This is a genomic window from Pseudomonas sp. FDAARGOS_761, assembly GCF_013343155.1.
Taxonomy (GTDB): Bacteria; Pseudomonadota; Gammaproteobacteria; order Pseudomonadales; family Pseudomonadaceae; genus Pseudomonas; species Pseudomonas aeruginosa.
The window spans coordinates 1,938,527-1,995,097 of record NZ_CP054572.1 but is presented as its reverse complement, the minus strand read 5'-3'; the positions used below and the strand labels follow the sequence as shown (position 1 = coordinate 1,995,097).

The window sequence follows — 56,571 nt, the reverse complement described above, 5'->3', positions numbered from 1 at the left end:
CGGAGCATTATACGGAAGCTGCGGTGGTCGGGCAGGCCGACCCGTTTGATATGCATCAAGAGCAGCGGCTGGATTGCGTCTAGAGTTGTTTCAGCGATAACCACAAGCACTCAGGGAGACGATCATGCAAGCCATTCGCAGCATCCTCGTGGTGATTGAACCGGACCAGCTGGAAGGTCTCGCCCTGAAACGGGCACAACTGATCGCCGGCGTGACCCAGTCGCACCTGCACCTGCTGGTCTGCGAGAAGCGCCGCGACCACAGCGCCGCCCTCAACGACCTGGCCCAGGAACTGCGCGAGGAAGGCTACAGCGTCTCGACCAACCAGGCCTGGAAGGACTCCCTGCACCAGACCATCATCGCCGAGCAACAGGCCGAAGGCTGCGGGCTGATCATCAAGCAGCACTTTCCCGACAACCCGCTGAAAAAGGCCATCCTCACCCCGGACGACTGGAAACTGCTGCGCTTCGCGCCCTGCCCGGTACTGATGACCAAGACCGCCCGGCCCTGGACGGGCGGAAAGATCCTCGCCGCGGTCGACGTCGGCAACAACGACGGCGAGCACCGCTCCCTGCACGCCGGGATCATCAGCCATGCCTACGACATCGCCGGCCTGGCCAAGGCCACGCTGCACGTGATCAGCGCCCACCCCTCGCCGATGCTCTCCTCCGCCGACCCGACCTTCCAGCTCAGCGAAACCATCGAGGCCCGCTATCGCGAGGCCTGCCGCACCTTCCAGGCCGAGTACGGTTTCAGCGACGAACAATTGCACATCGAGGAAGGTCCGGCCGACGTGCTGATCCCGCGCACCGCGCAGAAGCTCGACGCGGTGGTCACCGTGATCGGCACCGTGGCGCGCACCGGGTTGTCCGGCGCGCTGATCGGCAATACCGCGGAAGTGGTGCTGGATACCCTGGAAAGCGACGTGCTGGTGTTGAAGCCGGACGACATCATCGCCCACCTGGAGGAACTGGCCAGCAAGGAGTGACCGCTGGTCGGACGAAAAAGCCGCCCAAGGGCGGCTTTTTCGCTGGAGACACCGCCTATCTGTCGATCGCCTGCAGGAACGAGGGCGCGATGTAGCGCTGGTAATGCGCTTCCGACAGCAGGAAGAATTCCCGGTCGATGGCATCGCGCAGGTCCGGCAGGCTCCAGTCGCGGAATTCCGGCAGCAGTGCCACGCCGTAGGCTTCGATCTGGTTGATCAGCCGGGAACCGCGGGCGATCAACTGGTAGGCCCAGCAATAGGGAGACTGCTCGGGGACGAAGCGGATCTGCCGCTGCTCCAGTTGCAGGCGCAGGCGCGCGGCGTCGAAGACTTCCAGCTTGGCGGCCATCACCTGGGCCAGCAACTGCTCAAGGCGACTCCAGACAGCCCGCTTTTCCTCGGCGTCGTAGAGGTTCCAGTTGACCACCTCATGGTGGAAACGCTTGCAGCCACGGCATACCAGGTCGCCGTATACCGTGGAGCAAAGCCCTACGCAGGGGGTTTTGATTCTTTGCGAAGACATGGCCGGGACAACGAAAACAAAGCGGCATCTTAGCCCTTTGTCTAATCAAGTTCACCCCGTGGTTCCTAGGGTTTCCGACTTAACTTTGCGTCGAGTTTCCAGTAACATTGGCCCGCCTTTTTAGGCGCCAATGTCCGTTAGAAGCTGTTTTCAAAGCGTCACGAGCACAGTTTCCGGCAGGTACGCTGGCGACGGCGCCTCCCTCAAGCGTCTCGCCAGCCCCACCCCAGCCCGCCGGCGTAAAACTTTGAAAACAGCTTCTGTCTGGAACCTGCCGATGCCCTCGTAGGTTGGTGGATTACCGTCCACCTGGGCCTGACGAGCGGATCTGCGTCGGTTCCTGGATACGTGTCCCCCGGGACCACTGATGAGGGAAATACTGTGCTTGAAGCCTACCGCAAACACGTAGAAGAGCGTGCCGCCCAGGGTGTCGTGCCCCAACCGCTGAACGCCGAACAGACCGCAGGCCTGGTCGAGCTGCTGAAGAACCCGCCGGCCGGCGAAGAAGAATTCCTCCTTGACCTGATCACCAACCGCGTACCGCCGGGCGTCGACGAAGCCGCCTACGTCAAGGCCGGATTCCTTTCCGCCATCGTCAAGGGCGAAGCCACCTCCCCCCTTATCGACAAGCAACGTGCCGCCGAGCTGCTGGGCACCATGCAGGGCGGCTACAACATCGCCACCCTGGTCGAACTGCTGGACGACGCCGAACTGGCCAACACCGCCGCCGAACAGCTGAAGCACACCCTGCTGATGTTCGACGCCTTCCACGACGTCGCCGAGCGCGCCAAGAAGGGCAATGCCGCGGCCAAGTCCGTGCTGCAATCCTGGGCCGATGGCGAGTGGTTCAAGGCCAAGCCGGAAGTCCCGGAAAAGCTGACTCTCACCGTATTCAAGGTCCCCGGCGAAACCAACACCGACGACCTCTCCCCGGCCCCCGACGCCTGGTCGCGCCCGGACATCCCGCTGCACGCCCTGGCCATGCTGAAGATGGCCCGCGACGGCATCGAGCCGGTCCAGCCGGGTTCGGTCGGTCCGCTGAAGCAGATCGAAGCGGTCAAGGCCAAGGGCTTCCCGGTCGCCTACGTCGGCGACGTGGTCGGCACCGGTTCCTCGCGCAAATCCGCCACCAACTCGGTGCTGTGGTTCTTCGGCGACGACATTCCGTTCGTGCCGAACAAGCGTGCCGGCGGCTTCTGCTTCGGCACCAAGATCGCGCCGATCTTCTACAACACCATGGAAGATGCCGGCGCCCTGCCGATCGAGTTCGACTGCACCAACCTGGCCATGGGCGACGTCATCGACGTATACCCCTATGAAGGCAAGGTCGTTCGCCACGACAGCGGCGAAGTGGTCACCACCTTCGAGCTGAAGACCCCGGTCCTGCTCGACGAAGTCCGCGCCGGCGGCCGTATCCCGCTGATCGTCGGCCGTGGCCTGACCGAGAAGGCCCGCGCCGAGCTGGGCCTGGGCGCCTCCGACCTGTTCCGCAAGCCGGAAGCACCGGCCGATAGCGGCAAGGGCTTCACCCTGGCGCAGAAAATGGTCGGCCGCGCCTGCGGTCTGCCGGAAGGCCAGGGCGTGCGACCGGGCACCTACTGCGAACCGAAGATGACCACCGTCGGTTCCCAGGACACCACCGGCCCGATGACCCGCGACGAACTGAAGGACCTCGCCTGCCTCGGCTTCTCCGCCGACCTGGTGATGCAGTCCTTCTGCCACACCGCGGCCTATCCGAAGCCGATCGACGTCAAGACCCACCACACCCTGCCCGACTTCATCATGACCCGTGGCGGCGTGTCGCTGCGCCCGGGCGACGGCATCATCCACAGCTGGCTGAACCGCATGCTGCTGCCCGATACCGTTGGTACCGGCGGCGACTCGCACACCCGCTTCCCGATCGGCATCTCGTTCCCGGCCGGCTCCGGCCTGGTGGCCTTCGCCGCCGCCACCGGCGTGATGCCGCTGGACATGCCGGAGTCGGTGCTGGTGCGCTTCAAGGGCAAGCTGCAACCGGGCATCACCCTGCGTGACCTGGTCCATGCGATCCCTTACTACGCGATCCAGCAGGGCCTGCTGACCGTCGAGAAGAAAGGCAAGAAGAACATCTTCTCCGGCCGCATCCTCGAGATCGAAGGCCTCAACGACCTGACCGTGGAACAGGCCTTCGAGCTGTCCGACGCCTCGGCCGAGCGTTCCGCCGCCGGCTGCACCATCAAGCTGCCGGAACAGGCGATCGCCGAGTACCTGAAGTCCAACATCACCCTGCTGCGCTGGATGATCGGCGAAGGCTACGGCGACCCGCGCACCCTGGAGCGTCGCGCCCAGGCGATGGAAGCCTGGCTGGCCAAGCCGGAGCTGCTGGAAGCCGACAAGGACGCCGAGTACGCCGCGGTGATCGAGATCGACCTGGCCGACGTCAAGGAGCCGGTGCTCTGCGCGCCGAACGATCCGGACGACGCGCGCCTGCTGTCGAGCGTACAGGGCCGCAAGATCGATGAAGTGTTCATCGGCTCCTGCATGACCAACATCGGTCACTTCCGCGCCGCCGGCAAGCTGCTGGACAAGGTCAAGGGCGGTATCCCGACCCGTCTGTGGCTGGCTCCGCCGACCAAGATGGACGCCCACCAGCTGACCGAGGAAGGCTACTACGGCATCTACGGCAAGGCTGGCGCGCGCATGGAAATGCCGGGCTGCTCGCTGTGCATGGGCAACCAGGCTCGCGTCCAGACCGGTTCCACCGTGGTCTCCACTTCGACCCGTAACTTCCCGAACCGTCTGGGCGATGCCACCGATGTGTTCCTGGCATCGGCCGAGCTGGCGGCGGTCTCCTCGATCCTCGGCAAACTGCCGACCGTGGAGGAGTACATGGCCTACGCGAAGGACATCGACAGCATGGCTGCCGACGTCTACCGCTACCTGAGCTTCGACCAGATCGCCGAGTTCCGCGAAGCGGCTGCGAACGCCAAGATCCCGGTCGTTCAGGCCTGATCCAGCGACGCGTCGAACAAGCCCCGCCCCGTGCGGGGCTTTTTCTTGCCCGGCGAAAACCCCCGCGCCGCCTGGCATAGCGCTTGCTGTGGCAGCTATGGAAAAGCGCGCCGACGACGGCGCCGGCGCACTGGAAAACGGGACGGCCCGCGCCGCCCTCCCGCACTCGAGGTGGTGATGACAGACAGAGCGATACGCAGCCAGGCCTGGGCCGGCGGTTCCGACGCACCGGAAAAGAGCGCCCTGGACATCGGTTTCATGGCGCTGACCGATTCGGCCTCGCTGATCGTGGCCGCCACCCAGGGCTTCGCCCAGCCCTACGGCCTCACGCTCAATCTCAGGCGCCAACCGTCCTGGGCCACCTTGCGCGACAAGCTGCTCAGCGGCGAGCTGGATGCCGCGCAGTGCCTGTACGGGCTGGTCTACGGCGTCCAGCTCGGCCTCGGCGGCAGCGTGGCAAGCGAGATGGCGGTGCTCATGGGACTGTGCCAGAACGGCCAGGCGATCAATCTTTCCGAACCGCTGAAGCAGGCTGGCGTGACCAGTGCGGAGGCACTGCTCCGGCATCGGCGCCAGAATGGTGCACGCCTGACCCTGGCGCAGACCTTTCCCACCGGTACCCACGCGCTCTGGCTGAACTACTGGCTGGCGAGCATCGGTCTGCATCCGCTGCACGACGTGCACAGCGTGGTGGTTCCACCGGCGCAGATGGTCGGCCATCTCCAGGCCGGGCGCATCGACGGGTTCTGCGCCGGCGGTCCCTGGGGCGCCCTGGCCGTGGACCAGGGCCAGGGCTTCACCATCGCCACCAGCCAGGCGATCTGGCCGGACCACCCGGAAAAGGTCCTCGGCACTACCCGCGCCTTCGTCGACGCCTACCCGAACACCGCCCGCGCGCTGGTCATGGCGGTCCTCGACGCCAGCCGCTTCATCGAACAGAACGCCGAGAACCGCCTGGGCACCGCGCAACTGATCAGCGGCCGCGACTATGTCGACGCTCCGCTCGGCGCGATCCAGCCGCGCTTCTTCGGCCGCTACCAGGATGGCCTCGGCAACGCCTGGCAGGACCCGCATCCGCTGCGTTTCTACGCCGACGGCGAAGTCAACCGGCCCTGGCTCTCGGATGGCATGTGGTTCATGACCCAGTTCCGCCGCTGGGGCCTGCTGCGCGAAGACCCGGACTACCTGGGCATCGCCCGCAGGGTCCAGCAGACCGCGCTGTACCGCGATGCCGCGACGGCCCTTGGCCTATGCCTGGACGGCGCCGACATGCGCCGCTCGACGCTGATCGACGGGCGCACCTGGGACGGCAGCGACCCCGCCGGCTACGCCCGCAGCTTCCCGATCCACGCCCTGGCCGAAACCGGCCAGGGCATCGACCTCTGACCCTGGTGCGCCCGCCATGCTGCGTATCCTGCTGATCGACGACACGCCGAAGAAAGTCGGACGCCTCAGGGCCGCCCTGCTCGAAAGCGGTTTCGAAGTGGTGGACGAGTCGGGGCTGACCATCGACCTGCCGGCTCGCGTCGAAGCGCTGCGTCCCGACGTGATCCTGATCGACACGGAGTCTCCCGGCCGCGACGTGATGGAGCAGGTCTGCCTGGTCAGCCGCGACCAGCCGCGCCCGATCGTGATGTTCACCGACGAGCACGATCCGGGAGTGATGCGCCGCGCCATCCAGTCCGGGGTCAGCGCCTACATCGTCGAAGGCATCCAGGCCAGCCGCCTGCAACCGATCCTCGACGTGGCCATGGCGCGCTTCGAGAGCGACCAGGCGCTGCGCGCTCAACTGCAGGCGCGCGAGGCGCAGCTGGCCGAGCGCAAGCGCATCGAGCTGGCCAAGGGCCTGCTGATGAAGATGAAGCATTGCGGCGAGGAGGAGGCCTACACGCTGATGCGGCGCCAGGCCATGAGCCGCCAGCAGAAGCTGATCCAGGTCGCCGAGCAGATCATCGCCATGCACGACATGCTCGGCGGCTGAATCCGGCTGGGCAGCTGGCGATCATATCGCCAGCCACCCTGCTGGCCCCCGGCGCAGAGCGGCGCGGCTATGCTCGTGCGCCCGGAACGGCCCTATCCGTTCTGGGAGCTACCCTCTCGCCACCCTCGACTAGCATGACCAGGGAGGCCCGCAGTGGACGCCCAGGGCTAGGAGCCGCAGGCGTCCGCCCGAACCGCACCGCCGACTCAGCGGTCAGGAGATGCTCAGCATGATCGATCTCAGCACCTGGAACCTTACCATTCCCACCGAACCCACCCCGCAGGTGATCACCACCCAGCAACTCAACAACGGCTACCAGAGCCGGTACTTCCAGCAAGGCAACGATGGCGGCCTGGTCTTCTGGGTGCCCATCGACGGCTCGCACACCGAGGACAGCACCTATCCTCGCACCGAACTGCGCGAAACCCAGGCCGACGGCAGCCTCGACAACTGGTACTACTGGCAGGCCGACAACGAACTGCGGGTGACCATGAGCGTCGAGAAGGTCCCCTCGAAGAACAAGGTGATCATCGGCCAGATCCACAGCAAGTCGCCACAGACCGACGACGGCGAACCTCTGGTGAAGCTGCAGTACTACTACAAGCCCGAGGAAGGCCTCGGCCGGGTCGAGGCGCTGGTACGCAACCACCCGGACGATTCCTATAGCCGCAACGTGTCGATCCTCGAGCAGGTACGCCTGGGCGAGCGCTTCAACTACAGCCTGCGCGTCACCTCCAGCGGCGAGTTGGCGGTGCGCGCGCGCAGCCAGGACGGCGAAGAGGACGCCTACTACCAGACCCTCGGCAGCGCCTGGAACGATCAGTTGCTCTATTTCAAGGCCGGCGCCTACGTGAACGACAACGCCGGCGACAGCGGCGAAGGCAGCCGCGTGACCATCTACCACCTGAACACCGCCCATCGCTGAACCGCCGACGGCGCACGGACGCGCCGCCCCAGCCCTGTGCAAGCCCCCGACGCCTGCCACCGCGGCGTGCACGCCCGACGCCATGGTTGTCCCTGCAACCGCTCTACGCCGCGCTTTCGACAACTTGGCAAAGAGCTTGCTACGTCCTGCCTGACGGTAGCCAACGGCGGTTACCCATCCCCGACAAAGACGTCGCGCGGCCTCTCCTTCCCGGCAGAGGCCCGTGGCGTCTTCGTCGTTTCGCCCCAGCGTCGGGGCGGGTGGGTGGTCCGCTGTCGGACGCTCACCTTGTAGCGATGCAACTTCCGCCGGGCGGCCGTTCCGCCCCGATTCCGCTGGATACGAGGTGTTCGATGAACAACAGCTTCTGGAAGTCCGGCCATGCGCCGACCCTGTTCGCGGCGTTTCTCTATTTCGACCTGAGCTTCATGGTCTGGTACGTGCTCGGCCCGCTGGGGGTGCAGATTGCCGGCGACCTGCAACTGAGCACCCAGCAGCGCGCGATGATGGTCGCCACGCCGATCCTCGCCGGCGCCGTACTGCGCTTCCTGCTCGGCCTGCTGGCCGATCGCTGGTCGCCGAAGAGCGCCGGCATCCTCGCCCAGGTCATCGTCATCGCCGCCCTGGCGGCCGCCTGGCTGCTGGGCGTGAACAGCTATGCGCAGGCACTGCTGCTGGGGTTGTTCCTCGGCTTCGCCGGGGCATCCTTCGCCGTGGCCCTGCCGCTCGCATCGCAATGGTACCCGCCGCAACACCAGGGCAAGGCCATGGGCATCGCCGGCGCGGGCAACTCCGGCACCGTGCTCGCCGCCCTCTTCGCCCCCGGCCTGGCCGCCGCGTTCGGCTGGAACAATGTGTTCGGCTTCGCCCTGCTGCCGCTCTTCCTGACCCTCCTGGTGTTCGCCATGGTCGCGCGCAACGCCCCGCAGCGGCCGGCGCCCAAGGCCATGGGCGATTACCTGAAAGCCCTCGGCGACCGCGACAGCTGGTGGTTCATGTTCTTCTACAGTGTCACCTTCGGCGGCTTCCTCGGCCTGGCCAGCACCCTGCCCGGCTATTTCCACGACCAGTACGGCCTGAACCCGGTGACCGCCGGCTACTACACCGCCGCCTGCGTCTTCGCCGGCAGCCTGATGCGCCCGCTCGGCGGCGCCCTCGCCGATCGCATCGGCGGCATCCGCAGCCTGCTGATGGTGTACACCCTGGCCGCCATCTGCATCGCCGCGGTCGGTTTCCACTTGCCCAGCGCGATGGCCGCCCTCGGCCTGTTCGTGGTCGCCATGCTCAGTCTCGGTGCCGGCAATGGCGCGGTGTTCCAGTTGGTACCGCAGCGCTTCCACAAGGAAATCGGCGTGATGACCGGGCTGATCGGCATGGCCGGCGGCATCGGCGGCTTCTGCCTGACTGCCGGCCTCGGCGCGATCAAGCAAAGCACCGGCGACTACCAGCTCGGCCTGTGGCTGTTCGCCAGTCTCGGCGTGCTGGCCTGGTTCGGCCTCCACGGGGTGAAGCGGCGCTGGCGCACCACCTGGGGCTCGGCCGCGGTCACCGCCGCGCGGGTCTGAGCGTGGGGCTGCGACTGAGCATCGGCGAGGCCAGCGCCTGCGGGCCTCGCACGGAAAACCAGGACGCGCTGCGGGTGGTCACCCCGGCGCCGGCCCTGGCCGCCAGCAAGGGACACCTGCTGGCCATCGCCGACGGTGTCAGCCAGTGCGCCGATGGCGGCCTGGCGGCGCGCAGCAGCCTGCAAGCGCTGGCCCTGGATTACTATGCGACTCCGGAAACCTGGGCCATCGTGCAGTCCCTGGACCGCCTGCTGCTGGCGCAGAACCGCTGGCTACAGGCCAACGGCGGCGGCCAGCCGCTGCTCACCACCCTCACCGCCCTGGTGCTGCGCGGCACCCGCTACACCCTGGCCCATGTCGGCGATTGCCGGGCCTACCTGTGGCGCGACGGCGAGTTGCTCCGGCAGACCAGCGACCACGTCTGGGAACAGCCGCACATGCAACACGTGCTGACCCGCGCCCTGGGACTGGACCAGCATCTGGTGGTCGACTATCTGGAAGGCGATCTGGAGCCCGGCAGCCAGTGGCTACTGGTCAGCGACGGCGTCTGGGCGACGCTGGGCGACAGCGGCATCCGCAGCATCCTGCGCAACGCCGAAGAGCCGCAGCGCAGCGCCGAGGCTCTGGTTCGCGCCGCCCACCTGGCAGGCAGCCAGGACAACGCCAGTGCCTTGCTGGTGCGCGTGGAAGCCGTGCCCGCAGGCAGCCTCGGCGACGCCCTCGCGCAACTGGGCCACTGGCCACTGCCGCCACCGCTGAAGCCCGACCAGCTCTTCGAAGGCTGGCGGGTCCGGCAGTTGCTCGGCGAATCCCGCCAGTCCCTGCTCTACCGGGTCGAGGATGGCCAGGGCCAACCCTGGCTGCTGAAGACCCTTCCCGCCGCACGTGCCGACGATCCGCTGGCAACCCAGGCTCTGCTGCTCGAGGAATGGTTCCTGCGCCGCGTCCAGGGCCGGCATTTCCCCGAGCTGCACGGATTGGCGCAACGCCAGCATCTGTATTACCTGATGCGCGAGCACCCCGGAGAGACTCTCGCCGAGCGCTTGCGCAACCATGGCCCGCTGTCGCTGCCGGAGTGGCTGGGGCTGGCCAACCAGCTGCTGCGCGGGCTTGGCCAGTTGCATCGACGCAACCTGCTGCACCGCGACCTCAAGCCGGAAAATCTCCACCTCGGCCGCGACGGCGAGCTGCGCCTGCTGGATTTCGGCCTGGCCTGGTGTCCGGGATTGTCGCGCGAAGACCCCCATCTGCTACCGGGTACGCCCAGTTACCTGGCGCCGGAGTGCTTCTCCGGCACCTCGCCCTCGGTGCGCCAGGATCTCTACGCCACCGGCGTCTGCCTCTACCAGGCGCTGACCGGGCGCTATCCCTATGGCGAGATCGAGGCCTTCCAGCACCCGCGCTTCGGTCGCCCCGCCCCGCCCAGCCGCTATCGCCCCGACCTGCCGGCCTGGATCGACGACCTGCTGCTGCGCGCCGTCGCCTGCGACCCCGCACAGCGCTTCGAGACCGCCGAGGAATGGCTGCTCTCGCTGCAACAGGGAGAAGCGTTGCCGGTCGCGGCGCCCCGCCCATTGCTGGAGCGCGAACCGCTGCAGACCTGGCGCGCCATCGCCCTGCTGTCCCTGGCCGCCAACCTGGCGCTACTCCTGGTCTGGCTGAAGGGCTGAGTGGCACCAGCCCGGTGCGATACGCCCCGGCACGGAGCAGAAAGACCGCGGTGAGGCCCCGCGTTATCCCTGCAAGGCCATGGAGATAGGCAATAGCGCAAGTTGGCACGGCGCCTGCTTGGGTTCTCCCGACAATCGACAACAAAGCGCCTGCCTCAACGACGAGGCGGCGTTTCCCGACCGAACGGGACCTGGACAAAGGCGTCCTGCTGGCAACAGCGGGACGCCTTTTTTGTTTGCGCCAACCTTATGCAGGAGCTACTCCGCATGAAGAAGATCAAGCTGGTGATGGTCGGCAACGGCATGGCCGGGGTCCGTACCCTGGAAGAACTGCTCAAGCTCAACTCGGACTTCTACGACATCACGGTGTTCGGCGCCGAGCCCCATCCCAACTACAACCGCATCCTGCTGTCCCCGGTACTGGCCGGCGAGCAGACCTTCGAGGAAATCGTCCTCAACGACCTCAACTGGTATGCGGAAAACGGCATCAAGCTCCTCCTCGACCGCAAGGTGGTGCAGATCGACCGGGTCCGCCGCAGGGTGGTCGCCGCGGACGGCAGCGAGGCCGAGTACGACCGCCTGCTGCTGGCCACCGGCTCGGTCCCCTTCATCCTGCCGATACCCGGCAATCGCCTGCAGGGCGTGATCGGCTACCGCGACATCGCCGACACCCAGGCCATGATCGACTGCGCCCGGACCCACAGCCACGCGGTGGTGATCGGCGGCGGCCTGCTCGGCCTGGAGGCGGCCAACGGCCTCAAGCAACGCGGCATGGACGTGACCGTCGTGCACCTCTCCGACTGGCTGCTGGAACGCCAACTGGACCGCACCGCCGGCAAACTCCTGCAAGGCGCGCTGGAAGCCCGCGGCATCCGCTTCCGCCTGAACACCCAGACCCAGGAACTGATGGACAACGGCAGCGGCCGGGTCTGTGCCGTGCAGTTCAACGACGGCGACGTGATTCCCGCCGACCTGGTGGTAATGGCCGCCGGCATCCGCCCCAATACCGAGCTGGCCGAAAGCGCGGGCATCCCCTGCAACCGCGGCATCCTGGTCAATGACACCCTGCAGACCTACGACCCACGCATCTATGCGGTCGGCGAATGCGCCAACCACCGTGGCATCGCCTACGGCCTGGTTGCGCCGCTGTTCGAGCAGGCCAAGGTCTGCGCCAACCACCTGGCTCATCTCGGTTACGCCCGCTACCAGGGCTCGGTGACCTCGACCAAGCTCAAGGTGACCGGTATCGACCTGTTCTCCGCCGGCGACTTCATCGGCGGCGAAGGCAGCGAGACCATCACCCTTTCCGACCCCATCGGCGGCGTCTACAAGAAGCTGGTGATCAAGGACGATGTACTGGTCGGCGCCTGTCTCTACGGCGACACCGCCGACGGCGGCTGGTACTTCCGGCAGATCCGCGAGAACCACAACGTCGCGCAGATCCGCGACCACCTGATGTTCGGCGAGAACGCCCTCGGCGATGTCGGCCACCAGGGCCAGAACAGCGCCGCGAGCATGCCCGACACGGCCGAAGTATGCGGCTGCAACGGCGTCTGCAAGGGCACCATCGTCAAGGCCATACAAGAACACGGCCTGTTCAGCGTCGACGAAGTCAAGAAACACACCAAGGCCGCCAGCTCCTGTGGCTCCTGCGCGGGATTGGTGGAACAGATCCTGATCAGCACCGTCGGCGGCGCCGCCGACGTCAAGCCGAAGAGCGAGAAGGCCATCTGCGGCTGCAGCGACCTCAACCACGGGCAGATCCGCAAGGCCATTCGCGAACACCGGCTGACCAGTCTCGACGCCGCCATGCGCTTCATGGACTGGAAGACCCCGAACGGCTGTGCCACCTGCCGCCCGGCCCTGAACTACTACCTGATCTCAACCTGGCCGGGAGAAGCCAAGGACGATCCGCAGTCGCGCCTGATCAACGAACGCGCCCACGCCAACATCCAGAAGGACGGCACCTACTCGGTGGTACCGCGGATGTGGGGCGGCGTGACCAACGCCGCCGAGTTGCGGCGCATCGCCGACGTCGCCGACAAGTACCAGGTGCCGATGGTCAAGGTCACCGGCGGCCAGCGCATCGACCTACTGGGGGTGAAGAAGGACGATCTGCCGGCCATCTGGAAAGACCTCGACATGCCCTCCGGACATGCCTACGGCAAATCCATCCGCACCGTGAAGACCTGCGTCGGCAGCGAGTTCTGCCGCTTCGGCACGCAAAACTCGACGCAGCTGGGCATCGATCTGGAACACGACCTGTTCAACATGTGGTCGCCGCACAAGGTCAAGCTGGCGGTCTCCGGCTGCCCGCGCAATTGCGCCGAGGCCGGGATCAAGGACGTCGGCATCATCGGCGTGGACTCCGGTTGGGAGATGTACATCGGCGGCAACGGCGGGATCAAGACCGAGGTCGCGGAGTTCTTCGTCAAGCTCAAGACCGCCGAAGAAGTGCGCGAATACAACGGCGCCTTCCTCCAGCTCTACCGCGAGGAAGCCTTCTACCTGGAGCGCACGGTGCATTACCTGCAGCGGGTCGGCATGGAGCACATCCGCAAGGCGGTGGTCGAGGACGCGGAAAACCGCAAGGCGCTCAACGACCGCCTGCAATTCGCCCTCTCCTTCGAGCAGGACCCATGGAAGCAGCGCATCGAACAGCCGCAATTGAAGAAGGAGTTCGAACGGATTCCGCTCAAGCAACTGGAAAACGTCTGAATCCCTTGTCCGGGCCGTCCCACGGCGGCCCTCCCCCTACCGGAGTGAACCGATGAACTGGCTGGATATCTGCGCCCTCGATGAAATCAACCCGCTGGGCTCGCGCGTGGTCGCCGGCCCGAAAGGCGACATCGCCATCTTCCGCGCCGCCGACGACCAGGTCTTCGCCCTCGATGACCGCTGCCCGCACAAGGGCGGCCCGCTGTCCCAGGGCCTGATCTACGGCAAGCGAGTGGCCTGTCCGTTGCACAACTGGCAGATCGAACTGGAGAGCGGCGAAGCCGTGGCCCCGGACCAGGGCTGCGCCCATCGCCACCCGGTGCGGGTGGAGAACGGACGGGTGCTGCTCGGCCTGGACAGCGTGGCGCTGTGCGCCTGATCTCTCGCCGATAACAGGAGCCGAGCATGTCGACAGATTCCCCGCTGCGCACCACCGCTTCGACCTGCTGCTACTGCGGCGTGGGTTGTGGCGTCCTGATCGAACACGACGGCGAACGCATCCTCGGCGTGCAAGGCGACCCGCGGCACCCGGCCAACTTCGGCAGACTCTGCAGCAAAGGCGCCAGCCTGCACCTGACCGGCGACCTCCAGGCCCGCGCGCTGTACCCCCAACTGCGCCTCGGCAAGCAAATGGCGCGGGCTCGCAGCGACTGGGAGAGTGCCCTGGAACATGCCGCCGGGCGTTTCGCCGAGACCATTCGCGAACACGGGCCGGACAGCGTGGCCTTCTATATCTCCGGCCAGTTGCTGACCGAGGACTACTACGCCTTCAACAAGCTGGCGCGGGCCCTGGTCGGCACCAACAACATCGACAGCAATTCGCGCCTGTGCATGTCCTCGGCGGTGGTCGGCTACAAGCGCAGCCTGGGCGCCGACGCCCCGCCCTGCAGCTACGAAGACCTCGACTGCGCCGATTGCGTGCTGATCGCCGGCAGCAACATGGCCTTCGCCCACCCGGTCCTGTTCCGTCGCCTGGAAGCCGCCAAGGCCGCTCGGCCGGAGATGCGCATCGTGGTGATCGACCCGCGGCGCACCGACACCTGCGAGCTGGCCGACCTGCACCTGGCGCTGCTGCCCGGCACCGACGTCGCACTGTTCCACGGCATCCTGCATATCCTGCTCTGGGAGGACTGGATCGACCGTTCGTTCATCGCCGAGCATACCGAGGGTTTCGCCGACCTGAAGGAACTGGTGCGCGACTACACCCCGGCCGCCGTCGCCGACATCTGCGGCATCGACCGCGCCGACCTGCAGCGCTGCGCCGAATGGATCGGCCGTTCGCCGCGCTTCCTTTCGCTCTGGTGCATGGGGCTCAACCAGTCCAGCACCGGCAGCGCCAAGAACAGCGCGCTGATCAACCTGCACCTGGCCACCGGCAAGATCGGCCGCGCCGGATGCGGGCCGTTTTCCCTCACCGGCCAGCCGAACGCCATGGGCGGTCGCGAGACCGGCAGCCTGGCCAACCTGCTGCCCGGCCACCGCGAAGCCGCCGATCCCGGCCATCGCGCCGAGGTGGCGCACTACTGGGGCGTGGAACAGTTGCCCACGTCCCCCGGTCTCAGCGCCATCGAGCTGTTCGATGCGGTCCACGACGGCCGGATCAAGGCGCTCTGGATCGCCTGTACCAACCCCGCGCAATCGCTGCCGGACCAGCGCAAGATCCACGAGGCCCTTGCCCGCTGTCCCTTCGTGGTGGTCCAGGAAGCCTTCGCCGGCACGGAAACCTGCCAATACGCCGACCTTTTGCTTCCAGCCGCATCCTGGGGAGAAAAGGAAGGCTCCGTGACCAATTCGGAACGGCGGGTCAGTCATGTCCGTCGGGCCGTTCCGCCCCCCGGGGAAGCACGCCAGGACTGGAACATCGTCTGCGACTTCGCGCGCCGCCTGGAAGGGCACCTGCGACCCGCTAAACCCGGCCTGTTCGCCTTTGCCGACAGCCGCAGCCTGTTCGACGAATACAAGCTGCTTACCGCCGGCCGCGACCTCGATCTTTCCGGCCTCAGCTACGCACTGCTCGACCGCCTGGGGCCGCAGCAATGGCCATTTCCCAGTGGCGCGGAGCACGGCACCGCACGGCTCTATGCAGACGGCCGCTTCCCTACCGCCTCGGGACGCGCGCAACTGGTCGCCGAACCCTACCGCGCCGCCCAGGAAAAACGTGACGCGCGCTACCCGCTGACCCTCAATACCGGCCGCTTGCGCGACCAGTGGCACGGCATGAGCCGGACCGGCACCTGCGCACGCCTGTTCGGCCATGAAGAGGAGGCCCTGGTGCACCTGCATCCCGAGGAACTGCGCCGCCGCCAACTGCGGGACGGGCAGCTCGTGCGCCTGAAGAGCCGGCGTGGCGCCCTGATCCTGCCAGTGAGTGCAGACGACTCGGTGCGCCCCGGCCAGGCCTTCCTGCCGATGCACTGGGGCGATCGCTTCCTCAAGGGTCTGGGCTGCAATGTCCTGACCCTGCCGGCGTTCGACCCCCTGTCGAAACAACCCGAACTCAAGCACGCCGGGGTTCAGGTCGAATCCGTCGAACTGCCCTGGCGCCTGTTCGCGCTGGTGGAAACCGATATCCAGGCGCGTTTCGAGGCCCTCCGTGCGCTGTGCGAAGTCTTCGACCACGCCAGCTTCAGTCTCGCCGGACGCGAGCGCCCCGCCCTGCTGGTCAGCGCCGCACACCATGAGGCACCTGGCGCAGACCTGCTGGAGCGGATAGATCGCCAACTCGAATTGCTCGACGGGCCGGTCCTCGCCTACGACGACCCACGGCGCGCCATCGGCAAGCGCGTGCGCCTCGAAGACGAGCGCATCGTCGCCGTCCGGCTCGCCGGCGAAACCCTCGCCCGCGACTGGTTGAAAGAGCTCTGGCTTAACGGCCGGGCCGATAGCGAGCTACGCCGCTGGCTGCTCGCGCCACTCGGCGCGGCACCGGGACGACCCAGCCAGGGTGCGGGCGGCAAGACCCTGTGCAGTTGCCAGAACGTCAGCCAGCAAACGGTGCTCGGCGGCATCGCCCGCGGATTGGACCTGGACGGATTGAAGCGCGAGTTCGGCTGCGGCACCGGCTGCGGCTCCTGCGTACCGGAAATCAAGAGACTGCTGGCGGCCCCCCGGCCCATGGCGGCGAATGCCTGAGGAGAACGACGATGAGCGGTAAGGTCTGGCTGGTGGGTGCGGGTCCCGGCGATCCGGAACTGTTGACCCTGAAGGCAGTTCGCGCCCTGCAGGACGCGGATGTGGTGATGGTCGACGATCTGGTCAACCCGAGCATACTGGAGCACTGTCCGTCCGCCCGGCTGGTCCGGGTCGGCAAACGCGGCGGCTGCCGCTCCACACCGCAGGACTTCATCCAGCGCCTGATGCTGCGGCATGCCCGCCAGGGACGCAGCGTGGTGCGCCTGAAAGGCGGCGATCCATGCATCTTCGGCCGCGCCGGCGAAGAAGCCGAATGGCTGGCCCGGCACGGGATAGACAGCGAGATAGTGAACGGCATCACCGCCGGGCTGGCTGGCGCCACTGCCTGCGGCATACCGCTGACCTACCGCGGCATCAGCCGCGGCGTGACCCTGGTGACCGCGCATACCCAGGACGACAGCCCGCTGGCCTGGGAAGCCCTGGCACGCAGCGGTACCACGCTGGTGGTCTACATGGGCGTCGCCCGACTCGCGGAGATCCAGGCCGGGCTGCTGGCTGGAGGCATGGCCGAGGATACGCCGCTGGCGATGATCGAGAACGCCACCCTGGGCAACCAGCGCGAATACCGCAGCAACCTCGGCGAGCTATTGCGGGACGCCGGACGTTTCGCCCTGAAGAGCCCGGCGATCCTGGTGATCGGCGAAGTAACCCGCGACATCGTGTCGCAACCGATTTCCCTGAGCGCCTGACGAGCGGTCTTTTTCCAGGCAAAGAAAAACCCGGCCTGAGCCGGGTTTTTCCTTAGAGGCTCAGCCGATTACTTGGCTTCAGCTTCTACTTCGGCTTCAACGCGACGGTTGATAGCGCGGCCTTCAGCGGTGGCGTTGTCGGCAACCGGGCGGGACTCGCCGTAACCAACAGCGTTCACGCGACCACCTTCTACACCGTACTCGTTGACCAGTACGTCACGAACGGCGTTGGCACGACGCTCGGACAGCTTCTGGTTGTAAGCGTCGGTGCCGACGGAGTCGGTGTGACCTTCAACGGTGGTGGAAGTGGACGGGTACTGCTTCATGAAGTCAGCCAGGTTCTTGATGTCAGCGTAGCTGTTCTCTTTGACCTTGGACTTGTCGAAGTCGAACTTCACGTCCAGCTGTACGCGTACGACTTCGGCGACAGCCGGGCAGCCGTTGGCGTCAACGGTGACGTTGGCCGGGGTATCCGGGCACTTGTCGACGTTGTCGCAAACGCCGTCGTTGTCGGAGTCGGAGCAAACGTCGGCAACCGGTTCCGGAGCCGGAGCGGCTTTCGAACCACCGAAGTTGAAGCCGACGCCCAGGCCAGCCATCCACTCGCCCTGGTGACCGTTGTCACGCTTCTCCAGACCGTACTGGCCGTCGAGGCTGGCCTTGGCGAAGAAGTTCTCGGTGAAGTAGTACTTCAGACCAGCGCCGATGTTGGCCATGGTCATCTGCTGACGGCCTTGGCTGTCGCTGTTGATGTTGGTGATGTTCTGGTGAGCCAGACCAGCCGACACGTACGGACGCAGACCTACGCCCGGGGTACCGAAGTGGTAGATGGCGTCCAGAGAGGTCAGGTTGCCGTGGACCTTCTTGTTGCCGGTTTCGTAGGTGCCACGAACGTCATGGTACTCACCGTAGGACAGCGCCAGCTCGACGTCGTCGGTCAGGAAGTAACCGATCGAGCCGCCGTACAGGTCCGCGTTCTTCATGTTGCGAACGCTGTCGGTGAAGTAGCGCTTGCCGAAGGCTTCGATCTCTACCGAGTTCTGGCCCTGGGCAAAGGCGTTCATTGCCGAAGCGGCAACCAGCGAGCCGATGACAACGCCTAAGGTGTTCTTCAGTTTCATCCGTTAAATCCCCATCTTGATGGTCAGTTAGTTGTCCAACAATCAGCCGCACAACTTGGGTGGCAAGTTTATCAGAACTTCCCGCATAGAGAGACAATATTTACCCAACTATGTTTCGGTCGCATCTGAAAACTTTTCGCGCAGGCGGTCCAGTGCCCGCTTGTAGCGCATTTTCGTCGCACTCAGACCCATGTGCATGATATCCGCTATCTCCTGAAACTCCAGTTCCGCTACGAAGCGAAGAACCAGAATCTCCCGATCTATCGGATTGACATGGACGAGCCAACGATCCAATCCGCCCCGCTCCTCAACCTTCGGCGACTTCTCCTCGGAAGCCTCCTCCAGCGGGTCGAGGCTGAGCGCATCCATCAATCGGCGCTTGCGGCGCTCCTTGCGGTACTGCGTGATGCACTCGTTGTACGTGATGCTATATAGCCATGTTTTGAACTTCGACTTGCCCTCAAAGTTCTTCAACCCGTACAAAACTTTCAGCATCACCTCCTGGCACACGTCGTCCGCGTCGCGGTCGTTGCCCAGGTAGCGGGCACAGACGTTGAACAGCGTGCGCTGGTAACGCCGCATCAATTCTTCATAGGCGCGCGTCACGTGGAACAGCTCCGAGTGCGCACGCTCGACCAGCTCTTCATCGGAAAGCTGGCGTGGGTCATACCGCTGTGACAGGGGGTGAGGCTTATTCAAGTGAGATCAGGCCAGTCATATCGTAAGCCGGGCCGCCCTGCAGAGCAGCCACGTCCATTATCTCTCCCGGATCAGCGGCTGGTAACTCGCTGATCGAGCAGTAGACGGTTGGCCAGCGACACAAGCTCTCCCTCTTCCGTCAGCAGGATGGTCTTGACCGTACCTATCTCTTCAATAGTGCCTTCAACGTCACCCACTTTCACCTGTTGTCCGACCTGATACAGCTCGCGGACGTAGATTCCTGCAATGATCTGCCCGGCGACCTCGCGGCTGCCCAGGCCCAGGGCCAGCGCAGCGGCCAGGCCGACGGTGATCAGGACGATGGCGATGATGTAGTTGAGCAGGTCGGTCTTGACCTCGAGCTGCCCCACCGCCACCGAGATGCTGATGATGATGACCAGCCACTGGGCGATCCGCCCCAGGCCGTTCGCGTATTCGAGGCCGACGCCGTCCGCCGCGCCGCGCACGACGCTGTTCACCAGTTGCGCCAGGAGCACGCCGACGATCAGCACCAGGGCCGCGCCGAACACCTTGGGCAGGTACAGGGCGAGGACGTCCAGCGTGGCGGATACCCGCTGCAGGCCGAGCGACTCGGCGGCGGATACGAGGAAGACGAGCAGCACGAACCAGTAGACGATCTTGCCGACCAGCGTCGAGACCGGAACCTGGATGCCGACCCGGGCCAGCAGCTTGGTCAGGCCGGTGCCACCCATCAGCCGGTCCAGGCCCAGCTTGGCCAGCAGCTTGGAAAGCAGCGCATCGAGCAGCTTGGCGATGACGAAGCCGAGCAGAACGACCACCAGGGCGCCGAGCAGGTTGGGAATGAAGCCTGCCAGCTTGCCCCACAGGGTGTTCATCGCGGTCAGCAAGCTCTGGGTCCAGATATCGAATTGCATGTTCACTCAGCCTTGTCAGCAGAAGATGCGTTTTTCGCGGAAATACGGGAAACCGGCGCCAGATGCGGCGAACCGTTGTTGATGCCGATCATCAGCGCCTGCAGCCAGTGCCCCATGAGGCTGAACAGGTCACCGGCGCCAACCTGGCGATTGGCGGTCTTCAGCACCCGTCCCAGACGCGCGTCGTCGTCCGGCTGGGGAGCCGAAGCCTTGAGCAGGTCCCGCAGGGACTCTTCGAACGGATCGTGCATGCACACCTCATGTCTGTACGAGGGAGTGACGCCCTCTCCTCACCCCAGGTCACGTCAGAGCCAGCGCAGCCGACGAAATACCCACCACTGGAAGGTGGCGACCCCGCCGATCAGCAGGCAGGCCAGCCAGAACCCATGCGGTGCATCCGCCCCCGGAATGCCGCCGACATTGATTCCCAGCAGGCCGGTGACGAAGCTCATCGGCAGGAAAAAGCCGGTGATTATACCAAGGAGATACATGGTGCGGTTCATCCGTTCGGTGATTCGCCGCGACTCGGCTTCCTGCAGGACGCTGATGCGCTCCCGTATCAACTCGAGCTCTTCGAGATTCCGCGTCAGCCGGTTGTTCAGCTCGTTCCAGTAATCGGCGTCGTCCTCGACGAACCAGGACAGCTTGTAGCGCGCCAGTTGCGAGTAGATGTCCCGCTGCGGCGCCAGGTAGCGCCGCAACCCCGCCGACCGGCGGCGCAGGGTACGCAACTGGTGCTGGTCGGGACTGGCGCGCTCGTCCGCCTCGACCAGTTCCTCGACAGCATCGAGCTGGTCGGCTATCCCGCTGATCAGCGTGTCGACGCGATCGGTCAGGTAGTGCGCGAGGTAGTACACGACCTCGGATGCCGTCTTCGGCCCTTTCCCCGCCTCCAGGTCCTCGAGCAGATCGGCCACCGCCTTCAGCGGCCGCAGGCGCAGCGAGATCACCCGGCGCGCGTCGGCGAATACCCGCAGCGAAACCATGTCTTCCGGCTCCGCGCCCGGATTCAGGTTCACTCCACGGAGGAACACCAGCAGGCTTTCGGCCCCGAGATCGAGCAAACGGGGGCGAGTCGCCTCCTCCAGCAGCAGATCGCAGGCGAACTCGCTGAGCCCCGCGGAATCCCGCAGCCAGGCCTGCGCTTCCGGTACGCCGCGGTCCCAGTGCAGCCAAAGGCTCTCCTCCGGCAGCAGGTCGAGCACCGCTATCTGGTTGCGTCCGACACGGCGTCCGCCGCCGCGCCCGTTGAGGACGTAGCCATAGATCAAGCCGCGCTCGTCACCCGACTCGTACGCTTGCATTGCGCTTCCCTTGGTAAAACGACCATTTCGACAGTAAAAACACAAGTCCGGTACCAGTCAATTCATGGACTTGCGGCATAACCTTAAAGCCAGTCCTGAGACCCATATGCGCGCCTCGGGTTCATTCCAGCAAAAAGCCCCGGGACGCTGCCTGCGTCACCGGGGCCGGAACGGCTGTTAAAAAGCCCTATTCGGGCATCTTCAAGGCCTGCGGAGAAACGATGATGCCGTTGTTGTCGGCATACACGAACTCGCCGGGGCGGAAGGTGACGCCGCCGAAGGTCACGGCGACGTTCAGATCGCCGATGCCGCGCTTGTCGGTCTTCAGCGGATGACTGGCCAGGGCCTGGACGCCGAGGTCGGTCTGGGCGATCACGTCGACGTCACGGATGCAGCCATATACGACGATCCCTTCCCAGCCGTTCTTCGCCGCTTTCTCGGCCAGCATGTCGCCCAGCAGGGCGCGGCGCAGCGAACCACCGCCATCGACGACCAGGACCTTGCCCTTGCCGTCCTTGTCGACCTGCTCCTTGACCAGCGAATTGTCTTCGAAGCACTTGATGGTGACGATCTCGCCGCCGAAGGAGTCGCGGCCGCCGAAGTTGCTGAACATGGGTTCGACGACCTGGACCAGCTCAGGATAGGCATCGCACAGATCGGGAGTGACGTAATGCATGGGAAGCTCCTGTGGGTGAAGGGATCGGCTCGGGCAGCTCCGGAGGATCATCGGCCGCCCGCCCCGGCGGCGCCGGCGTGACCGGAGCCGCCATTTGCGTCACATGTTAGCCGCTGATTCCGGCTTCCGATACGTCTAGCGCCTCGCTCCACGCGGATTCGTCGCGCACCGGCGATCGCTGGCGCAGCCAGCGCTCCACCAAGGGCCAGACCTCTAGCTGGGCCGCCTTGCCGATCAGCATCTCGATATGCCCGTAGTCCTCGGCGTAGCCGGCCTCGCGTCCGAGCAACAAGTATTCGCGCTCGGACGAGGCGAACTGCTCGAACAACTTGCGACAGGCCCAGGACGGGTCCTGCCGGTCCCCAGCCCCGGCGACCGCCAATAGCGGCACGTCGACCGCGGCGAGCCCCTTCCACCAGTCGTTGCCCGGCTCGCCGAAGCGGCCGAACAGCCCATGCCAACGCAGGACCTCCAGCGCCAGGCCGACCGGCTCGTCTTCCGGGCCCTGCCGCCAACGGCTTCCGGATAGCGCGTCGACGCGGCGCAGCAGCAGGCGCGCGAGGATGCCTGCCATGGGCAACCTGAACAGCCAGTGCGCGGTGCTGACCTGGCTCCCGAACAACGCCACGGAAGCGATCCGTGCCTGGTCCAGGTAGCCCCCGCCCAGTCCCGCCGCCAGCACCACCCCACCGAGGGAGTGGCCAATCCAGTGCGCCGGCTGCCCGCACTGCTCGTGGATGAAGGAGGCCAGCGCCGGCAGGTCGTAGCGCGCGTAGTCGGCGACTCGGTTGTCCCGGTAACCATCGTTGCGAATCGACAGGCCATGGCCGCGCATTTCCGGCAGCCAGACATCGAACCCCGCCCGCGCCAGGTAAGGACCTAGTCCGAGCGCACGCGGCGAGTACCAGAAGCGGCGGTTGGAAAAACTCCCGTGCAGGAGGATCACAGGCGGTCCGCGCCGCTCGCCGGCGGCCTGCTGTCCGAGCCGGGTTACGACCAGCTCGACGCTGGCATCGGGGCTGTTGCCGGGCTTCAGGCGGTAGATGTCTTCGGTAAGGTCGGCGCGCAATTCGGCGCTGACCAGGGCGACAGGAAAGAGGCGACTACTGCTTTGCATGCTTGTCTTGTACAGGAGGCACGAAAAAGGGCGGTGTTACCCGCCCTTTCCGGATACAGCGAGGACCGATCAGGCCTGGTCTTGACCCTCGGCGAGGAAGAACCAGGTATCCAGCACCGAGTCGGGGTTCAACGAGACGCTCTCGATGCCCTGCTCCATCAGCCAGCGGGCCAGGTCCGGGTGGTCCGACGGACCCTGGCCGCAGATGCCGATGTACTTGCCGGCCTTGTTGCAGGCAGCGATGGCGTTGGCCAGCAGCTTCTTCACCGCCGGATTGCGCTCGTCGAACAGGTGGGCAACGATGCCGGAATCGCGATCCAGGCCCAGGGTCAGCTGGGTCAGGTCGTTGGAACCGATGGAGAAGCCATCGAAGAACTCGAGGAACTCGTCGGCCAGCAGGGCGTTCGACGGCAGTTCGCACATCATGATGACCTTCAGTCCGTTCTCGCCGCGCTTCAGGCCGTTCCCGGCCAGCAGCTCGACCACCTGGCTCGCCTCGCCCAGGGTGCGCACGAAGGGCACCATGATCTCGACGTTGGTCAGGCCCATTTCGTTGCGGACCTTCTTCAGCGCACGACACTCCAGCTCGAAGCAGTCGCGGAACGACTCGCTGATGTAGCGCGAGGCGCCACGGAAGCCGAGCATCGGGTTCTCTTCTTCCGGCTCGTAGAGCTTGCCGCCGATCAGGTTGGCGTACTCATTGGACTTGAAGTCGGACAGGCGCACGATGACCTTCTTCGGCCAGAACGCCGCGGCCAGGGTGCTGATGCCCTCCACCAGCTTCTCGACGTAGAAGCCGACCGGATCGGGATAGCCGGCGATGCGCTTCTCCACGCTTTCCTTGATGTCCGCCGGCAGGCCGGCGAAGTTCAGCAACGCCTTGGGGTGCACGCCGATCATGCGGTTGATGATGAATTCGAGGCGGGCCAGGCCCACGCCTTCGTTCGGCAACTGGGCGAAATCGAAAGCGCGATCGGGATTGCCGACGTTCATCATGATCTTGAACGGAAGGTCGGGCATGGCGTCGACCGAGTTCTTGCGCACATCGAAACCGAGTTCGCCTTCGAAGATGAAGCCGGTATCGCCTTCGGCACAGGAAACGGTCACCCCCTGCCCATCCTGCAGGATCTGGGTGGCGTTGCCGCAACCGACCACCGCCGGGATGCCCAGTTCGCGAGCGATGATCGCAGCGTGGCAGGTACGCCCGCCGCGGTTGGTGACGATGGCGCTGGCGCGCTTCATCACCGGCTCCCAGTCCGGGTCGGTCATGTCGGAGACCAGGACGTCACCCGGTTGGACCTTGTCCATTTCCGACACGTCGTTGATCACCTTGACCGGACCGGCACCGATGCGCTGGCCGATGGCACGTCCTTCCACCAGGACGGTCCCCTTCTCTTTCAGCAGGTAGCGCTCCATGACCGTGGCGCTGGCGCGGCTCTTCACGGTTTCCGGGCGTGCCTGGACGATGTACAGCTTGCCGTCGTCACCGTCCTTGGCCCATTCGATGTCCATCGGGCGGCCATAGTGCTTCTCGATGATCATGGCCTGCTTGGCCAGCTCGGTGACCTCGGCGTCGCTCAGGGCGAAGCGGGCGCGATCGGCGCGATCGACGTCCACTACCTTGACCGAGCGACCGGCCTTGGCTTCGTCGCCGTAGATCATCTTGATCGCCTTGCTACCCAGGTTGCGGCGCAGGATGGCCGGACGCCCGGCTTCCAAGGTCGGCTTGTGGACGTAGAACTCGTCGGGGTTCACCGCGCCCTGAACCACGGTCTCGCCCAGGCCGTAGGCACCGGTGATGAAGACCACGTCGCGGAAGCCGGATTCGGTGTCCAGGGTGAACATCACCCCGGCGGTGCCGGTTTCCGAGCGGACCATGCGCTGCACGCCGGCGGACAAGGCGACCAGCTTGTGATCGAAGCCCTGGTGCACGCGGTAGGCGATGGCGCGGTCGTTGAACAGGGAGGCAAAGACCTCTTTTGCTGCGCGGATCACATTGTCCACGCCGCGGATATTGAGGAAGGTTTCCTGCTGGCCGGCGAACGAGGCGTCCGGAAGGTCTTCGGCGGTAGCGGAGGAACGCACTGCCACGGCGAGGTTGTCGTTGCCGTTGGCCAGGGCGGCGAAGGCCTGGCGGATCTCGCTGTCGAGACGGGCCGGGAACTCGGCTTCCATCACCCACTGGCGGATCTGCGCGCCGGTCTTGGCCAGGGCGTTGACGTCGTCGACGTCCAGGGCGTCCAGGGCCGCGTGGATACGGTCGTTGAGGCCACTCTGCTCGAGGAAGTCACGGTAGGCCTGGGCGGTGGTGGCAAATCCGCCGGGTACGGAAACGCCGGCACCGGCCAGGTTGCTGATCATCTCGCCGAGGGATGCGTTCTTGCCCCCCACATGCTCTACATCATGGACGCCGAGCTTATCGAGGGAAACTACGTACTCTACCAAGGTGATCTCTCCACTATTGAATTGGAAAAGCTCAAGCGGGGCCAGGAGCAGCTCCGCTGGATTCTGGCCTGGCCCTTAGAAATAAGTGACAATGCTGCGACAGAAAGGCCTCTGACAACGCGCGGCCTATCATAGCCAAGAATCGTTCCTACCTTAAGGCTTTCGGTGCAAATGAAACGAACCGCATTCTTCATCTCGGACGGCACCGGTATCACCGCCGAAACCCTGGGCCAAAGCCTTCTGGCACAGTTCGAGAACATCAGCTTCGTCAAACTGACGAGACCGTACATCGATACCGAAGAAAAAGCGCGCGCCATGGTACAGCAAATCAATAATGCTGCCGAGTCGGACGGGGCCCGTCCGATCATCTTCGATACCATCGTGAACCGCGACATCCGGGCGGTCCTGGCGCAATCCAACGGTTTCATGATCGATATCTTCGCCACCTTTCTTTCGCCTCTGGAACAGGAGCTTTCGGCCGACTCGTCCTATTCGGTCGGCAAGTCCCACTCCATCGGCCACAACTCCAACTACATGGATCGCATCGAGGCGGTGAACTTCGCCCTCGACAACGACGACGGCGCCCGCACCCACTACTACGACAAGGCCGACCTGATCCTGGTCGGCGTCTCGCGCTGCGGCAAGACGCCCACCTGCCTGTACATGGCCCTGCAGTATGGCATCCGCGCCGCCAACTACCCGTTGACGGAAGAGGACATGGAGCGCCTGCAACTGCCGAACGCCCTCAAGCAGTACAAGCACAAGCTGTTCGGCCTGACCATCGACCCCGACCGCCTCACCGCGATCCGCAACGAACGCAAGCCCAACAGTCGCTACGCCAGCTTCGCCCAGTGCGAATTCGAGGTACGCGAGGTCGAAAGCCTGTTCCGCCGCGAAAACATCGCCTACATCAACTCCACGCATTTCTCGGTGGAGGAGATTTCCGCAAAGATCCTCGTCGAAAAAGGCGTGGAACGGCGCTTCAAATAACCGCTCCGGGGCCAGCGGCTCGGCACCGCCAAGGTCCCTTGCCCGCTTCCGGTAACGCTTCGAGCCCCTGGATGGAATTTCGTTTCATCCCAGGGGCAAAACCCCGACCAAGTGGTATAAGCGGCTGTCGCTGCCGAAAAACCGCGTGATAGAATGCGGCCCGCATGCGCCTGGCGGGGCGCCCGGCATGCCCGGCCTGCCGAGCGCAGGTCGATGACGCAGGGTTTTCCGTCACGGACTGGACAGCGATCGCAAGATCGACCCGCCGAACGCGACACCAACCAGGACTTATGAAACTCAAGCCCTTAGCTCCCCTGCTCTGCCTATTCATCGCCGTACCAGGCCTGAGCGTAGCCGCCGAAAAGACGGTCTACGGCCTAAACGAATACGCGCGCATCAACGACCCGGACATCCAGCTGGCCGCCAAGCTCGACACCGGCGCCAAGACCGCCTCCCTCAGCGCCCGCGACATCAAGCGTTTCAAGCGCGACGGCGAAACCTGGGTGCGCTTCTACCTGGCCACCGACAACGCCGACGACACCCCGATCGAGAAGCCCCTGGCGCGGATCAGCAAGATCAAGCGCCGCCACGGCGACTTCAACCCCGACGAGGGCAAGGCCTATACCGCCCGTCCGGTGATCGAGCTGCAGGTCTGCATGGGCAAGGCGATTCGCACCATCGAAGTGAACCTGACCGACCGAAGTGCATTCCAATACCCGCTTTTGATCGGCTCGGAGGCCTTGAAGAAATTCGACGCACTGGTCGATCCGAGCTTGAAATACTCGGCCGGGAAACCCGGCTGCAAACCTGATGCAAAACCTGCTGAGTAAACGACATGCGCTCTCTCAACCTGCATCTGAAAGTCCTGATCGCCATCCTGCTGACCCTGGGTGTGGCGATCACCGCCTATCAGATTTTCGTCCAGGGAATTCCCGTTACCGAAGCCGAAACCGATGACCTCTGGAACATCGATGCCAAGGTCGACTTCGTCGCCACGCCGAAAACCCCGGTCAAGGTGCAGATGTTCGTTCCGCCGTTGAGCCAGGACTACGTCAGCCTCAACGAAAGCTTCGTCTCCAACAATTACGGCGTCAGCATCAATCGCGCCGACGGCAATCGCAAGGTGACCTGGTCCGCCCGCCGCGCCAACGGCAAGCAGACCCTGTACTACCGCCTGGTGCTGACCAAGCGCTACACCGGCGAGAAGACCAAGGAGAAAGGCCCGATCTTCCGCGACAGCCTGCCCCTGGAAGGCCCGGAGAAGATCGCCGCAGAAGCCCTGCTGGCCCCCATTCGCCAGCACTCGGCCGACGTCGAGACCTTCGTCAGCGAAGCCATCAAGCGCGCCAACAACGGCAACGACGACAACGTCAAGCTGCTGATGGCCGGCGATACCAGCCTGGAAAAGAAAGCGCATATCGTCGAGACCCTGCTGTCCATCGCCCACGTGCCGATGGAGCGGGTCCACACCATCCGTCTGGTCGCCGACCTGCAACAGAGCCCGGAACTGTGGCTGCGCAGCTTCAACGGCGAGAACTGGCTGTATTTCAACGTGGTCACCGGCGAACAGGGCCTGCCCTCCGATCGCCTGATCTGGTGGCTTGGCGATGAGCCGCTGATGACCATCGACGGCGGCAAGAAGGCCCAGGTCAGCTTCAGCCTGAACAGCAGCGAGATGAACGCCATCCGCCTGGCCAAGCTGTCCGACGAGAACACCGAGGCGGCCTTCCTCGAGTACTCCCTGTACGGCCTGCCGCTGTCCACCCAGCAGACCTTCCAGATCATGATCATGATCCCGATCGGTGTGCTGGTGATCCTGATCCTGCGCAACCTGATCGGCCTGCAGACCCTCGGCACCTTCACCCCGGTGCTGATCGCCCTGGCCTTCCGCGAGACCGGCCTGCAATGGGGTATCGCCCTGTTCACCGTGATCACCGCCCTGGGCCTGTCGCTGCGCTCCTATCTCGAGCACCTGAAGCTGCAGATGCTGCCGCGCCTCTCGGTGGTGCTGACCTTCGTGGTGGTGATGATCGCGGTGATCAGCCTGTTCAGCCACAAGCTCGGCTTCGAGAGCGGCCTGTCGATCGCCCTGTTCCCGATGGTGATCCTGACCATGACCATCGAACGCCTGTCGATCACCTGGGAAGAGCGCGGCGGCGGCCATGCGATGAAGGTGGCCATCGGCACCCTGTTCGCGGCATCGCTGGCGCACATCCTCATGCGCATCCCGGAACTGGTGTACTTCATCTTCACCTTCCCGGCCGTGCTGCTGATCCTGGTCGCCTTCATGCTCGCCATGGGCCGCTACCGCGGCTACCGCCTGACCGAGCTGTTCCGCTTCAAGGCCCTGCTCAAGGACTGAACCATGTCGATCTGGAAGACCTGGAAAGACCTGACCGCGAAAGGCGTGATGGGCATCAACCGACGCAATGCCGATTACGTCCTGAAGTACAACAAGCGGCACCTGTATCCGGTGGTGGACGACAAGATCATCACCAAGGAACGCGCGCTCGAGGCCGGCATCCACGTGCCGGAGATGTACGGCATCATCGAGACCGAGAAAGGCATCGACAAGCTCAACGAGATCATCGGCGAGCACAACGATTTCGTCATCAAGCCGGCGCAGGGCGCCGGCGGCGACGGCATCATGGTGATCGCCGACCGCTTCGAGGGCCGCTACAAGACCGTGTCGGGGAAGATCGTCAGCCACGAGGAGATCGAGCACCACATCTCGAGCATCCTCTCCGGCCTCTACTCCCTCGGCGGCCATCGCGACCGCGTACTGATCGAGTACCGGGTGACCCCCGACCAGATCTTCAAGAGCATCAGCTACGAAGGTGTGCCGGACATCCGCATCATCGTACTGATGGGCTACCCGGTGATGGCCATGCTGCGCCTGCCGACCCGGCAGTCGGGCGGCAAGGCCAACCTGCACCAGGGCGCCATCGGCGTGGGCGTCGACCTGGCCACCGGTGTCACCCTGCGCGGCACCTGGCTGAACAACAAGATCGCCAAGCACCCGGACACCACCAACGCGGTGGACGGCGTGCAACTGCCGAACTGGGACGGCTTCATGAAGCTGGCGGCCGGTTGCTACGAGTTGTCGGGCCTCGGCTACATCGGCGTGGACATGGTTCTCGACCAGGAGAAAGGCCCGCTGATCCTCGAACTCAACGCCCGCCCGGGCCTGAACATCCAGATCGCCAACGACAGCGGCCTGGTGCACCGCTGCCACGCCGTCGAGGCGCGACTGGAAGAACTCAAGGCGAAAGGCATCGAAGAGTCCGCGGAAGAGCGCGTACGCTTCTCCCAGCAGCTGTTCGGCCACGTCCAGCAGCACCAGGGCTGACGTGCTTCCGGTATGAAGAAGCCCGGCTCCGGCCGGGCTTTTTCATGTCTCGGATTTCAACGCACCACGGCCAGCTCGAAGCCGCCCTGCCGGGCGTGCTCATGCACCTGCATACCCGCCTCGTTCACCGCCAGATCCTGCAGCGGACGCTTGAACGGCTTGTTGTCGAGGGTTTGCAGCGAGCGGTCCTCGTCGGTGGTCAGCAGCAGCACGTAGCGCTCGCCGCGATTGGCTCGCACCGGCACCGTACCCTCGATGAAAGCGTAGCGATACCAGGTTTCCGGGTTCAGCTTGTACACCGCGTCGCTGACCAGCCGGGTCGGCCGCTTGTGCTCGTCGAGGAACAGCAGCGACGGGTAGACCACCTGGCGGTTGGCGAAACTGCGGATGCGCAGGCCGTAGACACCCTGGGAGCGCGGCAGCCGGATCGCCGCGTAGAAGCTCCTGCCCATGGGAAAGTCGAAGCTCGGCGAGAAGCGGTTCAACTCCTCGTAGCGCGGTTCGTCGGCATCCAGTTCGGTGAAGTCGCTCTCGGCGATCTGCTCGCAGCAGCGCCGTTGCAGGTCCTGGTAGAGATCGTCGATGGTCATCTCGGTGCCCTTGAGCAAAGCCTTCAGCGCATCGCTCTGCTGGCCGGCGCCATCCAGCCCGGGCAACGCCGTCGGACGTTGCTTGAACTCGATCTGCCGGCCCTCGGTGAAGGCGATCTGCGACGAAGGCGCGGCCTCCCGCTTGAAGCGCGCCGCGCGCTCCTCGGGCGGGATCTGCGAGTTGTGCATGCGGCCCTTCTCGTCCACCCAGGTGTAGTAGGGACTGCCGTTCTCGCTGCGAACGAAACCCTTGCCCTCGAAGGCCTCGGCATCGATGTATTCGGCGGAGTGCTCGCCGTTGGGCAGGACGTAGTCGGCGCGCTGGCCGGCGACCTGGGCGCCGGCATAGAAGCTGTTCTGCACGTTGCCGTTGGCATCGATCCAGGTGTAGTAGCGACGCTTGCTCTCCCCTCCGCTGCTGTTCCCCGGCCACTGCGTGGCGTTGTCCGCCTTGTTCAGCACCCGCGCCTGGTCGCTCTGGCCGATGCGCTGCCGCGCCTGGCGCTGCTGGCGGTCGAACTGGCCGTCGACGAAGGTGTTGTGCACCCCGCCATTGTCGTCCACCCAGGTCAGGTAGCGCCCGCCGGAGGCCCAGCCCGGCGAAGATGCCGGCAGCGCCAGGGAGAAGACGCAAAGTACGATGGATGCGCGCATCATGCTCCAGCCCTCAGAAGGTCGTACGGTAGGTCATGGCGAAAATATAGGCCTTCACCGTGGTGTCCACGTCCAGTCCCGCGTAGGGGTTGTACACCAGGTTGTCGAGCCCGGTGCAGTTCAGGTTGCAGCTGGTATCGGCCTTGACGCTCTGCTTGGTGACGAAGTAGTTGAAACCGACATCGATCACCGTGTCCTTGTCCCACTGGTAGCCCAGCCCCAGGCCGTAGAGATTGGCATCGCCGATCGGCACCAGGATGTCCGCCTGGCCCTTGGGGATCGCCGAAGGCCGGTATTCGTAGCCGGCGCGTAGCTGCAAACGGTCGTTGACGTCGTACTGCACGCCCATGGCCCAGCTCCAGGTATCGCGGTAGCCGCGGTCGAGGGTGATGCTGTGGCTGGTGGCGTCCTTCGAGTCGAGGTACTTGGCGATGCGCAGCAGGTCGAGCTCGCGGTCGAACTCGATCTTGAACTCGTTCCAGTCGCTGTAGCCGTTCCATTTCAGGTCGAAGTTGAATTGCCACTTCTTGAACGGGCGCAGCTTCACGCCGGTGGAGAAGGCATCCGGATAGACCATGTTCATCGTGGCATTGCCATGCTCTTCATCGACGTTCCCGTAGGGGAACATCTGGCCGAGGATCGCACCACCGAGCGACTTGTGCACCCCGGTCCAGAAACCCTGCCAGCCTTGGCCGTAGTCGACCCGGTACTTGCCCTTGAGCCTCATCCGCGACTCGCTCTGGTAGGTCGCGCCCCAGGCGAACCAGTCGGTGGGCTCCCAGAGCACGCCGAGGTTGAAGCTGGGCGACAGCGACTGCTGCATGTCCAGGTCGATATTGGCCAGGTTCTGGAACGGACCGATGTTGCCGCCGCAGACGTTGAAGAACACCTCGAGGATCTCCTGCATTCCCGGCAGGCAACCGATCTCCTTGGTCTGCTGCAACAGCCCGAGCAACTGGTTCGGCGCCCGGAAATCCTCGTTCAACGCTACTGCCTGGTGGGAAAAACCCACCGACAGGCCGACCGACAGCTCGTCGTTGACCTGGTAGGCCAGGGTCGGCGAGAAGTAGGTGAGCCGCTGCAACGACACCTCGCGTCCCTGGTAGCGCGCCGGATCGCTATCGGAATCGCGGCTGTAGCCCAGCGCTTGCGGGGTGTAGACGTTGGTGGCGAAGGTGAACTTGGAACCCGGCGGGTTGATCGAGATCCCGGCCAGCGGCGCCACCAGCAACGGCACGTCGGTCATGCCGCCGAGGCCGGGCAGGTACATGGTCGGGGTCAGGGTCCGGCTGTGGCTGTTGGCGACCGGGTCGTCGCGCAGGCCGAAGGTGCCTTCGCCATAGTTCGGCGGCGCCTTGAAGCCGGCGCGGATGTCCATCACCCCGGTGAGCAGCTTAACGGTCGCCTGGCGGCCCTTCATCCTGGTCAGCGCCGCCGGGTTGTAGTGCACCGAATCGATGCCGGTCTCGTCGGCGGTCACGGCGTTGCCGAGGGCCATGGCTTTCGGGTTGCCGATGGTCAGGTCGTTGGCCATCTGCGCGCCGGCCGGCGGAATCCAGGCCAGGCACACCCCTGCCAGCGCCAGCCAGAGCGGCGCAATGCGCATCTTCATAACAGGCCTCGCTCGCGGGTTACTGGGCCTTCAGCCCTTTGATATCGAGGGGTACGGATAACCCCAGCAGTACATCCGGCGAGTCTTCCGTGAGGCCGAAACCGGCGTTGACGTTGACGATGTAGTCCGGTGACGTCCGCAAGCCGAGCGAGAAGTTCATGATGCTACTGGTCTGTTCGGACGACTCGAACGTACCGGCAGTGGTGTGGTAGCGGTTCTTCAGCGTGTAGGCCATCTGGTACGAGGTCGCCAGCGAGACGTCGTAGGACAGCGCGTAGGCCATGCCCATGTTGAAGTTGATCGTGTTGCCGGGCGAGACCTTCTCCAGCTGGGAGTTGTCGGCCAGGGTCTGGTGCACGTCGTCCACCGGCAGGTTCCAGGTGTAGCCGAGCGAGCCGTAGAGGACCACCGGGTCGATCACATAGGACATGTTCGCGCCGAAGCCCAGGCTGTAGTAGCCGTTGCCGGTGGAGATGTCCTTGTCCAGGTTGGTCTTGTAGGGACTGTCGCCGGTCGGCAGGCCGATGGTGGTATACAGCGTGGTGACCGGCCGCCCGCGCACCGCCGCCCAGGGCTGCCAGCGCAAGGTCGCGGAAACGTCGCCGAGGCTGTAGGCGTGGGTATCCATCTCGGTGTCGTACTTGGCTACCAGCGGCAGGCGGAAACTGAAGGTGAGGTTGTCCCAGATCCCGTAGTCGAAGGTGAAGGAGTTGGTGAAGGTGTGCTGGGACTGGCTCTGCCGGCCGGCGAGGCCGTAGATCTGCGTGCCGCCGCTGGTCTTGGTCAGCGGCACCAGGGTCAGCCGCTGGTCGCGCACCAGCGCGTAGTCGAAACCGTAGGTCAGGGTCCGCTCGCCCTTCTTCAGCAAGGTGTAGCTCTTCTCGGCGGCCTGGAAGACTTCCTCCAGCGCCTTGGCGCTGTCGGCATCGTCATTCTTCTTGGCCAGCGCGTCACGGGCCTGGTCGACCGAGGCTTCCTCGGCAACGGACAAACCGCTGATAGACAGCATCAGCGCCGCCGCGCATGTGTACCCCCTGATTCTCATGGCGCTATCCCCAGAGATTGTTCTTGTTTTTGGGTATCTGCTACTTGGTGCGCAGGTGTATGACGTCGCCACCAGTGCCCAGCTCACGGACCTGGTTTTCAGTGATCTTGTTGATCTGCGGAAACTCGCGGAACGCCAGCAGGCTGACGGTGCGGTCGTCCACCAGGCGCATGTCGCGATCGTTCAGCGCCAGCGCGTTGCGGGGCTCCTGCCCACTCGGGAAGATCACGAACAGGACGTTCTGGTCCCAGATTTCCTCGAAGCGCGTCCGGGTGAAGCTGATGTTGCCCAAGGCCGGATCGGCGACGAAGACGTGATCGTTGTAGACATCGCGCACCACCACGAAATGCTTGAAGCCGGCATAGTGGATGGGGACCAGCGCCGGATGCTCGAGAGCGTCCAGGTCGCTGAACTCGGCGCGAAAACCACCGCTCTTGTAGCCCAGCGCAGCGGCGTAGCGCTTCATGTCGAGCAGCGAGAAACCGCGGCGCTGCACGATCTTATCGGCCTCGCCATAGCGCAGCAGCCCTTCCATGACCTGGCGTTCCTCGAGGTTGCGCCCGAGGTAGTAGTCCAGCAGCGTGGTAAGCGCCGCCGAGCCGCAGCTGTAGTCATAGGCCTGGCGGATGACGTTGCGGAACTGCAACTGGCTCATCGGCTCCAGCTGCACCGATTCGCGGTAGGGTCCATTGGGGGTCAGAGGCTGGCTGAGGTTGACCGTGCCCTGCGGTTGCGGCTTGGTATCGACCGTCTGGGTGAACCCGAACAGCCCGATCAGACTTCCCAGCAAAATCTCGAACATCGCCCCGTCGTACCTCTTTCGGAGAAAGACCCCGCCGATGCCTCGGCGAGGTCTTCGCGTCTCGACTCGGTTCCTGGATCAGTGACCCCAGACCTTGATGGTGGAACCGGCCATGTTCAGCCCGGAGACGGTCAGCGAGCCGATGCTGGCGGCGCTGGTGTCGCCCACCTTGATGGCGCCAACGGTCACGTCGCCGGTGATGGCCGGCAGGCCGATGGCCAATTGCTGGGTCGACTTGCCGCCGATATCGGTGGTGACGACGTCGATGGTCAGCGGCTTGGTATCGTCGATGGTCAGCGCCGGCAGGCTGATGTTCTCCAGCCGCAGGGAGCCGCCGTTGGTGTCGGTATCGGTGTAGGTCACGGCCCCGACGGAGCCCTGGAAAGTACCGGAAATGCTGATGCCTGCCTGGCCGGTCACGTCGGACAGCGCGCCATCGTCCATGGCTTTCAGGTCGGCATGCGCCAGCAAGGGAGCAGCCAGAACAGCAGTTGCAAGGAACAGGTGCTTTTTCATTGTTATTTCTCCAGTGTTCAGGTGTGGTTTGCCCCAGGGCACTGCCGTTTGCATCCTGTCCCCGGCAGATCGACCGGCATCTCGCCGGTCTCCAGGTCCGGTACTGCTTCCCTAGGTGTCCCGGACATGGATTCGGTAGAGCCTCATGCTCTCTCGTCCTGGATTCCAAGCTACTGGGCCACCCCTTCCGCCGCCAGCCCATCCAAGGGATGGAGCGATGGCGGCTGCCGCTCACGCCTCGCTCAGCAGTCCCAGGCTTTTACCCTTTAGTACGGCTTGCGTTCTGCTCTTCACACCCAGCTTGGCGAACAGGTTGTGCAGGTGCCACTTGATGGTGGCTTCCGACAGGTGCACCGCCTGCGCGATATCGCGGTTCGACAAGCCCGCCGCCACCAGCCGCAGGATTTCCCGTTCGCGATGGCTAACATCCTGATTTTCATCGAAACTTTCCGGGTCCACGGAGAGCTTCCGGCACTGCTCGCGGAGCAGGTCGGCCAGCCCCTGCCAGGCCGCGGCACGCTTGGGCTCCGCTTCCCTCCAGCTTTCCCACATCGGCAACAGCCACAACGCGTCGTCCTGGAACAGCCGGCGATAGCCGAGATTCCAGGCTTCCTCGAGCGTGGCGAGGAACAGGCCGATGGCTTTTTCGCTGTTACCTTTCTGCCAATACGCCACAGAAAGTAACAAGGACAAACGCAGCCGCCGATCCCTCTGGTAAGCGGAAGAGTAGCCGGCCAGACAGCTTTCCAGCTTGCTCTGCGCGCGTTCCGCGTGACGCTCGGACAATGCCAGCCGAGCCTCCGCCAGGACCAGGGCGGTCTGTGCGTCGGCATGCCGCTCGCCGGAGAGCCCGGCAAGATGCCGCTCCAGTTGCAGGCAGACCCGTTCGGCCTCGTTCGGACGGCGCAGCCACAGCAGGAACTGCACCTTGCAGCTCATGGCGTGAGCATAGACACGCTCGTAGCCGGGCGAGAGCAGACCGCTCAGCCATTCGTCGAGTTGCGCCAGCCCCTGCTCGGCGGCGCCGGAGAAGAAGCGCGCCTTGGCCATGACCAACTGGCCGCGACTGAGCAGTTCCACCGGCGTCGCGACATCCCGCCAGACCGTCGCCAGCGGTAGTTCGGCGAGCACGCCGGCATGCCGGTCCTGCTCGTAGAGCAGGTCGGCATAGGCCAGCGACAAGGGCCCGCCGACCCGGCTGCGCCGGCCGAACACCTGCTCGACCCGGTTGCGCGCCGACTCGGCGATCGCCCTGCCCCGCTCCAGGTCGCCACTCTCCTTGCAGATCAGGGATTCGATCAGGCTGGTCACCACCTGCAGGTACTCACTGTCGGCGACTTTCAGGTCTTCCCGCGCGGAACCGATGGCGCCGGCGGCCTCGGCGTAGTCGCCGAGCAGCGCATGCGCCGAAGCCTGCACGCAGAGCAGGCTGGCGCGGAACACCGGCTGGTTGCTCGGGACCATGGACAGCCAGTGGCGGGCGACCTTCAGGCAGGCTTCGAGCTTGTCCTGGTAGAGCAACACCAGGGCCTTGAGCACCTGGGCGGCGGCGAGCAACTCGCCGAGCCCGAAGTGCATGACCTTGCCGCGCCCCTGCAAGAGGCGGTGGCTGACCTCCTCGATCAACGCCTCGGCCTCGGCGAAGCGTTGCTCGAACGCCAGTTGCCAGGCGTAGAAGATCTGGAACACCGGATGCTCGCGGATCACCTCGGCGGGAATGCCGTTGAGCATGCCGAGGATGCCGTACACCCGGTTACCGGCGATCAGGCGCGCGCCCTGGCGCTCCAGCAACTCGGCGGCGAACAGGTAGTCGCGGGCGCGAAGGGCGTACTTGATCGCCCGGTCGGCCAGGTCGCGCCCCTCGCACCAGCGCGCCGCCGCATGCAGCAGCGGGGTCGGATCGGCATGCCGGGACAGCCGCCCCTGGAGGAACTCGGCGAACAGATGGTGGTAGCGGAACCATTCGCGCTGGTCGTCCAGGGCGATGACGAACAACTGCTCGTTCTGCAGGCGCATGAGCATGTCCAGGCCGTCGCGACGTCCGGTCAGCGCATTGCACAGTTCCGCATTGAACTCGTCGAGCACCGAGGTCTGGTCGAGGAACAGCTGCAGGTCGGCGGGCAGGCTGGCCAGCACGTCTTCCGCCAAGTAGTCGGCGATGTTCCGTTCGGTCCCGGAGAGCCCGCGGAGGAAACCTTCCCGGTCGGTATTGCGACTGAGGGCCAGGGCCGCCAGGTGCAACGCCGTGATCCAGCCTTCGGTGCGCTTGAACAGAAGCTTCAGCTCGCGCTCGCCCAGTTCCAGTCCCTTGAGGTCGAGGAGAAACGCATCGCTCTCCTCGCGCGATAGCCGCAGGTCTTCCGCGCTCAGGCAGAAGGTCCAGGGCTTGAGGGTCGGCTCGTCGACCAGGAAGCGCGGGCGGAAGCGGGTCGAGGCCACCACCCGCACGTGATCGGGCAGGTTCTCGATCAGGTAGCGAACCCCATGCGGCAAGGCGGCGTGGCGGATGCGGTGGAAATCGTCGAGGAACAGGTACAAGGGACCTTCCAGGCGACGCAGGTCGGCGAGGAAGGCATCCAGGATACCCTCCAGCGGCACCGCGACGTCGGTGCCGAGCAGATTGGCGGTATTGCCGCCGAATGCCGGGACCACTCGCTGGATGCTCGCCAGCAGGTACTGGATCAGACGCTGCGGTTCGCTGTCGGTCTCGTCGCAGGACAACCATGCCACCGCCGCGCCCTGCTCCAGCAGGCGCAGGCGCAACTGGCAGAGGATGGTGCTCTTGCCGAAGCCGGCCGGCGCGCTGAGCACCATCGCGCGTCGCGCGCGGGCCTCGTACAGGCGGTCGATCAGCGCCTGGCGGGGCAGCAGCGGCAGCCCTCCGGCGCCTGGCGGGAACAGCTTGGTCTGCAACAGCGGGATGGTGCTGGCGGGAACCCCGTCGCGATGGCCCATGGTCAGAGCAGGCTCAGCTCGCGGGCTCGCCGGATCGCCTGGGTGCGATTGCGCACCTTGAGCTTTTCGTAGATGTTGTGCAGATGCCATTTGACGGTCCCCAGGGCCAGCGACAGGCGCTGGCCGATTTCTTCGTTGGATAGGCCCTGTGCGGCCAGGCAGACCACTTCGCGCTCGCGCTCCGTCAGGCCTTCCTCGAGCGCATCCTGGGGCTTGCGCACGCCCTGCCCGGGCCAGATGCCGAGCAGGCCGCGAATGAAGGTCTGTAGCGCCGGCTGGCGCTCGGTGGATTCGAGTTGCTGGAGCAACTGGCGAATGCCGTCGCCTTCCTCGATGAAGAGGCTGCGCACCCCTTCCCGTTCGGCATTGATCAGGCATTCGCCGAGCAGGCTGTTGGCCCGTTCCTGGTAGCCCAGGCGCTGATAGCTGAGCGCCGCCAGGATATCCAGGCGCAGGCGCTGCAGGCCGTGCCAGCCGGGCTGCAAGGTGCCGCGCAACTGAGTGATCTCGTGCAGCGCCTCGCTGAAATGTCCTCGCCCCTGCAACAGGCGCACGCGGCTCACGCCCAGCGACCAGTTGACCGGGTTGAAGGCCATGTTGCGGTAGTGTGCCGCCATCTTGTTCCAGTCCACGCTCTTCAACCGCTGCTCGGCGCGCTTCAGGCGGTCGGGGCCGCTGTCCTGGAGGATCAGGTTGATCTCTTCGGCCATGGCCTGGGCGAAGAAGCGCCACGACTGATTGCGCGAGGCCAGGGCCTGCATCGCCGCCAGGCTGGCCAGCGCCTCCTTCGGCCGTCCCAGCAGGCGCTGGGTGCGCGCCAGGCAGATCTGTCCCTGGGCATAGAAATCGATCGGATTGATCACATCCACATGCCCGAGCGCCCAGCCCAGGCGCTCTTCCAGCCCGTCCAGCTCGATCCTGTAGTAGGCGGTCAGGGCCTCGGTGATGGTCGGCAGCGCCAGCGCGCTCCTGGACTTCTCGAACAGCGGCCGGGCGCGCTGGCGGAGCCGCTCGATGAGCAGTTGCGCCTGTTTCACCTGGCCCTGCTCGAGTGCGAGGATCACCTCGACGTTGGCCAGTTGCATGTCCAGGTAGCGCCCTTCGAGGAAATGATTGCGCTGCTGCGCCAGCCCCAGCAGGCGCCGCGCCTGGTCGCCCTGGCCACGGACCACCTGGGCCAGCGCGGCGGTGATCAACACCGCCACTTCGAGGAAGGCAGCGTTCTGCCCGAGTTGGACCTCGACCCGGCGAGCCAGGGCGATGCACAGTTCCAGATCGTCCTTCTGCAACGCCACCACCGCCTTCACCGCCAGCGCGGAGAGGTACTGGTCGCCCATCGGCCCATCGCCGCGGCTCTCCCCCCAGCGCGCCAGCAGTTCGTCGATGATCCGGTTGGCCTCGCCCAGGCTGAGGTCGCTGGCCCGCGACCAGACATCGGTAAGGACCAGGATCGGATAGCGCTCGGCGATTTCGTCCGGCACATGCTTGCGCCAACGGTAGATCAGGCTGAGCTGGCCGCGGTTGATCAGCTCCAGTCCGCATCCGTCGACCAGCGCGGCGATCATCTCCGGGTCTTCCGCCGCACAGGCATGCTCGATGGCGAACGTCGGCATGTGGTGGTTGGTGAACCACAGGCTGGCGTTGAAATGCAGTTGCTTGAAACGGTCCGGATCGGAGTCACGCAGGCGGTTGCGGAGGAAGTCGGCGAACAGCAGGTGGAAGCGATACCACTGGCGTTCGCGATCCAGCGGCAGGAGGAACAATTGCATGGACTCCAGGCGCTCCAGCAGCGCCTGGCCGTCCTGGCGCCCGGTCAGGGCGTTGGCCAGGTCGCCGCTCAATTGGCTGGCAACGCCAAGGGCCAGCAGCGCTTCCTGCAGGTCGCCAGGCAAGCGTTCGAAGACCGCCGCCAGCAGATAGGCGCTGACCGCCTGCTTGTCGCCGTCGAGCAGGGCCATTTCCTGCACCTGCGGTTGCTGGCGCAGCCACAGGCTGACGAGATGCACGCCCACCACCCAGCCTTCGGTCTGGCCATAGAGCGCCTTCAGGCAAGGCTCGTCCAGATAAAGACCGCTGCGCTCGAGGTATTCGCGGGTTTCCTCGAAGCCGAGGCGCAGCTCCTCGAGGCCGATTTCCAGCAACAGCCCCTTGGCCCGCCAGGTAGCCAGGCTCAGCGCCGGCTGCGAACGCGTGCCCAGGGCCAGGACCAGCCCGGGCGGTGCGTACTGCACCAGGCGGTTGAGGCCGGTGAAGATGTCCGGGTTGCTAACCAGGTGCAGGTCGTCCAGCACCAGCAGCAACGGCCGCGCATAGCGATCGAGATCGCCGAGCAGGCTTTCGATCACCGCCACCACCGGGACCCGCATGGTGTTCTGCAGGTAGGTCTGGGCGTCGTCGCCAAGCTGCGGCACGGCTTCGCCCAGCGCCTCGATCAGCTGCCGGCAGAAACGGGCGGGGTCGTCGTCTTCTTCGGCCAGCGACAGCCAGGCCACCGCCTGGTCTGCTACAGTGCGCTCCCTGGCCAGGGCGGCGAGCGCGCAGGTCTTGCCGAAGCCGGCAGGTGCGGAAAACATCAGAACGCGTGAATGGGGATTGCGATCCAGCAGGTTGCGGATCGCGGGGCGAAGAGAATATTCGGCTGGCACCTGAGGCGGCACTATTCTGGAGCGCGAAAGGCTGCCGGCTGCTGGATCCTGTACTGCATCCACGGCCTGTATCCCTGTGTCATTATCATTGTGGTACGGAGCCAAATCTCCGTGGGATATTTCCATAATTAGCAGATCACCCTTCTTACGTAAACTGAAGAAATGGCTCTAGGATCGACGATTCCGGCGAACTAGAATTCCTGACTGTCCCACTACCCCCACTTTCCATGCCCAGTTGTCATGTTCACCCCCTGCCCTACCATAGCGACCCAAGCTGTCTCTTTGCCATCATCCATGAGGCGCCCGGTGCGGTGATGCTCGACTCGGGTCGCCCCATCGCTACCCGTGGACGCTATGACCTTATGAGCGCCTGGCCATTGGCAGAACTGGCGCCGCTGCCCGACGAATCGGCCAACCGCTTCTTCGCCCGCCTACGCGAAGCGGCCGGAAGCCTGGGCCCCGCGCAGCTGCCAGCGCCGTACGAACTGCCCTTCGCCGGTGGTCTGCTGGGCTATTTATCCTACGACCTGGGTCGGCGCATCGAGCGCATCGGCGAACACGCCCGCGATGACCTGGGCCTGCCGCTGGCCTCCGTCGGCCTGTATGCCTGGGCGCTGATCAGCGACCACCAGGCCGGCACCAGCCAACTGGTATTCCACCCGCGATTGGACGAGCGCGAACGCCAGCGCCTGATCGCCCTGTTCAGCGAGGAAGCGCAAGGCACGGCCGGCAACTTCAAGCTTCTGGGAAAATTCCGACGGAGCATCAGCGCATCCGACTATCGGCAGGCGATCCGCCGCATCCAGGACTACATCCAGGCAGGCGACTGCTACCAGGTGAACTATAGCCAGCGCTTCCAGGCCGCTTGCAGCGGCTCGCCGTGGCCGGCCTATCGCGCCCTGCGCGAGGCCTGCCCGACGCCGTTCTCCGGCTACCTGCGACTGGCCGACGGCGCGATCCTCAGCCTGTCGCCGGAGCGCTTCCTCAAGCTCGGCAAGGGCAAGGTGGAAACCCGGCCGATCAAGGGCACCCGCCCGCGCGGCAAGACGCCCGAGGAGGACATGGCGCTGGCGGCGTCGCTGCTGGCCAGCCCCAAGGACCGCGCGGAAAACCTGATGATCGTCGACCTGCTGCGCAACGACATCGGACGCAGTTGCCAACCTGGCAGCGTACGGGTACCGGAGCTGTTCGCCCTGGAAAGCTATCCCAACGTGCATCACCTGGTGAGCAGCGTCACCGGCGAACTGGCGCCGGGCAAGGACGCCCTCGACCTGCTGGAAGGCAGCTTCCCCGGCGGCTCGATCACCGGCGCGCCGAAGATTCGCGCCATGCAGATCATCGACGAGCTGGAACCGAGCCGACGCGGCATCTACTGCGGCAGCCTGTTCTACCTCGACGTGCGCGGCGAGATGGACAGCTCGATCGCCATCCGCACCCTGCTGGTCAGGGACGGCCAGGTCAGTTGCTGGGGCGGCGGCGGCATCGTCGCCGACTCGCACTGGGAGGACGAGTACCAGGAAACCCTGGACAAGGTCCGGGTGCTGCTGGAAACCCTGGAAGGAATGGCCGGGACAGCGTCCCCGGAATAGAAAAGAGCCCGCGTTCCGCGGGCTCTTTCATCGGCGGCGCGGCTACAGGCTCAGCGAACGGCTGGAAGCCTTGAGGAACTCGCGCTTGAGGTCTTCGTAGGTATGCACCGCGGGGAACTGGGGAAACTCGCGGATCACGTTTTCCGGGGCATGGAACAGGATGCCGGCGTGGGCCTCGGAAAGCATGGTGGTGTCGTTGTAGGAATCGCCGGCGGCGATCACCCGATAGTAGAGGCTCTTGAAGGCGATCACCGACTGCCGCTTGGGATCCTTCTGGCGCAATTGATAGCCGACCACGCGGTCGCTGTCGTCGATCTCCAGCTTGTGGCACAACAGGGTCGGGAAGCCCAGCTGGCGCATCAGCGGCTGGGAGAACTCGTAGAAGGTGTCGGAGAGAATCACCACCTGGAAGCGCTCGCGCAGCCAGTCGACGAATTCCACCGCCCCCTCCAGCGGCTTCAGGGTAGCGATCACCTCCTGGATGTCGCCCAGCTTCAGACCATGTTCGTCGAGGATGCGCAGGCGCTGCTTCATCAGCACGTCGTAGTCCGGAATGTCCCGGGTGGTCGCCTTCAAGGCGTCGATACCGGTTTTTTCCGCGAACGCGATCCAGATTTCCGGAACCAGCACGCCTTCCAGGTCAAGACAGGCAATTTCCACAGGACTCTCCTCGAAATTCTCTGAACGATGGGGTGACGACGGACGCGGCACTCTAGCCCCTCGCCGAGGGCAAGGCAACGCCGGCTTATTCCTGGAATCAAGGTCGGCAGGGGTAAATGGTTATTTAGGGCCATATGCCGCCCTTTGCTACCATTCCCGCCACAGAGCGCAACAGCGCCGCCCAGCACCAGGACCCCAGCCCGATGAGCCAGCCTTTCGACCTTCCCGCCCTCGCTTCCAGCCTTGCCGACAAATCCCCCCAGGACATCCTGAAAGCCGCCTTCGAGCACTTCGGCGACGAGCTGTGGATCTCCTTCAGCGGCGCCGAGGACGTCGTCCTGGTAGACATGGCCTGGAAGCTCAACCGCAACGTGAAGGTGTTCAGCCTCGACACCGGTCGCCTGCACCCGGAAACCTATCGTTTCATCGACCAGGTCCGCGAACACTACGGCATCGCCATCGACGTGCTTTCCCCCGACCCGCGCCTGCTCGAACCCCTGGTGAAGGAAAAGGGCCTGTTCAGCTTCTACCGGGACGGCCACGGCGAGTGCTGCGGCATCCGCAAGATCGAACCGCTCAAGCGCAAGCTCGCCGGTGTGCGCGCCTGGGCCACCGGCCAACGCCGCGACCAGAGCCCCGGCACGCGCAGCCAGGTGGCAGTGCTGGAAATCGACGGTGCCTTTTCCACGCCGGAAAAGCCGCTGTACAAGTTCAACCCGCTGTCGTCCATGACCAGCGAGGAAGTCTGGGGCTATATCCGCATGCTCGAACTGCCCTACAACAGCCTTCACGAACGCGGCTATATCAGCATCGGCTGCGAACCCTGCACCCGTCCGGTGCTGCCCAACCAGCACGAGCGCGAGGGCCGCTGGTGGTGGGAGGAAGCCACCCACAAGGAGTGCGGGCTGCACGCCGGCAACCTGATCAGCAAGGCCTGAAACCGTCGATAGAGCGTATGCAATCGGGGTAAAGTGCGGGTCGAACCCCGAGCGGAGACCCAGCATGCGCATCACCATGGTCAAGAAAGTCCTCGCCACCGGCGAGGACTGCCGCAAGTGCAAGGAAGTCCGGCAACGCCTGGAACAAGGCGGCTACCTGCCGCGCATCCATCGCACCCTGGTGGCCGACGAACGCGACCCGAACAGCGCAGGCTGGATGGTCGCCGCCCAGTATGGCGTAGAGACCGCGCCGTTCTTCGTGGTTCGCCACGACGACGGGCGCGAACAGGTATACACCGTGTTCATGAGCTTCCTCCATGAAGTCCTCGAACCGCGAGCCGAGCAGGCCGCGGACGCCGATCGCGAAGCGCTGACCAGGCTGGCCGGTCGCGACAATCTCGACATGCTCTGAGGGCCAGCCATGAAAAAGCCCGGCACCAGGCCGGGCTTTTTCATGGGCCGAGGCGATCAGTAGACCGGCAGTTCGATGCCGTCGAACAACTCGTCCAGCTCGGCCTTGTTGTGGCATTGCACGGCCTTGGCCAGCAGCTCGCGGGTCAGGTGCGGAGCGAATTTCTCGATGAAGTCGCACATGAAGCCGCGCAGGAAGGTGCCGCGGCGGAAGCCGATCTTGGTCACGCTGGACTCGAACAGGTGGCTGGCGTCGAGGATCACCAGGTCGTTGTCGAGCTTCGGATCGACCGCCATGTGCGCCACGATGCCGACCCCCAGGCCCAACCGCACGTAGGTCTTGATCACGTCGGCATCGGCCGCGGTGAATACCACCTTGGGCACCAGTCCGCGCTGGCTGAAGGCTTCGTCGAGCTTGGAACGGCCGGTGAAGCCGAACACGTAGGTGACGATCGGCTGCTCGGCCAGGGCTTCCAGGGTCAGTTTCGGCAGCTTGGTCAGCGGATGCCCGTGGGGCACGATGACGCAGCGATTCCAGCGGTAGCAGGGCATCATGATCAGGTCGCCGAACAACTCCAGCGCCTCGGTGGCGATGGCGAAGTCGACGGTGCCGTCGGCCGCCATTTCGGCGATCTGCATCGGCGTGCCCTGGTGCATGTGCAGGGAGACGTCCGGGTACTGCTTGATGAAGCCGCTGATCACGTTGGGCAGCGCATAGCGCGCCTGGGTGTGGGTAGTGGCGATGGACAGCGTGCCCTTCTTCTCGTTGGAGAATTCCTGGGCGATCTGCTTGATGCTCTCGACCTTGCGCAGGATCTCGCCGGCGGTATGGATGATCCGCTCCCCCGCCGGCGTCACCCGGGTCAGGTGCTTGCCGCTGCGAGCGAACACCTCGACGCCCAGTTCGTCCTCCAGCAGGCGGATCTGCTTGCTGATGCCCGGCTGCGAAGTATAGAGGCTCTGCGCCGTGGCGGAGACGTTGAGGTCGTGGTGCGCAACCTCCCAGATATAGCGCAATTGCTGAAGCTTCATGGAGATTCCTCGAAAAGGTTGTCGCGACCGGCGATCAAGAACCGAAGGTATATAACCATATTAATGGTTTGAGGAATAAAATTAGACGTTTTTTTTGATTTTGCACGCTTTTTCACCAGCCGACCGCTGGCCTACAGGTCGCGACTACGGTGCTGCAACATCGGCACCAGGTACACCGGTACCTCCGCCAGTTGCACCAGACGCGCGGCAGTCCGGCCCAGCGGCGTATCGAGCTGGGTGCCGTGGCTATGGCTGCCGGCGACGATCAGGTCCACGGCCAGCTTTTCCGCCTCATCGAGGATCATCTGCGGCGGGTCGCCCTGCACCACTCGCACGCTCTTGACCAGCGCCGCATCCTGGGGCAACTCGCCGAGTTCATCGCGAAACCCTTCCAGGACCCGCTTCTCGATGCTTTCCATGACGTTGTCCAGCCCTTGCGCCCGCAGGTCCTGGAGACGCTCGGTGTCAAGGTAGGTCTGCAGGACCGACTCGGCGAACAGCCCGAGGGGCTCCACCACATGGACGACATAGAGCTCGGCGTTGTAGGCGCGGGTCAGCGACAGGGCGTGTTGCAGGACATAGGGAGCATAGAGCCCCAGATCGGTGGCGTAGAGAATCGAACGAATCATGCGGCCTCCTCGACAGCCTGCGCGGCGGGCCTCATTAGCAGATTAGCAGCAAGCATCCATTCTCCTAGCGTTCCCTGCTGTTTCGGGCTTTTTCCGGCCCGTTGGGGTAAATCCCTTTTCTCCCTGCGAGCGCGGCGCCGGCTGGTCGCCGCGCTCGGCCCTTCAGCGCGGTTGCGCTTCGAGGAAGCGCAACGTCTGGTGCAGCGCCTCGACCCTGGGCATCCGGTAGCCCGCAGCAGCAGCGCGGGCCAGGGGCGCGGCATAGATCGCCGCCAGCTCCAGTGGCCGCCCATGGGCGAAGTCGTGGTACATGCTCGGCCGATAGTCGGGCATCCGCTCGGTCGCCGCCAACAGTTGGTCCGCATAGCCCTCAGGCAGGATGAAGCCGCAGGCGCCGGCAGCACCGATGACTTCCTCCATGATCGCCTCGATCAGCGACCGACTGTCCGCGTTGGCCATCAGCGGCGCGGTGCTGCTCTTCAGCAATACCGACAGCCCGTTGTAGGGGATGTTCCAGACCAGCTTCTGCCAGCGCGCCTGCTCCAGGTCGGGCATCGCCGTGGACTCCAGCCCGGACTCGCGGAACAGCGCGGCACCCTCCTCGACGATCTCGCGCCGGCGTCGCTCGTCGGCCGGTCCGGAATGATAGCCGAGATTCACTCCGCCGTAGGCCTGGTGCTCGATCACGCCCGGTTCGCCGCGATGCACACAGATGAAGCAGAGGCCGCCCAGCAGATGCAGGCTTTCCGGCAGCAGCGGCCGCAGCCGCTCCTCCACGCCCAGACCGTTCTGCAGCAGCAGAACCTTGGCACCCGGCGCCGCCGCTGCGCGGATCAGGGGTGCCAGTTCGTGATTGCCGGTGGTCTTGGCGCCCACCAGCAACCAGTCGCAGGGCGGCATGTCCTGCGCCGAATGGTAGGCCTGGACCGGCGCCAGGCGCCGGAAGCCATGCACCGCACTATTCAGGCTGAGTCCGGCGCGATTGACCGCCTCGAACTCGCTGCGCAGGAGAAAATGCACGTCGTGACCGGCATGCGCCAGCATCAATCCATAGAAGCCGCCGATGGCTCCCGTACCGATGACGCCGATCCGTTGCTGCTTTGAATCCATCAGGGCAACTCCTCAGGTAAAGCGGTCGACCCCGCCAGCACCGCACCCCGCAAGGCTTCCTGGTGCAGCGGAACGTTCAGTGCGCCATGGAAGCGGCCGTCGCGGACCATGAACAGGGCCGGCAGGTGAAAGACGCCGTAGCGTTCCACCAGGCCGCCATTGCGGCCGGCGTCCACCCAGCACAGGCGCTCGATGGGCAGGTCCATCGCGGGGAGATGGCGCCGGGCCCAGCGGCACGACGCGCAGCCTTCGCTGGTGAATACCAACAGCGAAACCCCTTCCAGGGCAAGCAACTGCCGGTCGGCGTCCAGATCGGTGAGTTCCAGGGACGGCACGCTGCTGACCTCGATAGAAAGGAAGAAATGGGGCCCGACCATCATCCGTATGCTTCGGCTCCTGCGATAGCGCTGGCGCCCTCCTCGGCCAGCGGATACGCGCAAGGCGCGCCCCTCCGCAGCACCTGCACAATATCGTCCGCGGCGGCCTCGCCTGCAACTCCGCTGGCAGCCTTGGCCCGGAGCAACGAAGAAAACGTGCGCAGAGCGGGGAAAACACCGGCGAACCGCGTCCCGCCCATTGTCTAGGCCCGGCCCGACACGTTAAGGTTCGTCTCCCCGTTTGCGAACTTCATGCCTGCGCCCTTTCGCAGGGGGCCTCCCGGCGGCCGGCGCCCGTGACCTGATTGAGTACCACGATGGCTGATTTACAGATCGACGACCTTAACGTTGCCTCCAACGAGACCCTGATCACGCCGGAGCAGCTCAAGCGTGAAATTCCCCTGACCGACAAGGCGCTGCAGACCGTGGCCCATGGTCGCCAGGTGGTGCGCGACATTCTGGATGGCAAGGACCACCGTCTGTTCGTGGTGATCGGCCCCTGCTCCATCCACGACATCAAGGCCGCCCACGAATACGCCGACCGCCTCAAGGCGCTCGCGGCCGAAGTGGCGGATACGCTGTTCCTGGTGATGCGCGTGTACTTCGAGAAGCCGCGTACCACGGTGGGCTGGAAAGGCCTGATCAACGATCCGTACCTGGACGACTCGTTCAAGATCCAGGATGGCCTGCACATCGGCCGCCAACTGCTCCGCGACCTCGCCGAGAAAGGCTTGCCCACCGCCACCGAAGCGCTCGACCCGATTTCCCCGCAGTACCTGCAGGACCTGATCAGTTGGTCGGCGATCGGCGCCCGTACCACCGAATCGCAGACCCACCGCGAGATGGCCTCCGGCCTGTCTTCCGCGGTCGGCTTCAAGAACGGCACCGATGGCAGCCTGACCGTGGCGATCAATGCCCTGCAGTCGGTCTCCAGCCCGCATCGCTTCCTCGGCATCAACCAGCAGGGCGGAGTGTCCATCGTGACCACCAAGGGCAACCGCTACGGTCACGTGGTGTTGCGCGGCGGCAACGGCAAGCCGAACTACGATTCGGTCAGCGTCGCGCTCTGCGAGCAGGACCTGAACAAGGCGAAAATCCCGCTGAACATCATGGTCGACTGCAGCCACGCCAACTCCAACAAGGACCCGGCCCTGCAACCGCTGGTGATGGACAACGTCAGCAACCAGATCGTCGAAGGCAACAACTCGATCGTCGGCCTGATGGTGGAAAGCCACCTGGGCTGGGGCAGCCAGCCGATTCCGAAGGATCTCGACCAACTTCAGTACGGCGTCTCCATCACCGACGCCTGCATCGACTGGGCGACCACCGAGAAGAGCATCCGCAGCATGCACGCCAAGCTCAAGGACGTGCTGCCGAAACGCCAGCGCGGCTGAGCGAGGCGGAAACGAAAACGCCGGGCTGATGCCCGGCGTTTTTCATTGCGCGCCTGCTCAGGCGGCCGGATCGGCCTGACGCTGACGACGCTCGATGTAACGCTCCACGTAGGAGCAGGACGGGATCACGCTGTAGCCCATGCGGTCGGCGTACTGCAGGGCGTGCTCGGTCAACGCAGCGGCGATACCGCGACCACGCAGCGAATCCGGTACGAAGGTCCGGTAGATATCCAGCGTCTGCTTGCCCAGGTCCATATAGGCCAGATAGGCACGATGGCCATCCACCGTCGTCTCGAATTGATGGCCGCCCACGTCATGATGGATGGACAGGGACTCGCTCACTTTGGATCTCCTCAACGGGTTCGTAACCCGACCCGCGCCTGATTGATAGGTTCCTCGCGAGGACGCCCCCGCGTACCGGCCTCCAGCGGACCGCCGGAGACCTTCGTCCGTTCTCGTCCCGGTGGCGGATCGCGCCTGGCGGACATCCTCGAAACGGCTGGCCTGCACCGCATGCAAGGCCGGACTAACGATAGGGCCCATATTGCTGTCTTCCCCGGTCAGACTCAACCGTTTCTTCTGGCAGGAACGCGCAGGCGTCGCTGGAGCCCTGGCCGGGAGGCCGCGCAAGCGCAATCGCGCATGACCCGCGGGTCAGCCAAAGCGCTTTACGCCGACGGCGGCCATCAGTAAGGTCTGCGCCACTCCACCAAAAGGAATCCTGCCATGAGCGAGTTGATCAGCTACCAGTTCGAAGACGGCATCGCCACCCTGACCCTCAACAACGGCAAGGTGAACGCCATCTCCCCGGCGGTGATCGACGCCTTCAACCAGGCTCTCGACCAGGCCTTGCAGGACAAGGCCGTGGTCATCGTCACTGGCCAGCCGGGCATCCTCTCCGGTGGCTACGACCTGAAGGTCATGACCTCCGGCCCGGAGAATGCCGTCAACCTGGTCGCCGCCGGCTCGACCCTAGCTCGCCGCTTGCTCTCCCATCCCTACCCGGTGATCGTCGCCTGCCCCGGGCACGCGGTAGCCAAGGGCGCCTTCCTGCTGCTCTCGGCCGACTACCGGATCGGCGTCGACGGGCCGTTCCAGATCGGCCTGAACGAAGTCGCCATCGGCATGACCATGCACCATGTCGGCATCGAGCTGGCCCGCGATCGCCTGCGCAAGTCGGCGTTCACCCGCTCGGTCATCAATGCCGAGATGTTCAGTCCGGCCGCTGCGGTGGATGCCGGCTTCCTCGACACCCTGGTCAGCGCCGACCAGTTGCAGGAAAGCGCGCGTGCGGCGGCCCAGCAGTTGAAGAAACTCAACATGACCGCGCACCGCAATACCAAGCTCAAGGTGCGCAAGGCACTGCTGGAAACCCTCGACCAGGCGATCGAGCTGGACAAGAAGCACCTGGGCTAAGGCCCGCTCCAGCGAAAGCCCGGTTGATACCGGGCTTTTTTGCGCCCAATAATTACTTATTACGCAAAGGTAACTCTCCAGAACTGCTATTTTTAAAAAATTATTACGGATTATCCTGATGACATTCCCAAGGAAAACCGGAGGTCATCATGAAACGCAACGTCTTCGCCGCCATTCTCCTCGGCATGGCTACCACCCTCGCAGTGCAAGCCAGCTTCGCCGACGAATCCAGCCTGATGGAAAACCGCATGGTCCAACTGAACCAGCACGCCATCGAGCAGGCCCAGCAGCAACAGGCCACGGCGCCAACCGCGAGCGACACCGATGCGCAGGGTTGAACGCCGCCTGCCAGGAACGTTTTTCTTTTCCCCGCAACCCTGAAAAGCCCGGCTCACGCCGGGCTTTTCGTTCAGGCCAGTTTTTCCTCGGCCGCCACGCCCTTGCGATAGACCTCGTAGAGAATCACCGGGATCTCCAGGTCGCCCAGGTGGCGAACCACCAGCGGCTTGACCTCGGACCAGTCCAGCCCGCCCACTCCCGTCGCCACGCAGGGCAGAGCCAGGCTGCTCACCCCTTCGCTGCGCACATAGCGGGCCAGCTCGCGCAGGGCATGGCCGACATCCTCCAGGCTCGCCTTGCCCGGCTTGGCGCTACGACCGCTGTGCAGCATTCCCTGGGTGATCAGGTTGACGATGCACTGGGTCTTGCCCTGCTCGTCGACCCCGGCCCAGACCCAGATGCCGCCCGGCTCGGGCGCCCTGGCATGGGCGGCATGCCGGTAGTCGCGAACCATCGACGGCCAGCGTTCGCGCAAGGCGAGGGCCAGGCCGCTGTCGAAATGGTCCTGGGGCGCGATGCCGTGGGCGATCACCTGGGCCCCGGAAAGCAGAATGTCACCTTCAACTTCACGAATCATGAGCGTTTCCTTCTTGGCTTCGGGACAGGCGCTTCGTGCGCCGCCCTGCATCTTTCACCGTACGCCTTGCCCGCCGGCGCCAGTTGATGCGTATCAAGAACGGCCGGTCCCATCCGCTACGGGCCGACTAGACTGCATGCGAGGGAACCTTGGAGGCGCCTCGCCTCTCCATTGGATTCCAGCCTCGTGCCGTCTCATCCATGACAAGGAAACAACCGCCATGCCGAAATGGATTGCACTTTGCCTGATCCCGCTGTTGGCAAGCTGCGCCACCTGCCGCCAGGACAGCGACAGGGAAAAACTGCTGTACGAGAACGACATGCTGCAGGCGAAACTGATCATCGTCGCCAACGACCGCGATCGCCTGCCGCTGGCCCAGGCCCTGCTGGAGCGCGCAGCGCGCGACGACCGCAGCGGCGAGGCGGACTTCTACCAGGCCGTGCTGATCGCTCGCCGCGACGGCCAGGCCAGCGATTGCGAGCGCATCACCCGCCTCCTCGAACGTTCCGCCGAGCGACGCTACCCGCTGGCCAACGCGATGCTCTACAAGATCTACGCCGAGCCCTTCCTGTTGCCGCGCGCCGACATTCCCAAGGCCGAGACCTATCGCCAGGCCTACGCCGAGCTGCCGGTCGCGCGCAGCGGCTACCCCTCCTTCGAGCGAGCCCGGCAGGTGGTCGATCGCCTGCTCGCGCCGACTTCGTCCTGATCCATCGGGCCCGAACCCGGGCCCCGCAACCCGTACCGGTCGTTCGGCCAAAGCATCATTTCTGTCGATAGTTAATAGCGCGACAATTCGTTATCCAATCGAATTCTTCTCCGCGATCCTATGCCCATCCGAGGTATCGATCACGGAAGCCGCCATGAAACGTCGCAGCCCACGCCATTACGCCCGCAACACCGCCCTGGCCACCCTGGGTCTATACGCCATCCTCATGCTGGTCGTGCTGAGCCTCGTCGCCGGCGCCGAAAGCGCCAGGAACGCCACACCGGACAACGACACCGCCACGACCTTCTCCAACCAGATCGGCCAGGCCCTGCCAGGCCTGCTCTCGGGGTTGAACAGTCGACGCGCCGGTTGAACGCCGGCTTCTTTCCCGGGAAACAGCATGAGAAGGCAAACACGGAAATTCTGGATCGTCGCCGCCCTGGCGATATTGACCAATGGCTACTCGCTACTCGGCCTCGCCCAAGGCTCGGCAGGCGCACTGGCGCGCACCATCGAATGCAACCAGGCGATGGTCCGCGCGCTGGCGGCCAACCTGGCGCTGAAGCTGCAGAGCGGCACCCCGCCGGCACGCCCGCAGCGCTGGATCCCGGAGCGCTTCATCCTCGACTGCCCGGCCTGAAACGAAAACGCCGCCAACCCCGGGAGGCTGGCGGCGCTCGCATGGCGCGGGGCCGGCTCAGGCGCCGGTCGGCTGGCGCGCGACGAAACGCATCATCCATTCGGCGACGACGGTGCCCTGGTGATCCCTCGCCAGGCTATCGACCCCCTTGCGATAGAGTTCCTCGCCCAGGTGCTGCTGGCGCAGTTCGAGCAGTTCGCGGGAATAGTCGTGGACGAACTCGGGATGCCCCTGGAAGCACAGCACCTGGTCGCCGATGGCGTAGGCGGCATAGGGACAGAAGTCGCTGGAAGCGATCACCCGCGCGTTTTCCGGCAGCCGGGTGACCTGGTCCTGGTGGCTGATCAACAGGGTCAGGTCCGGCAGCGCCGGGCTCATCCAGTCGGCCCGTTCGTTCAACTGGTACTGGTGGATGCCCATGCCCCAGCCCTGGCTGGCGCGCTCGGCCTTGCCACCGAGCAGCAGGGCCAGCAACTGGTGGCCGAAACACACGCCGAGGAGCTTGTCGCCGCGCTCGTAGCGGTCCAGGAGGAAGGTCTTCAGGGTCTGGATCCACGGGTCGGGACCGAAGGAGTCGGCCTTGCTGCCGGTCACCAGGTAGGCGTCGAAGCGCTCGTCGTCCGCCGGATAGCGCCCCTCCACCACGTTGTAGATGACGAATTCGGCGGCGATCGGTTGCTTGGCGAACAGTTGCTGGAACATCCGGCCGTAGCCTTCGTAGCGCTCGATCAGCTCGGGACGAAGGATATCGGTTTCCAGGATACAGATGCGGAGCGACATAAAGACTCTCTGAAGAAGTGGGGTTATTGTCGTTTTCGTTTGATTTAATTAACACAGGAGCGCGGGCAAGGGAACCGTCGCCCTGGCCTCGAAAGGAATATCCGGACGATTCGCCAAAAAACAAGCAGGCGGCAGAAAGATTCCCGAGACGCCCAGCCGTAAAGAAATCTGCACAGGAGACGGAAGGACTCCCCATGCCCGGAACCGCCACGTAAACTGGCGGTTTTCCCGCGAGGCACACGCCATGTTGCTCAAGGCAGTACGTAACGGACTGGGTCAGGCGATTATCCTCGCCGACTTCGTCAGCCGCCCCCGCAAGCTGCAGCGCAGCGCCGAGGCTCAGGCCGAGGTCAAGCGGGCGCTGCGGAACCTGTCGCTCTACCAGTTCCGCGCCTGTCCGTTCTGCGTGAAGACACGCCGCGCCATGCACCGGCTGAACCTGCCGATGCAACTCAAGGACGCCATGAACGATCCGCAGGCCCGCCAGGCTTTGCTGGAAGGCGGCGGCAAGGTCAAGGTGCCGTGCCTGCGCATCGAGGAAAACGGCCAGGTGCGCTGGATGTACGAATCCAGCGAGATCATCGCCTATCTGGAAGGCCGTTTCGCCAACGCCTGAGCGGCCGATCAACGGCCCCCGGCCGCATCCAGGGGCAGCCGATGGATCAGGAAATGCGCCGGCACCTCGCCCTCGCGCCCCGGCAACAGGCGGTGGCGAATGCGTGACTCGCTGACATAGGCGCAGCCCTGTCCGGTGACGGTCAGGTTGACCGGCGACTCCAGGCCCTCGCGTATCACTTCGATGCCGCGCCGCCCGGCGGCGAGCGGCTCGGCGATCCGCAGCACCTTGCCGGCGCCGCTGCGGATGGCGTTCTCCAGCACGATCAGCGAGCCGTCCGGAGCCAGCGCCATGCCGTCCGGATTCTCCAGCGTTCGGGGCAGCTCCATCTCGCGCAGCCGCGGACGCGTGGCGACCCCTTCGACGACATGGATCGCCCCGCTACCGAAGTTGCCGACCAGCAGGGTGTCGTCGTCCACCCGGACGATGCCCGCCGCGCCCAGCCCGCCGGGGCCGGCCAGGCGGCTGTCGCGCAGCAACACCTGGAACGCCGGTTCCCCGGGCCGCAGCCGCATCAGGCTGCCATCCCGGGTTTCGCTCAGGTAGACCGTTCCGTCCGGCGCCACCGCGAGATCGTTGCCCATCCCGTCGCCGGGCAGGGTCAGATATCGGCGCACGGCACCGTTCGCGAGATCCAGGGCGAACACCCCATGCGGCCGGCGCCGGCCAGCGGGTAGGAAGTCCGGCGAATTGCCCCAGAGCAGGCCACGCGACTCGTCCAGCCGCAGCGCGGTGGCAGCGAAGATCGCCGGGCTGCCGGCGAAGAAGGTTTCCCACTCGCCCCCGGGAGGCTTGCGCAGGATGCACCCGCTGGTGACCAGGCCGACGTACAGCGTTCCATCGGCGGCATGGGCGATGCCGTTGGGATACCGGGCCCCCGCTGGCAGGACGATGCTCGTCGCGGCGCAGGACGGCTCGCGCTCGCCCGGCGCACGGGCGAAAACCGGCAAGACGGTCGCCGATACCATGGATACCAGCAGCAACACGGAAGCCTGTCGTCTCATCATGCTTTCTCCGTCGATGTGCGCCCTACCAGCGCGGGGTCCGGGCGCGCGCCGTGAGCGGCGCCTCCAGCGTGGCGCACTCCTCTTCGGCGAGGTCCAGCGTCAGCGCCGCGAGGGCATCCTCGAGGTGATGCGGCCTGGACAGGCCGACGATCGGCGCCGCGACACCGTTCCGGCCAAGCAGCCAGGCCAGGGCGAGTTGCGCCGGTGGAAGCCCGCGGGCTGCGGCGATTTTCTCCAACGCGCCGAGGGTCGACTCGACCTCCTCCCTGCCGCCGTACCAGCGCGGGGCCTGTTCGTCCGTCCGGGTCCGCAGCGTGCCGGCGCTTCGCGCTCCGGCCAGCAGCCCACGCGCCAGCGGCGACCAGGGCGTCAACGCGATCCCCTCTTCCCGGCACAGCGGCACGAGGTCCTCCTCGTCCTCGCGAACGATCAGGTTGTACTGGCTCTGCATCGAGATGAATTGCGCCAGGCCGTGGTGGCGCTGGAAGGCGAGCATCTTCATGAAGCGCCAGGCCGGCATCGACGAGGCGCCGAGGTAACGGACCTTGCCGACACGCACCAGGCTGTCGAGGGTTTCGCAGGTTTCCTCGATCGGGGTGTCCGGATCGAAGCGATGGATCACGAAGAGATCCAGGTAGTCCGTACCCAACCGCCGCAGCGAGGCATCCACGCTGGCAAGCAGGTGCTTGCGCGACAAGCCGCAGGCGTTGGGCCTGTCGCTCATGGGAAAGAACGCCTTGGTGGCGATTACCAGGTCCTCGCGCTGCGCGAAGTCCCTGAGCGCGCGCCCGAGGATCCGCTCGCTCTCGCCGGTGGAATAGATATCGGCACTGTCGAAGAAGTCGATCCCGGCTTCCAGCGCCTCGCGAATGAACGGACGCGCCCGTTCCTCGTCCAGCACCCACGGACGCCACGCCGGATCGCCATAGGTCATGCACCCCAGGCAGAGTCGGGAGACTTTCAGGCCGCTGTTGCCAAGACGGACATGCTGCATCGTACGACCTCGTCGGAAGGCTCTGAAAAGAGCGGTTTCCCCGGCCCCACCCTGTTCATGAGCCAGGTTTCCCGACGATGCTATATTGCTGCCGAATAGCTAACTATCCTGGAAAAATTTCTTTCATTGATCGAGTTATTTTAATAATCCAATGAAGAAGCCCGATCTCGCCGGTCTCGCCGCCTTCGTCGCCATCGCTCGCGAACGCAGTTTCCGCCGCGCCGCCGCCACCCTCGGCGTAACCCCGCCGACGCTCAGCCACACCCTGCGCGAACTGGAAACCCAGCTCGGCATCCGCCTGCTCAACCGCACCACTCGCAACGTCTCGCCGACCGAGGCCGGTGAGCACCTGCTGGCGCACCTGGACCCGGCGTTCGAAGACATCGCCGCCGCGCTGGACAGCCTTAACCGCTTTCGCGAAACGCCTCACGGCCTGGTACGAATCAACGCACCGCGAAACGCCATCGGTCTCGTCCTCGCACCACGTTTCGGCGAACTGGCCCGCGACTATCCCGGCATCACCCTGGAAGTGGTGGCGGACGAAGGTTTCGCCAATATCGTCGAAGCCGGTTTCGACGCCGGCATCCGCCTCGGCGAAGACCTCCAGCACGGCATGCGCGCCGTGCGGGTCGGCCCGGACCTGCGCTTGGCCATCGTCGCGACCCCGGCCTACTTCCGACGGCAAGGCAGGCCGG

Annotated in this window: 52 protein-coding genes (1 of these 52 running past the window's edge); 26 read left to right on the top strand and 26 right to left on the bottom strand. The window is 64.9% G+C overall.

The annotated features are described in order from the left end of the window. The first annotated feature begins 124 nt into the window (after window positions 1-124). Window positions 125-988, top strand: coding sequence for a universal stress protein (locus FOC67_RS09510; RefSeq protein ID WP_003087881.1), 864 nt, complete (start codon window positions 125-127; stop codon window positions 986-988). A gap of 55 nt (window positions 989-1,043) precedes the next feature. Here the strand turns inward: FOC67_RS09510 and FOC67_RS09505 are convergent, their stop codons facing one another. Further along, the gene (locus FOC67_RS09505) at window positions 1,044-1,511 is read right to left on the bottom strand and encodes a DUF1289 domain-containing protein (protein WP_003098041.1); all 468 of its coding nucleotides are present in this window, start codon (window positions 1,509-1,511) and stop codon (window positions 1,044-1,046) included. A 381-nt stretch (window positions 1,512-1,892) separates the two neighbouring features. On the opposite strand from FOC67_RS09505, the gene acnB reads away from it, so the two are divergent. From acnB to cobA, 10 genes are all read left to right on the top strand, one after another. Next, window positions 1,893-4,502 carry a bifunctional aconitate hydratase 2/2-methylisocitrate dehydratase gene (gene acnB, locus FOC67_RS09500; protein WP_003087875.1) on the top strand — a complete coding sequence of 870 codons (2,610 nt, stop codon included), beginning with the start codon at window positions 1,893-1,895 and terminating at the stop codon, window positions 4,500-4,502. 177 nt (window positions 4,503-4,679) lie between these two features. Next, entirely contained in the window at window positions 4,680-5,888 is a 1,209-nt protein-coding gene (locus FOC67_RS09495) for a CmpA/NrtA family ABC transporter substrate-binding protein (RefSeq protein WP_009314629.1), read from the top strand. 16 nt (window positions 5,889-5,904) lie between these two features. Then, entirely contained in the window at window positions 5,905-6,483 is a 579-nt protein-coding gene (locus tag FOC67_RS09490; protein ID WP_003087868.1) for an ANTAR domain-containing response regulator, read from the top strand. A 229-nt stretch (window positions 6,484-6,712) separates the two neighbouring features. Continuing rightward, the gene (locus FOC67_RS09485) at window positions 6,713-7,408 is read left to right on the top strand and encodes a polysaccharide lyase family 7 protein (RefSeq protein ID WP_003087865.1); all 696 of its coding nucleotides are present in this window, start codon (window positions 6,713-6,715) and stop codon (window positions 7,406-7,408) included. A gap of 353 nt (window positions 7,409-7,761) precedes the next feature. Then, the gene (locus tag FOC67_RS09480; RefSeq protein WP_009314630.1) at window positions 7,762-8,973 is read left to right on the top strand and encodes an MFS transporter; all 1,212 of its coding nucleotides are present in this window, start codon (window positions 7,762-7,764) and stop codon (window positions 8,971-8,973) included. A 74-nt stretch (window positions 8,974-9,047) separates the two neighbouring features. Further along, on the top strand, window positions 9,048-10,643 hold the full coding sequence (locus FOC67_RS09475) for a bifunctional protein-serine/threonine kinase/phosphatase (RefSeq protein WP_229039901.1): 1,596 nt from the start codon (window positions 9,048-9,050) through the stop codon (window positions 10,641-10,643). Between the two features lie 267 nt (window positions 10,644-10,910). Then, window positions 10,911-13,361 (top strand): nitrite reductase large subunit NirB, encoded by a 2,451-nt coding sequence (gene nirB, locus FOC67_RS09470; protein ID WP_003098052.1) that lies wholly within the window; start codon window positions 10,911-10,913, stop codon window positions 13,359-13,361. 52 nt (window positions 13,362-13,413) lie between these two features. After that, window positions 13,414-13,740, top strand: a complete 327-nt coding sequence (nirD, locus tag FOC67_RS09465) for a nitrite reductase small subunit NirD (protein WP_003098054.1) — start codon at window positions 13,414-13,416, stop codon at window positions 13,738-13,740. A gap of 26 nt (window positions 13,741-13,766) precedes the next feature. Beyond that, window positions 13,767-16,493 carry a nitrate reductase gene (locus tag FOC67_RS09460; RefSeq protein WP_009314631.1) on the top strand — a complete coding sequence of 909 codons (2,727 nt, stop codon included), beginning with the start codon at window positions 13,767-13,769 and terminating at the stop codon, window positions 16,491-16,493. 11 nt (window positions 16,494-16,504) lie between these two features. Continuing rightward, window positions 16,505-17,242 (top strand): uroporphyrinogen-III C-methyltransferase, encoded by a 738-nt coding sequence (cobA, locus tag FOC67_RS09455; RefSeq protein WP_009314632.1) that lies wholly within the window; start codon window positions 16,505-16,507, stop codon window positions 17,240-17,242. Window positions 17,243-17,310: 68 nt separating this feature from the next. Here the strand turns inward: cobA and oprF are convergent, their stop codons facing one another. The 8 genes from oprF to ppsA all read right to left on the bottom strand — a co-directional run bounded on the left by oprF (window position 17,311) and on the right by ppsA (window position 25,500). Then, a complete protein-coding gene (gene oprF, locus FOC67_RS09450; protein ID WP_003087843.1) occupies window positions 17,311-18,363 on the bottom strand; it encodes an outer membrane porin OprF in 1,053 nt (350 codons plus the stop codon). Between the two features lie 108 nt (window positions 18,364-18,471). Further along, window positions 18,472-19,062 carry an RNA polymerase sigma factor SigX gene (gene sigX / locus FOC67_RS09445; RefSeq protein WP_003098059.1) on the bottom strand — a complete coding sequence of 197 codons (591 nt, stop codon included), beginning with the start codon at window positions 19,060-19,062 and terminating at the stop codon, window positions 18,472-18,474. A gap of 71 nt (window positions 19,063-19,133) precedes the next feature. Next, window positions 19,134-19,958, bottom strand: a complete 825-nt coding sequence (locus tag FOC67_RS09440; protein WP_003087830.1) for a mechanosensitive ion channel domain-containing protein — start codon at window positions 19,956-19,958, stop codon at window positions 19,134-19,136. A gap of 2 nt (window positions 19,959-19,960) precedes the next feature. Then, window positions 19,961-20,215, bottom strand: coding sequence for a hypothetical protein (locus tag FOC67_RS09435; RefSeq protein ID WP_003122844.1), 255 nt, complete (start codon window positions 20,213-20,215; stop codon window positions 19,961-19,963). Between the two features lie 48 nt (window positions 20,216-20,263). Next, window positions 20,264-21,262 carry a zinc transporter ZntB gene (locus tag FOC67_RS09430; RefSeq protein ID WP_003098062.1) on the bottom strand — a complete coding sequence of 333 codons (999 nt, stop codon included), beginning with the start codon at window positions 21,260-21,262 and terminating at the stop codon, window positions 20,264-20,266. Window positions 21,263-21,449: 187 nt separating this feature from the next. Then, window positions 21,450-21,938 (bottom strand): ribonuclease E activity regulator RraA, encoded by a 489-nt coding sequence (gene rraA / locus FOC67_RS09425; RefSeq protein WP_003087823.1) that lies wholly within the window; start codon window positions 21,936-21,938, stop codon window positions 21,450-21,452. Between the two features lie 106 nt (window positions 21,939-22,044). Beyond that, complete coding sequence (locus FOC67_RS09420; RefSeq protein WP_004355284.1) at window positions 22,045-23,055, bottom strand: alpha/beta fold hydrolase; 1,011 nt, start codon at window positions 23,053-23,055, stop codon at window positions 22,045-22,047. A 69-nt stretch (window positions 23,056-23,124) separates the two neighbouring features. Then, window positions 23,125-25,500, bottom strand: a complete 2,376-nt coding sequence (gene ppsA / locus FOC67_RS09415) for a phosphoenolpyruvate synthase (protein ID WP_003098065.1) — start codon at window positions 25,498-25,500, stop codon at window positions 23,125-23,127. 171 nt (window positions 25,501-25,671) lie between these two features. On the opposite strand from ppsA, the gene FOC67_RS09410 reads away from it, so the two are divergent. The 4 genes from FOC67_RS09410 (at window position 25,672) to FOC67_RS09395 (ending at window position 29,839) form a co-directional block, all read left to right on the top strand. Then, window positions 25,672-26,490, top strand: coding sequence for a pyruvate, water dikinase regulatory protein (locus FOC67_RS09410; RefSeq protein ID WP_003087813.1), 819 nt, complete (start codon window positions 25,672-25,674; stop codon window positions 26,488-26,490). A 290-nt stretch (window positions 26,491-26,780) separates the two neighbouring features. Then, window positions 26,781-27,320 carry an ATP-dependent zinc protease gene (locus tag FOC67_RS09405; RefSeq protein ID WP_003087811.1) on the top strand — a complete coding sequence of 180 codons (540 nt, stop codon included), beginning with the start codon at window positions 26,781-26,783 and terminating at the stop codon, window positions 27,318-27,320. A gap of 5 nt (window positions 27,321-27,325) precedes the next feature. Continuing rightward, window positions 27,326-28,852: an inactive transglutaminase family protein gene (locus FOC67_RS09400; RefSeq protein WP_003087809.1), complete on the top strand. Its 1,527-nt coding sequence runs from the start codon at window positions 27,326-27,328 to the stop codon at window positions 28,850-28,852. Window positions 28,853-28,855: 3 nt separating this feature from the next. Beyond that, window positions 28,856-29,839 carry an alpha-L-glutamate ligase-like protein gene (locus tag FOC67_RS09395; protein WP_003087807.1) on the top strand — a complete coding sequence of 328 codons (984 nt, stop codon included), beginning with the start codon at window positions 28,856-28,858 and terminating at the stop codon, window positions 29,837-29,839. A 56-nt stretch (window positions 29,840-29,895) separates the two neighbouring features. Here the strand turns inward: FOC67_RS09395 and FOC67_RS09390 are convergent, their stop codons facing one another. The 7 genes from FOC67_RS09390 to FOC67_RS09360 form a co-directional block, all read right to left on the bottom strand. Then, complete coding sequence (locus FOC67_RS09390) at window positions 29,896-31,083, bottom strand: MalM family protein (protein WP_003087803.1); 1,188 nt, start codon at window positions 31,081-31,083, stop codon at window positions 29,896-29,898. A gap of 13 nt (window positions 31,084-31,096) precedes the next feature. Continuing rightward, window positions 31,097-32,695, bottom strand: a complete 1,599-nt coding sequence (locus FOC67_RS09385; RefSeq protein WP_003098070.1) for an outer membrane protein transport protein — start codon at window positions 32,693-32,695, stop codon at window positions 31,097-31,099. Window positions 32,696-32,714: 19 nt separating this feature from the next. Further along, window positions 32,715-33,740: a transporter gene (locus FOC67_RS09380; protein ID WP_003120313.1), complete on the bottom strand. Its 1,026-nt coding sequence runs from the start codon at window positions 33,738-33,740 to the stop codon at window positions 32,715-32,717. 40 nt (window positions 33,741-33,780) lie between these two features. Continuing rightward, entirely contained in the window at window positions 33,781-34,542 is a 762-nt protein-coding gene (locus FOC67_RS09375) for a C39 family peptidase (RefSeq protein ID WP_003098072.1), read from the bottom strand. 78 nt (window positions 34,543-34,620) lie between these two features. Next, window positions 34,621-35,058, bottom strand: coding sequence for a DUF6160 family protein (locus FOC67_RS09370; protein WP_003098074.1), 438 nt, complete (start codon window positions 35,056-35,058; stop codon window positions 34,621-34,623). Between the two features lie 231 nt (window positions 35,059-35,289). Continuing rightward, the gene (locus tag FOC67_RS09365; RefSeq protein WP_009314633.1) at window positions 35,290-38,013 is read right to left on the bottom strand and encodes a helix-turn-helix transcriptional regulator; all 2,724 of its coding nucleotides are present in this window, start codon (window positions 38,011-38,013) and stop codon (window positions 35,290-35,292) included. Between the two features lie 2 nt (window positions 38,014-38,015). After that, window positions 38,016-40,721 (bottom strand): helix-turn-helix transcriptional regulator, encoded by a 2,706-nt coding sequence (locus FOC67_RS09360; protein ID WP_003120314.1) that lies wholly within the window; start codon window positions 40,719-40,721, stop codon window positions 38,016-38,018. A 164-nt stretch (window positions 40,722-40,885) separates the two neighbouring features. On the opposite strand from FOC67_RS09360, the gene pabB reads away from it, so the two are divergent. Further along, window positions 40,886-42,247 carry an aminodeoxychorismate synthase component I gene (gene pabB, locus FOC67_RS09355; RefSeq protein WP_009314634.1) on the top strand — a complete coding sequence of 454 codons (1,362 nt, stop codon included), beginning with the start codon at window positions 40,886-40,888 and terminating at the stop codon, window positions 42,245-42,247. A 42-nt stretch (window positions 42,248-42,289) separates the two neighbouring features. Here pabB and thrH read toward each other — a convergent pair whose 3' ends face one another. After that, the gene (gene thrH, locus FOC67_RS09350) at window positions 42,290-42,907 is read right to left on the bottom strand and encodes a bifunctional phosphoserine phosphatase/homoserine phosphotransferase ThrH (protein WP_003098078.1); all 618 of its coding nucleotides are present in this window, start codon (window positions 42,905-42,907) and stop codon (window positions 42,290-42,292) included. A gap of 203 nt (window positions 42,908-43,110) precedes the next feature. On the opposite strand from thrH, the gene FOC67_RS09345 reads away from it, so the two are divergent. Continuing rightward, window positions 43,111-43,845 (top strand): phosphoadenylyl-sulfate reductase, encoded by a 735-nt coding sequence (locus FOC67_RS09345; protein WP_003087779.1) that lies wholly within the window; start codon window positions 43,111-43,113, stop codon window positions 43,843-43,845. A 64-nt stretch (window positions 43,846-43,909) separates the two neighbouring features. Continuing rightward, window positions 43,910-44,257, top strand: coding sequence for a hypothetical protein (locus tag FOC67_RS09340; RefSeq protein WP_009314635.1), 348 nt, complete (start codon window positions 43,910-43,912; stop codon window positions 44,255-44,257). Window positions 44,258-44,313: 56 nt separating this feature from the next. On the opposite strand, the gene cysB is transcribed toward FOC67_RS09340, so the two are convergent. From cysB to FOC67_RS09320, 4 genes are all read right to left on the bottom strand, one after another. After that, on the bottom strand, window positions 44,314-45,288 hold the full coding sequence (gene cysB / locus FOC67_RS09335) for an HTH-type transcriptional regulator CysB (RefSeq protein ID WP_003087775.1): 975 nt from the start codon (window positions 45,286-45,288) through the stop codon (window positions 44,314-44,316). Between the two features lie 131 nt (window positions 45,289-45,419). Then, complete coding sequence (locus FOC67_RS09330; RefSeq protein WP_003087770.1) at window positions 45,420-45,917, bottom strand: universal stress protein; 498 nt, start codon at window positions 45,915-45,917, stop codon at window positions 45,420-45,422. A 162-nt stretch (window positions 45,918-46,079) separates the two neighbouring features. Beyond that, the gene (locus FOC67_RS09325) at window positions 46,080-47,027 is read right to left on the bottom strand and encodes a putative 2-dehydropantoate 2-reductase (protein ID WP_009314636.1); all 948 of its coding nucleotides are present in this window, start codon (window positions 47,025-47,027) and stop codon (window positions 46,080-46,082) included. Beyond that, window positions 47,027-47,404: a co-chaperone YbbN gene (locus FOC67_RS09320; RefSeq protein WP_003120319.1), complete on the bottom strand. Its 378-nt coding sequence runs from the start codon at window positions 47,402-47,404 to the stop codon at window positions 47,027-47,029. Before FOC67_RS09320 ends, FOC67_RS09325 begins: the two co-directional genes overlap by 1 nt. 317 nt (window positions 47,405-47,721) lie before the next feature. Between FOC67_RS09320 and FOC67_RS09315 the strand changes: the two genes are divergently transcribed. Further along, window positions 47,722-48,798, top strand: a complete 1,077-nt coding sequence (locus tag FOC67_RS09315) for a 3-deoxy-7-phosphoheptulonate synthase (RefSeq protein WP_003087765.1) — start codon at window positions 47,722-47,724, stop codon at window positions 48,796-48,798. A gap of 57 nt (window positions 48,799-48,855) precedes the next feature. On the opposite strand, the gene FOC67_RS09310 is transcribed toward FOC67_RS09315, so the two are convergent. After that, the gene (locus tag FOC67_RS09310) at window positions 48,856-49,140 is read right to left on the bottom strand and encodes a GNAT family N-acetyltransferase (protein ID WP_003087762.1); all 285 of its coding nucleotides are present in this window, start codon (window positions 49,138-49,140) and stop codon (window positions 48,856-48,858) included. Window positions 49,141-49,524: 384 nt separating this feature from the next. On the opposite strand from FOC67_RS09310, the gene FOC67_RS09305 reads away from it, so the two are divergent. Then, window positions 49,525-50,214 carry a crotonase/enoyl-CoA hydratase family protein gene (locus tag FOC67_RS09305; RefSeq protein WP_003087759.1) on the top strand — a complete coding sequence of 230 codons (690 nt, stop codon included), beginning with the start codon at window positions 49,525-49,527 and terminating at the stop codon, window positions 50,212-50,214. Between the two features lie 149 nt (window positions 50,215-50,363). Beyond that, complete coding sequence (locus tag FOC67_RS09300; protein ID WP_003087758.1) at window positions 50,364-50,552, top strand: hypothetical protein; 189 nt, start codon at window positions 50,364-50,366, stop codon at window positions 50,550-50,552. A 71-nt stretch (window positions 50,553-50,623) separates the two neighbouring features. Here the strand turns inward: FOC67_RS09300 and FOC67_RS09295 are convergent, their stop codons facing one another. Next, the gene (locus tag FOC67_RS09295) at window positions 50,624-51,130 is read right to left on the bottom strand and encodes a macro domain-containing protein (RefSeq protein WP_003087757.1); all 507 of its coding nucleotides are present in this window, start codon (window positions 51,128-51,130) and stop codon (window positions 50,624-50,626) included. Window positions 51,131-51,350: 220 nt separating this feature from the next. Here FOC67_RS09295 and FOC67_RS09290 point away from each other — a divergent pair, with 220 nt between their 5' ends. From FOC67_RS09290 to FOC67_RS09280, 3 genes are all read left to right on the top strand, one after another. Then, window positions 51,351-51,839 carry a hypothetical protein gene (locus FOC67_RS09290; RefSeq protein ID WP_003087756.1) on the top strand — a complete coding sequence of 163 codons (489 nt, stop codon included), beginning with the start codon at window positions 51,351-51,353 and terminating at the stop codon, window positions 51,837-51,839. 154 nt (window positions 51,840-51,993) lie between these two features. Next, window positions 51,994-52,212 carry a hypothetical protein gene (locus tag FOC67_RS09285; RefSeq protein ID WP_003098091.1) on the top strand — a complete coding sequence of 73 codons (219 nt, stop codon included), beginning with the start codon at window positions 51,994-51,996 and terminating at the stop codon, window positions 52,210-52,212. Window positions 52,213-52,239: 27 nt separating this feature from the next. Then, the gene (locus tag FOC67_RS09280) at window positions 52,240-52,479 is read left to right on the top strand and encodes a hypothetical protein (protein ID WP_003087754.1); all 240 of its coding nucleotides are present in this window, start codon (window positions 52,240-52,242) and stop codon (window positions 52,477-52,479) included. A 57-nt stretch (window positions 52,480-52,536) separates the two neighbouring features. Here the strand turns inward: FOC67_RS09280 and FOC67_RS09275 are convergent, their stop codons facing one another. Continuing rightward, complete coding sequence (locus FOC67_RS09275) at window positions 52,537-53,259, bottom strand: amidotransferase (protein WP_003087753.1); 723 nt, start codon at window positions 53,257-53,259, stop codon at window positions 52,537-52,539. A 244-nt stretch (window positions 53,260-53,503) separates the two neighbouring features. Between FOC67_RS09275 and FOC67_RS09270 the strand changes: the two genes are divergently transcribed. Next, window positions 53,504-53,875 (top strand): glutathione S-transferase N-terminal domain-containing protein, encoded by a 372-nt coding sequence (locus tag FOC67_RS09270; RefSeq protein WP_009314637.1) that lies wholly within the window; start codon window positions 53,504-53,506, stop codon window positions 53,873-53,875. An 8-nt stretch (window positions 53,876-53,883) separates the two neighbouring features. Here the strand turns inward: FOC67_RS09270 and FOC67_RS09265 are convergent, their stop codons facing one another. Both FOC67_RS09265 and FOC67_RS09260 read right to left on the bottom strand, forming a co-directional pair. Then, window positions 53,884-54,882, bottom strand: coding sequence for an SMP-30/gluconolactonase/LRE family protein (locus tag FOC67_RS09265; protein ID WP_009314638.1), 999 nt, complete (start codon window positions 54,880-54,882; stop codon window positions 53,884-53,886). Between the two features lie 22 nt (window positions 54,883-54,904). Continuing rightward, window positions 54,905-55,876, bottom strand: a complete 972-nt coding sequence (locus FOC67_RS09260; protein WP_009314639.1) for an aldo/keto reductase — start codon at window positions 55,874-55,876, stop codon at window positions 54,905-54,907. Between the two features lie 151 nt (window positions 55,877-56,027). On the opposite strand from FOC67_RS09260, the gene FOC67_RS09255 reads away from it, so the two are divergent. Next, window positions 56,028-56,571, top strand: the 5' portion of a protein-coding gene (locus FOC67_RS09255) for a LysR family transcriptional regulator (RefSeq protein ID WP_003087749.1). Its footprint extends 371 nt past the window's final position; the window shows 544 of its 915 coding nt (coding positions 1-544); it begins with the start codon at window positions 56,028-56,030; the stop codon falls past the right edge of the window.

What these genes read in the sequence shown, in the direction of transcription:
- FOC67_RS09510 (WP_003087881.1), top strand. Translation starts at nt 125, where the DNA reads ATGCAAGCCATTCGCAGCATCCTCGTGGTGATTGAACCGGACCAGCTG.
- FOC67_RS09505 (WP_003098041.1), bottom strand. Translation starts at nt 1,511, where the DNA reads ATGTCTTCGCAAAGAATCAAAACCCCCTGCGTAGGGCTTTGCTCCACG.
- FOC67_RS09495 (WP_009314629.1), top strand. Translation starts at nt 4,680, where the DNA reads ATGACAGACAGAGCGATACGCAGCCAGGCCTGGGCCGGCGGTTCCGAC.
- FOC67_RS09490 (WP_003087868.1), top strand. Translation starts at nt 5,905, where the DNA reads ATGCTGCGTATCCTGCTGATCGACGACACGCCGAAGAAAGTCGGACGC.
- FOC67_RS09485 (WP_003087865.1), top strand. Translation starts at nt 6,713, where the DNA reads ATGATCGATCTCAGCACCTGGAACCTTACCATTCCCACCGAACCCACC.
- FOC67_RS09480 (WP_009314630.1), top strand. Translation starts at nt 7,762, where the DNA reads ATGAACAACAGCTTCTGGAAGTCCGGCCATGCGCCGACCCTGTTCGCG.
- nirB (WP_003098052.1), top strand. Translation starts at nt 10,911, where the DNA reads ATGAAGAAGATCAAGCTGGTGATGGTCGGCAACGGCATGGCCGGGGTC.
- nirD (WP_003098054.1), top strand. Translation starts at nt 13,414, where the DNA reads ATGAACTGGCTGGATATCTGCGCCCTCGATGAAATCAACCCGCTGGGC.
- FOC67_RS09460 (WP_009314631.1), top strand. Translation starts at nt 13,767, where the DNA reads ATGTCGACAGATTCCCCGCTGCGCACCACCGCTTCGACCTGCTGCTAC.
- cobA (WP_009314632.1), top strand. Translation starts at nt 16,505, where the DNA reads ATGAGCGGTAAGGTCTGGCTGGTGGGTGCGGGTCCCGGCGATCCGGAA.
- oprF (WP_003087843.1), bottom strand. Translation starts at nt 18,363, where the DNA reads ATGAAACTGAAGAACACCTTAGGCGTTGTCATCGGCTCGCTGGTTGCC.
- FOC67_RS09440 (WP_003087830.1), bottom strand. Translation starts at nt 19,958, where the DNA reads ATGCAATTCGATATCTGGACCCAGAGCTTGCTGACCGCGATGAACACC.
- FOC67_RS09430 (WP_003098062.1), bottom strand. Translation starts at nt 21,262, where the DNA reads ATGCAAGCGTACGAGTCGGGTGACGAGCGCGGCTTGATCTATGGCTAC.
- rraA (WP_003087823.1), bottom strand. Translation starts at nt 21,938, where the DNA reads ATGCATTACGTCACTCCCGATCTGTGCGATGCCTATCCTGAGCTGGTC.
- FOC67_RS09420 (WP_004355284.1), bottom strand. Translation starts at nt 23,055, where the DNA reads ATGCAAAGCAGTAGTCGCCTCTTTCCTGTCGCCCTGGTCAGCGCCGAA.
- FOC67_RS09410 (WP_003087813.1), top strand. Translation starts at nt 25,672, where the DNA reads ATGAAACGAACCGCATTCTTCATCTCGGACGGCACCGGTATCACCGCC.
- FOC67_RS09405 (WP_003087811.1), top strand. Translation starts at nt 26,781, where the DNA reads ATGAAACTCAAGCCCTTAGCTCCCCTGCTCTGCCTATTCATCGCCGTA.
- FOC67_RS09400 (WP_003087809.1), top strand. Translation starts at nt 27,326, where the DNA reads ATGCGCTCTCTCAACCTGCATCTGAAAGTCCTGATCGCCATCCTGCTG.
- FOC67_RS09395 (WP_003087807.1), top strand. Translation starts at nt 28,856, where the DNA reads ATGTCGATCTGGAAGACCTGGAAAGACCTGACCGCGAAAGGCGTGATG.
- FOC67_RS09390 (WP_003087803.1), bottom strand. Translation starts at nt 31,083, where the DNA reads ATGCGCGCATCCATCGTACTTTGCGTCTTCTCCCTGGCGCTGCCGGCA.
- FOC67_RS09385 (WP_003098070.1), bottom strand. Translation starts at nt 32,695, where the DNA reads ATGAAGATGCGCATTGCGCCGCTCTGGCTGGCGCTGGCAGGGGTGTGC.
- FOC67_RS09380 (WP_003120313.1), bottom strand. Translation starts at nt 33,740, where the DNA reads ATGAGAATCAGGGGGTACACATGCGCGGCGGCGCTGATGCTGTCTATC.
- FOC67_RS09375 (WP_003098072.1), bottom strand. Translation starts at nt 34,542, where the DNA reads ATGTTCGAGATTTTGCTGGGAAGTCTGATCGGGCTGTTCGGGTTCACC.
- FOC67_RS09370 (WP_003098074.1), bottom strand. Translation starts at nt 35,058, where the DNA reads ATGAAAAAGCACCTGTTCCTTGCAACTGCTGTTCTGGCTGCTCCCTTG.
- FOC67_RS09365 (WP_009314633.1), bottom strand. Translation starts at nt 38,013, where the DNA reads ATGGGCCATCGCGACGGGGTTCCCGCCAGCACCATCCCGCTGTTGCAG.
- pabB (WP_009314634.1), top strand. Translation starts at nt 40,886, where the DNA reads ATGCCCAGTTGTCATGTTCACCCCCTGCCCTACCATAGCGACCCAAGC.
- FOC67_RS09345 (WP_003087779.1), top strand. Translation starts at nt 43,111, where the DNA reads ATGAGCCAGCCTTTCGACCTTCCCGCCCTCGCTTCCAGCCTTGCCGAC.
- FOC67_RS09340 (WP_009314635.1), top strand. Translation starts at nt 43,910, where the DNA reads ATGCGCATCACCATGGTCAAGAAAGTCCTCGCCACCGGCGAGGACTGC.
- cysB (WP_003087775.1), bottom strand. Translation starts at nt 45,288, where the DNA reads ATGAAGCTTCAGCAATTGCGCTATATCTGGGAGGTTGCGCACCACGAC.
- FOC67_RS09330 (WP_003087770.1), bottom strand. Translation starts at nt 45,917, where the DNA reads ATGATTCGTTCGATTCTCTACGCCACCGATCTGGGGCTCTATGCTCCC.
- FOC67_RS09325 (WP_009314636.1), bottom strand. Translation starts at nt 47,027, where the DNA reads ATGGATTCAAAGCAGCAACGGATCGGCGTCATCGGTACGGGAGCCATC.
- FOC67_RS09320 (WP_003120319.1), bottom strand. Translation starts at nt 47,404, where the DNA reads ATGGTCGGGCCCCATTTCTTCCTTTCTATCGAGGTCAGCAGCGTGCCG.
- FOC67_RS09315 (WP_003087765.1), top strand. Translation starts at nt 47,722, where the DNA reads ATGGCTGATTTACAGATCGACGACCTTAACGTTGCCTCCAACGAGACC.
- FOC67_RS09305 (WP_003087759.1), top strand. Translation starts at nt 49,525, where the DNA reads ATGAGCGAGTTGATCAGCTACCAGTTCGAAGACGGCATCGCCACCCTG.
- FOC67_RS09300 (WP_003087758.1), top strand. Translation starts at nt 50,364, where the DNA reads ATGAAACGCAACGTCTTCGCCGCCATTCTCCTCGGCATGGCTACCACC.
- FOC67_RS09295 (WP_003087757.1), bottom strand. Translation starts at nt 51,130, where the DNA reads ATGATTCGTGAAGTTGAAGGTGACATTCTGCTTTCCGGGGCCCAGGTG.
- FOC67_RS09290 (WP_003087756.1), top strand. Translation starts at nt 51,351, where the DNA reads ATGCCGAAATGGATTGCACTTTGCCTGATCCCGCTGTTGGCAAGCTGC.
- FOC67_RS09285 (WP_003098091.1), top strand. Translation starts at nt 51,994, where the DNA reads ATGAAACGTCGCAGCCCACGCCATTACGCCCGCAACACCGCCCTGGCC.
- FOC67_RS09280 (WP_003087754.1), top strand. Translation starts at nt 52,240, where the DNA reads ATGAGAAGGCAAACACGGAAATTCTGGATCGTCGCCGCCCTGGCGATA.
- FOC67_RS09275 (WP_003087753.1), bottom strand. Translation starts at nt 53,259, where the DNA reads ATGTCGCTCCGCATCTGTATCCTGGAAACCGATATCCTTCGTCCCGAG.
- FOC67_RS09270 (WP_009314637.1), top strand. Translation starts at nt 53,504, where the DNA reads ATGTTGCTCAAGGCAGTACGTAACGGACTGGGTCAGGCGATTATCCTC.
- FOC67_RS09265 (WP_009314638.1), bottom strand. Translation starts at nt 54,882, where the DNA reads ATGATGAGACGACAGGCTTCCGTGTTGCTGCTGGTATCCATGGTATCG.
- FOC67_RS09260 (WP_009314639.1), bottom strand. Translation starts at nt 55,876, where the DNA reads ATGCAGCATGTCCGTCTTGGCAACAGCGGCCTGAAAGTCTCCCGACTC.